This is a genomic window from Halomonas heilongjiangensis (genome assembly GCF_002879645.1).
Classification (GTDB): domain Bacteria; phylum Pseudomonadota; class Gammaproteobacteria; order Pseudomonadales; family Halomonadaceae; genus Halomonas; species Halomonas heilongjiangensis.
On record NZ_PNRE01000002.1, the window covers coordinates 1 to 55,917 of the forward strand.

Consider the following 55,917-nt stretch of genomic DNA (forward strand, 5'->3'; position numbering starts at 1 on the left):
CTGCGCGCCGACACCTGGAATGCCCTGAAGCGCGACCTCGGCATTCTGGTGCGACTGAACGACGAAGGTCGGGCCAAGACCCTGATCAAGGCCATCGACGTCAAGCTGACGAGGCTGGAGATCGTCGAGGACTACCACGCCTTCCCCTCGAAGGAGGACTTCCGGCATCTCTGGACGCTGTTCGACCGCGAGGAGTACGTACTGCTGGAGAAGGTGGTCAAGCGCCTGGTGCGGGCGCTGATCAGCGAATCCTACCGTCGCCGCCATGTCGATCTCAGCGAGACCGATGCCGACGCCGAGGACCTGGAGACCCTCGACGCCTTGGCCCAGCTGCGGCGCGGCCACCCGGCCTCGAACAGTTCGGCCCAGCCCTACTTCGAGCTGCTGATCGTCGACAACCTCTCGGCCCAGGAGGAGGAGGTCGTCCGCGAGGCCTTCCGCAACATGCGCCGTCCCGAGGACAAGTTCGTCTATGACGTGGTCACGGTACGCAGCTTCGAGGATGCGCTGATCGCGGTGCTGGTCAACCCCAACATCCAGGCCTGCCTGATCCGCTACGAGTTTCCCTACAAGTCGAAGTACAACCTCAGTGCCCTGCGCAACTACCTCGAGGGGCTGTCGGAGAAGGACCTGGAGCACCAGACCGAGGCCGAGCGCAGCATCCTGCTCAGCAGCATGATCCACGAGCTGCGCCCGGAGATCGACCAGTTCCTGGTCACCAGCGGCGACGTCGAGGCCACGGCGAGCCAGGATATCCGCTACTTCAACCGGATCTTCTACCGCGAGACCGACTACATCGAGCAGCACCACACCATCCTGCGCGCCATCGACAGTCGCTACCGCACCCCCTTCTTCGATGCCCTGCGCGAGTACAGCAAGAAGCCCACCGGGGTCTTCCACGCCATGCCCATCTCGCGGGGCAAGTCGGTGACCCGTTCCCACTGGGCCGGGCAGATGATCGACTTCTACGGCATCAACATCTTCCTCGCCGAGACCTCGGCGACCTCCGGCGGGCTCGATTCGCTGCTGCAGCCCTACGGGCCGATCAAGAAGGCCCAGGAGTATGCCGCCCGGGCCTTCGGTGCCCGGCAGAGCTTCTTCGTCACCAACGGCACCTCGACGGCCAACAAGATCGTGGTCCAGGCGCTGGTCAAGCCCCACGACATCGTGCTGATCGATCGCGACTGCCACAAGTCGCACCACTACGGCATGGTGCTGGCCGGTGCCCATGTCAGCTACCTGGACTCCTACCCGCTCGACGACTACTCGATGTATGGCGCGGTGCCGCTGCACGAGATCAAGAAGACCCTGCTGCGCTACAAGCGTTCCGGGCAGCTCGACAAGGTCAAGATGCTGCTGCTGACCAACTGCACCTTCGACGGCGTGGTCTACAACGTGCGCCGGGTGATGGAGGAGTGCCTGGCGATCAAGCCCGACCTGGTGTTCCTGTGGGACGAGGCCTGGTTCGCCTTCGCCTCGTTCAATCCCACCTATCGGCCGCGCACCGCCATGCACACGGCGCGCAGCCTGCGTGACCGCTACCGCAGCGAGAGCTACCGCGCGGAGTACGCAGCCTGGAAGGCCGAGTTCGACCGGCTCGACCCCGACGACGACGCCACCTGGCTCGACCGCCGGTTGCTGCCCGACCCCGACCAGGTGCGCATCCGCACCTACGCCACCCACTCGACCCACAAGACCCTGACCTCGCTGCGCCAGGGCTCGATGATCCATGTCTGGGACCAGGACTTCCGCCAGAAGGTCGAGGCGCCGTTCCACGAGGCCTACATGACCCATACCTCGACCTCGCCCAACTACCAGATCGTGGCGTCGCTGGACGTGGGGCGCATGCAGGCCGAGATGGAGGGCTTCGAGCTGGTGCATGCCCAGGTCGAGGCGGCGCTGTCGCTGCGCGAGCAGCTCTATACCCACCCGCTGCTGCAGAAGTACTTCCGGGTGCTCAAGAACAGCGACATGGTGCCCGCGGAATTCCGCGAGTCGGGGGTCGAGTCCTACTACGACCCGGTCACCGGCTGGAACCAGATGGAGGAGGCCTGGGCGCGGGACGAGTTCGTGGTCGACCCGACCCGGGTGACCATCGCCATCGGCGCGACCGGGGTCGATGGCGACACCTTCAAGAACGAATTCCTGATGAACAAGTACGGCATCCAGATCAACAAGACCTCGCGCAACACCGTGCTGTTCATGACCAACATCGGCACCACCCGCGGCTCCATCGCCTACCTGCTCGACGTGCTGATCAAGCTGGCCAAGGAGTTCGACAGCCTCTGGGAGGACAGCAGTCGTCCCGAACGCCGGATCATCGAGAACCGGGTGCGCTCCCTGACCCAGGAACTGCCGCCGCTGCCGGACTTCAGCCGTTTCCACGACGCCTTCCGCCCCGATCCCACCAGGGATACCCCGGAAGGGGACATCCGTCAGGCCTACTTCCTGAGCTACGACGATGAGAACACCGAGTACCTGCGCTTCGACAACGGCGAGTTGCAGGCGCAGATGCGGGGCGGACGCGACGTGGTCTCGGCGAGCTTCGTGATTCCCTATCCGCCGGGTTTCCCGGTGCTGGTGCCGGGGCAGGTGGTCAGCGAGGGGATCCTGGCCTTCCTGCAGGCGCTGGACGTGACCGAGATCCACGGCTATCGCCCCGAACTCGGCCTGCTGGTGTTCACCGAGGCGGCCCTGGCCGCCCCTGCGGAGGGCTGACTCCGCGTCGGCGGCCAGGGCCGCGGCTGCGCAGAAAAAACGGCAACTTCCCGGTCGAGGACAAAAAATCCTGTCGCGGTCGGCCGGGTTATCGAAAAGTCCTGAACGACGACCTCCCTTACCATGACTGTATCGCGCGGCCTTCGGGCCGCCGGTCGTTTTCGTCATCACCGGCGTTCGAACCCGTCGCCGGTGTGCAAGGGGAGGTGCCGCATGAAACTGTCCAAGACCCTGTCCAACGCCCTGAGCGATCCGCGCCTGTTCCGCGAGCATGCCTATGTCGACGGCAAGTGGACCCACGGCGACGGTGGGCGCGAGGAGGCCGTGTTCGATCCGGCCACCGGCGAGACCATCGGGCACATCCCCTGGCTGGAGGCTCACCAGATCCGCGAGGCCGTGGACGCCGCCGACGCCGCCTACGTGCACTGGCGGGCGCTGCGCGCCGACGAGCGTTGCGAGCGCCTGCTGGCCTGGTACGACCTGCTGCAGGCCCACCGCGAGGACCTGGCCACCATCATGACCCTGGAGCAGGGCAAGCCGTTGCCGGACGCCCGCGGCGAGGTGGAGTACGGGGCCAGCTTCGTGCGCTGGTTCGCCGAGGAGGGCAAGCGTACCTTCGGCGAGACCATCCCCAGCCACATCCCCAATGCCGCCCTCGGCACCCTCAAGGAGCCGGTGGGCATCGCCGCCCTGATCACTCCCTGGAACTTCCCGCTGGCGATGATCACCCGCAAGGCCGCCGCCGCCATGGCCGCCGGCTGCCCGGTGATCGTCAAGCCGGCCGGCGAGACGCCGTTCTCGGCCCTGGCGCTGGCCGAGCTGGCCGAGCGCGCCGGCATCCCGGCCGGGGTGTTCAACGTGGTGCTGGGCGAGCCCGCCGAGGTGTCGAAGATCCTGTGTGGCGAGGAGCGCATCAAGGCGCTCTCCTTCACCGGTTCCACCCGAGTCGGCCGGCTGCTGCTGGAGCAGTGCGCGGGCACGGTGAAACGCGTTTCTCTCGAATTGGGAGGGAATGCCCCCTTTATCGTCGGGCCGGACATGGATCCCCGGGAAGCCGCCCTTGCGGCGGTGGCGGCCAAGTTCCAGACCGCCGGCCAGGACTGCCTGGCGGCCAACCGGATCCTGGTCCACGAGTCGATCCACGACGCCTTCGTCGCGCACTTCGCCGAGCGCATGGCGGCACTGACCGTGGGCAACGGCCTGGAGAGCGAGGTCGACCTGGGCCCGCTGATCCACCGCCAGGCGGTGGACAAGGCCGCGGCCATCGTCGACGACGCGATCTCCCGGGGAGCGACCCTGGTGGCCGGCGACCAGAATGCCGCGCCCGGCCCGAACTTCTTCATGCCGGTGCTGCTGACCGGCGTGACGCCGCAGATGATGGTATGGCGCGAGGAGAATTTCGCGCCGGTGGCCGGGGTGACCGCCTACTCGGACGACGACCAGGTGATCGCCATGGCCAACGACACCGAGTATGGCCTGGCGGCGTACGTGTACACCCACGATATCCGCCGCATCTGGAAGCTGCTGCGGGCGCTGGAGTATGGCATGGTCAGCGTCAACTCGGTGAAGATGACCGGTCCCCCGGTGCCCTTCGGCGGCGTCAAACAGTCGGGCCTGGGCCGCGAGGGCGGTATCACCGGCATCGACGAGTACCTGGAAACCAAGTATTACTGCCTCGGTGCGCTCGGATCGGTATCCGGCAGCTGAGTCGAGATAGATCGAACCAGAACGATGAACATCCTCCCCGGCGGGGCCGGGGAGCCCAAGGAGAGAGACATGAGCCAGCAGCACCAGGACCTGATCGACCGTGATCGCAAGGTGACCTTCCACGCCTCCACCCACCTGCGCGACTTCGCCCATGGCGATGCGCCGGGCCGCGTGATCACCGGCGGCCAGGGCATCACCATCGTCGACAAGGACGGCCGCGAGTTCATCGACGGCTTCGCCGGCCTCTACTGCGTCAACATCGGCTACGGTCGCACCGAGGTGGCCGAGGCGATCTACCGGCAGGCGCTCGAGCTCTCCTACTACCACACCTATGTGGGGCACTCCAACGAGCCGCAGATCGCGCTCTCCGAGAAGATCCTCGAGCTCGCCGGCCCCGGCATGTCCAAGGTCTACTACGGCATGTCCGGCAGTGATGCCAACGAGACCCAGCTGAAGATCGTGCGCTACTACAACAACGTGCTCGGTCGTCCGCAGAAGAAGAAGGTCATCTCGCGCATGCGCGGCTACCACGGCTCCGGCATCGCCTCGGGCTCGCTGACCGGTCTCAAGGCGTTCCATGACCACTTCGACCTGCCCATCGAGACGATCCGTCACACCGAGGCGCCGTTCTACTACCAGCGGGCCGCCGAGCTCGACGGCATGACCGAGCGCGAGTTCTCGAAGCACTGTGCGACGAAGCTCGAGGAGATGATCCTCACGGAGGGGCCCGATACCGTGGCCGCCTTCATCGGCGAGCCGGTGCTCGGCACCGGCGGCATCGTGCCGCCGCCGGAGGGCTACTGGGACGAGATCCAGGCGGTGCTGGCCAAGTACGACGTGCTGCTGATCGCCGACGAGGTGGTGTGTGGCTTCGGGCGCATCGGCACCGACTTCGGCAGCCACTTCTACGGCATCAAGCCCGATCTGATCACCGTGGCCAAGGGGCTGACCAGCGCCTACCAGCCGCTCTCCGGGGTGATCGTCGGCGACCGCGTGTGGCAGGCGCTCGAGCAGGGCACCGGCGAGTTCGGCCCCATCGGCCACGGCTGGACCTACTCCGGCCACGCCCTGGGCTGTGCCGCGGGCCTCGCCAACCTGGCGATCATCGAGCGCGAGGGGCTGACCGCCAACGCCGCCGAGACCGGCGCCTACCTGCAGCAGGCCATGGCGAAGGCGTTCGGCGATAGCCCCATCGTCGGCAACGTGCGCGGCGTGGGCATGCTGGCCGCCCTCGAGTTCGCCGCCGACCCGGCCCGGCGCCAGGCCTTCGACCCGGCGCTCAAGGTCGGCCCGCGCATCGCCGCCGCGGCACTCGACGAGAACCTGATCGCCCGCGCCATGCCACAAGGTGACATCCTCGGCTTCGCGCCGCCGCTGACCACCAGCCGGGCCGAGGTCGACGAGATCGTCGCCCGCGCCAAGCGCGCGGTGGACAAGGTGGCCGACGAGCTGCTGCGCTCGGGCGACATCAAGGCCGCCTGAGCCGAGGGGCGTTCCATGTCGCCGCGGGGTGTTCCCCGCGGCGATCTTGTAGGGTGAGAAATATCCGGATGGGGAGCGGGAGACCTTTCCATGGCTGAGTCCAGACACGGCGTGACGCTCGCCGCGATCTACCAGGCCCGCCGGCGTATCGCCGGCCAGGTGGCGCGCACGCCGCTGATCCGCTCGGCGGCGCTGTCGGCGCGCTTCGACGCCGAGGTGCTGCTCAAGCTGGAGACCTGCCAGCCGACCGGCGCCTTCAAGCTGCGCGGTGCCACCAATATGATCGCGGCCTTGATCGAGCGGCATGGCCGCGAGGCGCTGCAGCCGGGGGTGACCACGGCCTCCACCGGTAATCATGGCCGGGCGGTGGCCCATGCCGCCGCGCGCCTCGGCGTGCCGGCGGTGATCTGCCTCTCGCGGCTGGTGCCGGAGAACAAGGCCAGGGCCATCGAGGCGCTGGGCGCCGAGGTGCGGCGTGTCGGCCGGAGCCAGGACGAGGCCTTCGGCGAGGTCGAACGGCTGGTGCGCGAGCAGGGCATGACGCCGATTCCCCCCTTCGACGATCCGTTGATCGCCGCGGGCCAGGGCACCATCGGCCTGGAACTGATGGAGGATCGGCCCGAGCTCGACCATGTCATCGTCGGGCTCTCGGGGGGCGGGCTGCTGGGCGGCATCGGCGCGGCGGTGAAGGCGATTCGTCCGGCGACCCGCATCACCGGGGTGAGCCTGTCGGCGGGGGCGGCCATGTGGGAGAGCCTCCAGGCCGGTCGTCCTGTCGAGGTCGAGGAGGTCGAGAGCCTCGGCGACTCGCTGGGCGGCGGCATCGGGCTCGACAATCGCTGTACCTTTGCCCTGGTGGGCGAGGTGATGGACGACCACCTGCAGGTGTCGGAAGTCGCCATTGCCCAGGCCATGGTCGACATCCTCGAGCACGAGAAGCTGCTGGTGGAGGGGGCCGCGGCGGTGGGGCTGGCCGCCCTGGCCGAGCATGGCCTCGACGTGCGTGGTCAAACCATTGCCCTCATCCTGTCGGGCAATGGGGTGTCCCTGGCGACCTTTGACCAGGCGCGCCGTCTGGCAGGACGCTAACCGTCTTCCGTTTGGAGGTTTTCATGCAGCTCTATCATCGCGATGCCATCGCCGCGGCCGTGCATATCGATCGCGACGCCCTGGCGGCGGTAGAGGCAGGGTTCGCCGCCCTGGGCCGCGGCGAGGTCGTCCAGCCGCCGATCCTCTCCATGGCGATCGAGGAGTCCAACGGCGAGGTGGACGTCAAGACCGCCCATATCCGCGGTGCCGAGCGCTTCGCCATCAAGGTCAGCCCCGGCTTCTTCGACAACCCGACGCTGGGCCTGCCGAGCCTCAACGGCCTGATGATGGTGTTCTCGGCGAAGACCGGCCTGGTCGACGCCGTGCTCTTCGACGAGGGCTATCTCACTCTGGTGCGCACCGCGCTCGCCGGCGCCATCGCCGCCCGGCATCTTGCCCGGGAGAACAGCCGTCGCGTGGCGGTGCTGGGTGCGGGCGAGCAGGCCGAGCGCCAGGTCGAGGCGCTGCGCCTGGTGCGCGACATCGACACCGTCGACGTCTGGGCCCGTCGCCGCGAGGCCGCCGAGGCCTACGCCGAGACGATGCGCGGCCGGGGCCTCGCCGTGCATGTCCACGACAGCGTTCATGCCGCCTGCGAGCGGGCCGATATCATCGTCACCACCACGCCGTCGCGGGAGCCGATCCTGCGGGCACGCGACCTGCCCGAGGGCGTGCACGTCACCGCCATGGGCTCGGACAGCCCCGAGAAGCGCGAACTCGACGAGTCGGTGCTGATCCGTGCCGACGCCTTCGTCTGCGACACCCGCGCCCAGAGCGAGAGCAACGGCGAGCTCAAGGCGCTGGGGGGCAGGGAGGCCCCCTTCAAGGTGCACGAACTGGGCCGCGTGATCGCCGAGGGCCAGAAGCTGCGTCTGTCGGACGCCACCATCACGGTGTGCGACCTGACCGGCACCGGGGTACAGGACACCGCCATTGCCGGCTTCGCCTTGACGAGGCTCGCCGCGGACTGAGCCGGCCGGGAGGCTGTGTGTCATCGCCGCCTTGAGGTGCGAGGCGGCAGGCCCCATGCTGCTGTCATTCCCCAGCGATGATCCAAGGAGCGCAGCAGATGGCAACGGTACTGGCCTTCGATGTCTACGGGACCCTGATCGATACCCATGGTGTGGTCACCGAACTGGAGGAGCGGCTCGCCGCCTCCGGCAAGGCGGAGCTGGCCGCCGAGTTCTCGCGGCGCTGGCGCGACAAGCAGCTCGAATACAGCTTCCGGCGGGGCCTGATGGGGGCCTATGTGGCCTTCTCGCAATGTACCCGGGAGGCGCTGGAGTTCACCGACCGCGCCCTGCAGACTCGCCTGGCCGACGTCGACAAGGACCACCTGATGGCCACCTATGCCCGGCTGCCGGCCTTTCCCGAGGCGGCCGCGGCCCTGTCACGGCTCTCCGCGGCCGGGGTGCGTTGCGTGGCCTTCTCCAACGGCACCGGTGAGGCGGTCAGCGGGCTGCTCGAGCAGGCCGGGTTGCTCGAGCACTTCGAGGCGGTGATCAGCGTCGATGAGGTGAAGCGCTTCAAGCCCGACCCGGCGGTCTATGCGCACCTGCGCAACCGGCTCGAGGTTTCCCCCGGGGATACCTGGCTGATCTCCAGTAACCCCTTCGACGTCATCGGCGCCCGGCATGCCGGCCTGCACGCCGCCTGGGTGCGCCGCAGCCTGGATGCGCCCTTCGACCCCTGGGGCATCGAGCCCGACATGACGGTGGCGGATCTCGACGCCCTGTCCGAGCGGCTAGGCTGAGGCGGCAGCCCTTACTCCAGCAGCTCGCCGACGGCGAGGGTGCCTCGGTCGGCCAGCCGTACCGGGCGCGAGTCGCTGGCGGTCCACTCGGCCATGGAGCCGTCGTACATGGTGGCGTTCTCGAAACCGCCCATCTCGCTGAGCTGGAACCAGCCGCTGGCGGCCCAGTGGCCGGTATTGCAGAAGGCGACGGTGGGCGCCTCGCGGTCCAGCCCCAATTCGTCGATGTGCGCCTTCAGCCCCTCTGGCTTCAGGTAGTAGGCCCCGTCCTGCTCCACCAGGTGACTGTCATGGGGCAGGTTCACCGACCCCGGGATGGTGCCGGGAGCCCGGGTCGCGGGCGATTGGGTCTCACCGGTGAAGAAGGCCGGCGGCCGGGCGTCCACCAGTTGCTCCTCGGCCTGGCGGGCCGCTTCCACCTCCTCGGTGGTGGCCAGCAGCGACTCGCGCAGGGTGCCCTCGAAGCTGACCGCCTCGGTGTCGCCCACCGGGCCGCCGGCGACCTCGTAGCCCTGCTGCTCCCAGCCGGCGAAGCCGCCGTTGAGGATCGTCACCTCGTCGTGCCCCAGCACCTTGAAGGTCCAGTAGACACGCGCGGCGCTGCCGAAGTCGGTGGGGCCGGTGCCTGCCGGTACGATGACTACGGTATCGTCGTTGCCGATGCCCAGGCCGCCGATCAGCGCCTCCAGGTCCTCGACGTCGGGCAGCAGTCCGGCCACCCCGTCCCGGTCCTCGCGCCAGCCGGCGTCGGTATAGTTGCTGTAACGGCTGCCCGGGATGCGCGCGGCCTCGAAGGTGTCGCGATCGCCACCCTCGTCGATGCGGGAGCGAACGTCCAGCACCACCAGGTCGTCGCTGCCCAGCTGCTGGTCGAGCCATTCGGCCTCGACCAGGGGAGAGGGATGCATGGCGTGGGTCGGTCCGGCGATGGCCAGGGCGCCGGCCGCCAGGAACAGGATGCGTCTCATGAGGCGTCCTCCTTCATCGGGGATGACACGATGCTAGGCGTGCCCCCCCGGCAGGGCAATGCGCCGCCAAGATGCCTTGCTGACCGCTTAATAACCATTGGATATAACACTCCGGCGCCATTCTCCCCTGGCACCGGAGTGTCGGGTAGGCAAGGGGTCATCAGCCCCGCCAGGCGTGGCCGGCATCCAGGAAGGCCATGGCCGAGGATGAGGCCTCGCGCCGGCGGTTCAGTCGGCCGATCAGTCCATAAATCAATCCCGCAATAGATCGCGTCTCGGTGGCTATCGCTGTAAGGACCGGGTGCATGCGACGACAGAGTCATCACGGCACACCACACGACGACAGCGACGGCCGAACAGGAGATCGCGGGAATGACGGAGCAATATTCGCCGACACGGCACTTCTGGCTGGGTGGCAAGCGGGCCGCCGAACAGGATCGATTCTTTCGCGAGGCCCTGGAAGCGCTGGGCTGGCAGCCGGGAGACGAGACTCATTGGGACGCCGGCTGGATCACCGGCATGCCCGATGCCGAACAGTTCCGCCGGGTCTCGCCGCAGCGCCGGCTCAACCACTTCCCGGGCAATGCGGCGCTCACCGTCAAGAGCCGGCTGCACGACAGCCTGGCGACGCTGCGTGAGCGCATTCACGAGAGCCACGGCGCCGACAGTGAACTGGCAGCGCGGCTGGCGTTCTTTCCCCGGGCCTACGTGATGCCCCATGACTATCACGCCCTCCAGGAGGCGGCCCTGGCGAACCCGGGACAGCGCTGGATCCTCAAGCCCACCAATGCCTCCAAGGGCAAGGGCGTCAGGGTGTTGCGCGACGTGGCCGAGGTGCCACTCGCACCCGACTGGCTGGTCCAGGAGTACCTCGCCAATCCCCATACCATCCGCGGCCACAAGTATGTCCTGCGGCTCTATGTGCTGATTTCGGCCATCGAGCCACTGCGCGTCTATCTCTATCGCCAGGGGTTCGCCAAACTGGCCTCCGAACCCTGGGACCCCGAGGATGCCGACAACCCCTACAGCCAGTTGACCAACCCGGACATCAACGCCCTCAACACCCGGGCGGAGGTGCCCGTGGAGTTCATCGACCTCGACCGCTATCGGCAATGGCTCCGCGATCAGGGGCATGACGATGGCCGGCTCTTCGCACGGATCCAGGACCTGGTCGCCCTGACGGTGATTTCCGCGGTGGATGCCATACGCCAACGCACCGCCCGGTCCGGCGCCGATCCCCGCGGCTGCTACGAGCTGCTGGGCCTGGACTGCCTGGTGGACGACACCCTCAAGCCCTGGATTCTCGAGTGCAACCTCAGCCCGTCGCTGGGCATCTGTGCCGGGCCGGAGAGTGGCGGGCGCATCGAGGAGGCCGTCAAGGGGGGGCTGGTCCGGGACATGATCTCGCTGCTGGGCATCGGTGGCGCCGCGCCGCCGTCAGACGAGTCGCCCGCTGCCGACGACGGCGCCCACCTGGTCGCCGAGGCCGAGGCCGAGGCGGAGCTGGCCCGCACCGGAGACTTCCAGCGCCTGCTCCCGGCGGCGGAGCCGTCACGCTATCTGCCGTACTTCTCGCTGCCGGGGCTGGCCGACTGCCTGTTGGCCGATGGCCTGGCGCGCCACGCGGTTCCCCGTCCGGTGCTGCAGCGCCGCCATGTGGCGGAACTGCTGGATGACGACCAGCTCGCGCTCTATGCCACCCATACCGGTCGCTACTACCGGCCCAACGACTCGGCGGCGCTGATCTGGCTGCTGGCGACGGAGGGGCTGGATCCCGACGCCATTGCCCTCGAGCTGGCCCGGGCGGCAGTCACCGACGGCGACACCCCACCGGACCACGCGGCGCTGCGCCGTGACGTGTGGACCACGCTGGCCCGCTGGTGCCGCGCCGGCCTGCTGTGCCAACAGGGCGACCGGGCCGTGCCGTCGTCGTCGACCGTCGCAGGGGAGTCGTCCTCGACGCCGTCGACCGTGGCCTCGTCGGGCCGGGCCATGCAGCTGGCGTTCGACGCCAAGCGCTGGGCCCTGTATCTCGACAGCGCCCCCGCCGACGCCCGGCTATCGGCGCTGCTCGAGGGCCGGCTCGCGCCGCTGAGCGACGAGGCGGCGAGCCGATTGCCGCGGCTCGAGGTCCTGCGTGACCCGGCAGGCTACACCCTGGTGGCCGGGGGCGAGGTGCTGGCGTCGCGGCTGACGCTGGCGCAACTCGGCCCGGCGCTGCTGGCCCACCTGGTGCGCCAGGCCGCCACGGCGGATCGCCTGGTGATCGATGCCGGGCTGCTGGTCACCCCCCGGGGCTCGGGGGTGCTCTGCCTGTTCCCTGCCGGGGAGCAGCGCGGCGAAGCCTGGCAGCGGCTGGTGTCGACGTCGGGTGGTGTCCTGTCCCGGGGGCTGCGGTTGGCCATGGCCGGGGCGCCAAGGGTCGAGTCGCTGGGCCTGCCCATGCCGGACGTGGCCGTCGACGGCCCGGCCGGGGTCCCCGAGGCCGTCGAGATCCGCGGCGTGCTGTGCACGCGCCTCGACGAGAACCCGGGTGATGCCCTGGAGCCGTCCTCCCCGCTGGACGTCCTGGGGGCGCTGCTGCCGTGCTGCGTCTCCGCCACCGGCGAGCCCCTGGACGCGCACACGGTGACGGCGCTCGGCGAGTGGTTGTCCGGGCTCGACCGTCGCTCGCTGTCGCCCGGCGAGGAGGTGCTCTCCTCGACGGCGGTTTCCGCCTGGCTGGACACGCTTGGCGAGCCAGGAACCGTTGCCGGTTGGTCCGGGGTGGCCACGGCCCATGGTTGAGAGCTGCCGGCACCGGCAGATACCCGAGCAGAGGGCGGCGCCGCTCGATGGCGGTGACGCCGAGGAGAAGCCAGCCGCGAGGGCTGCCTTCATTGCACGACGACATGCAGCCGCATGTCGCCCAATCGTCATCACGGAGGTCATGATCATGACACCGCAAGACGAGAAGCGTAGAAGCCTGTTGAGTCGGCTCAGCCGCCAGCTGGGCTACACGGCGCCGGCGCTGGTGCTGGTGGCCAGTGGCGCGGCCTTCCAGGCCGTGGCCGGCGAGACGTCGTCCGACCCCGCCTTCACCAGTGGCCAGGAAGCGCCCCTGATGCTGGCGGAGGCTCATGAGGAAGAGAAAAAAGAAGCAGAGGCTGAGGCAGAGGCAGAGGCAGAGGGTGAAGGCGAAGCCGAAGGTGAAGGTGAGGCCGAAGGCGAAGGTGAGGCCGAAGGCGAAGGTGAGGCCGAAGCCGAGGCCGAGGAGTAACCGCTCTTCAGGCCCCTGAGCGGGTGGCCGGGCCGGACGCCACTGGCGCCGGCCGCGGCTTCCTTGACTTGCGAACAACAGGTGAACCGCCATGTCGCCCATAGCACACAGGTCATTTCCACCACAGGAGGGACTCATCGAGGAGAACCTCCTGGCGTTGTCACAGTTGAGCCATTTCGTCGGTGATCTGGCCCCGGAGCACTACCGGCAGGCCTTCGGTCATCATGGTCGCCATACGCTCGGCAAGCACGTTCGCCATATCATCGACCATTACGACGCCCTGCTGAGCGGCCTGGAAGCCGATGGCGACGTCGTCGACTATGAGCGGCGCCGTCGCGATGAGCTCCTCGAGCAGTGGCCGCATCAGGCGGCTCGCCGCCTGGCCGAGATCGAGGCGGCGCTGGCGGCTGCGATCGATCGGTGTCCATCCGTGCGGTTGGGTCAGACCTATCATCTCGGCGACGGCTCGCTGGTGCTGGAGACCAGTCTGGCGCGCGAACTCGCCTTCCTGACCAGCCACACCATCCATCACATGGCGATCCTCGGACTGCTGGCCGAGCAGATCGGTATCGCCTTGCCCGAGGCGTTCGGGGTCCACCCTTCCACGCTGCGGCATTGGCAGCGTGAAGCCGCTGTTCCGGTGCCGGCGAGGAGTGCCTGATGGCTGCGGGAGGAAGATGCTGGCCCGGGCAGGATCCGGCCTTGCGGCCATGCCGCATTGTGTCTCCTGATTACCAGGGATTCTCAATAGCCGGGATCTTGATCATCTGCCCTCTAACGGCGATTCGAGGAGGGAGTATAGTGACAACTATTCGATTGTTTTCACGTCTTGTCATCTTCCCTATGGGGTGGAGTGCCGGCATGCCTCTCGATCAATATCTCGAAATGCCTTCCGGTCTGATGAAGTAGCCTGAACTGCTGGTTACACCGGCTACAGGCATGGCACATGGCGAGATGCAGCTTGAGTGACAGTTTCTCCTGGAATGTCAGTGAGGTGTCGAGCTGTCTGGACATCAGGCGAGTCGCCTCTTTGCACATCATCATCTTGAACATCATACCTTCTCCATGAGCCAGTCCCGCTCGATGCAGGCGTGCGAAAGCGACCAGCCGGGGCCTGATGACCACCAAGCGCTGCCCGTGGTCCTGCGTAACCTCCGCCGTGATCTGGATCCTGTTGTCTTTCCTGTCACGGCTGGTGTCAGGGGGAACCAGCGTGATGGCGCACGGGATCCTGAGAGTTCCGTCGCCAGGCCTTGCTGCTCCTTACATGCCTCCTTCATCGATGACCGCTGCGTACAAGGGACAGTTCTTTCATGAGGGGAAACGTTAGATGTAATGAAGCAGGTGATCTTCCCACTAAACAGGGAAGACCGGTTCACGGATATGGCGCCGCTGATTCAAGTCAGTCATGTGGTAGCGGAACGGTATCTGGACTGATGTGTCGTGGCTGTCTCAAGGCACATTAGAGCCGGAAGAGGAGGATGCCATGACACCCTGTGTGCTGCGCTATGCCGTGTTGAGTATCGCCCTGGGTCTTGCGCCGCTGTCAGCCGCACCCGCGGCGCCCCCCGGCCGGGATCCACCATTGGTGCCGGTGGTGTACTCCTTCGAAGCGTTCCGGGAGGCAGTACGCTCGGGAGGGCCCGGCAAGGACGGGATTCCGTCCATCGATCGCCCCCGCTTTCAGTCGGCAGGAGAGGCGACGCTGGAGGCTGATGACAAGGTCATCGGTGTCTACCATCGTGACCAGGCCAGGGCCTATCCCCAGCGCATCCTGGTCTGGCACGAGATCGTCAATGACGAACTGGGCGGTGAGGCACTGAGCATCACCTACTGCCCCCTGACGGGCACGGCACTGGGCTTCAAGCGCGGCGAGACCGAGCTCGGTGTCTCCGGCAAGCTGGTCAACAGCAACCTGGTCATGTATGACCGCGCCACCGACAGCGAATGGCCCCAGATCCTGGGAGTGGCCATCGACGGGCCTCTGGTCGGCCAGGGGCTAGAGGAGTTCCGGGTGTTCTGGACCACTTGGGGAGCCTGGCAGGCACGTCATCCCGAGACCGAGGTGCTGACCGACCAGACCGGCTTCGTGCGTAATTATCGACGCGACCCCTACGGGAGCTACAACCCGCTCGGCGGTTATTATGCCCCCGACAGCCGGCGGCTGTTCCCGGTGATGCACCGCGATGATCGTTTCCCGCCCAAGACCGAGGTCTTCGGCCTGCGTGGCCCGGAGGGCGCACTGGCCATCACCCGTGAGTCGCTGCGCGAGGAGGGCGTGGTCGATGTCGCGCTGGGCGAGCGTCGCTACACCGTCATTCATGACCCGGGGCTGGATACCGGCTGGGCCTTCCAGAATCCCCAGGGAGTCGAGATCCAGGCAGCAGAGCTCGATTTTACCGCCGAGGGGGTCACCGGATCGGGCATCGACTCGCTCGAGGCGGTGAATGGCTTCGAGGCCATGTGGTTCGCCTGGGCCGCCTTCTATCCCGATACCCACCTGTATGAGGGGAAGGAGGCGCCATGAAGCCGCTTGCCCGGGTCATCCTCAGGATGCTGTCGCGTCCCGCCACGGTCGTCGCCGTGAGCGGGATCATGGCCGTCTATACGCTGCTCTACCTGTGGTTGACCGGCGACATCGCCGGGGATGGCATGGGGGGTTGGCAGGCGGCCTTTCCCGCCTGGGAGCGGGCCTTCCAGACACGGGGCCCGTTCCAGTTCGAGCCGGTGGGGCTGATCGGCCTGGGAGCGCTGGTGTGGACCTTCAGCCCGTTCAATACCCTGATCGCCGCTGCCTTGGGGCTACTGGTGGGGTCGAACGTGGTGGCCGGCTGGTGGCTCTGGCGAACCCCGCGGCAGTGTGGCCTGGGCAGGACGAGCACCGGCCTGCTGGGAGCCATTCCGGCGCTGCTGGTCGGCGGGGCCTGCTGTGCCCCGCTGGCACTCATCTGGCTCGGGCTGCCGATTGCAGGCGGCCTGGCCAGTCTGACGCCGCTCCTGGTTCCCGTCGCGCTGCTGTTGCTGATGGCCGGGCTGTGGCTCAGCCTGCGTCGGCTCGTCAGGGAAGAAAGCCTCCGCTGACATGCCGGCGCCACGATCTCGAAGACCGTGATCTGCCGCGGGGCCGGGTGGCGGAAGCCTTGGAAGGCATCGCTATCGAGGTCGCCGGTGACTAGCGGGCGTCGTCCGCCTGCAGCTCCGGTGTGTGGCGTCGTCCCGCCTCATGCAGCAGGTCGAACTGGCGGTTGCACTCGGTGCAGGCGTCGCACATCATCAGGTGAAAGCGCAGCGAGAGACGCTGCCGCAGGGTGAGAGGGCGGTCCTGCCTGAGTGACATCAAGCGGGTCGCCCCCTTGCACATCATCATGTCGATGCCTCCTTCAACCAGCCTTGCTCGATGCATGCCCGCAAGCGCAGGCGGGCCCGATGCAGGATCACCCAGCAGTTGTTCTCCTTGATGCCGATCTCCCGGCAGATCTCCGCGGTGGAGAGCCCCATCAACTCGCGCAGCGAGAAGACCCGGGCGATGGTGTCCGGCAGGGCGATCATGCAGGCATCGAAGACCCGCCAGAACAGCTCGTTCTCGAAGGCGGCCTCCGGATCCCCCCAGCGAGCCGGTCGTGCCTCGACCCGCCAGCGCCCGTTCTGCTGGAACTGGCGATCGATGGCGTCGTCATCGGTCTCGTCTTCCAGCGGTTGCCACTTGCCCTGGCGCTTCTGAGCGCGTAGGGCATCGAGAATCTTGTACTTGAGGATGCCGAAGACCCAGGTCTCGTAGCCGGAGCGTCCGGCAAAGGAGGCATCCTTCTCGATGGCGGCCATCAGGGCCTCCTGCACGGCATCCTCGGCCAGGGCATGATCGCGAAGGTGAAGGCGGGCGAAGGAGAGCAGTCGAGGCCGAACCGCAGTGAGGCGCTGCATACGGTCATCGGAAAGCGAGGTGCTATCCATGTAGTTATTGCCCACTTCGTTGTTGACGGGGTGAGGAATTGCCAATGAGGCGCTTGCCGATCGTCTGAGGCATTCCCTTCATCGATTCTGCACCGCTTCGACTCATTGTTTTCCCGGTTTCTAGTGTCGTGATGGCTGGGGTGATATTACATGGGTTCTTGGATATTTTCGGCAGATGAATAGAAATAAAAAGTATTCATTTAGGAGAGGGATTAAGTAATCGCTGGGGGTTGTTGGCTACCAAAGAGCATGGATCCACATACTGTGGTCCACGACAGGGCAGCGGTCAAGAGCATCCTGAGAGATGATGATCTGTCGGTGCCGTCGATAAAGAACTGCCAAGGAGAAAGACCATGAAACATTCAACCTCCATCGTTGCTACCCTCATCGCCGGTTCCATGCTGATGGGCACTATCGGTCAGGCCTCTGCCATGGTCGTCAGCGGGCCTCATCCGCTCGAGTCAGGCAGCTCGATCTCACGCCTGGTCGATGGTGTCGGCCATTATCGCCTACAGGTCGACTCACCCACTCGACTGAGTGTGCAGAGTGAGATCTGGAATCCGGCAGGTGCCCACCATGCCAAGCTGCGCGGGGTGCTACGAGATGGCCAGAACAACATCGTGGTAGAGTCACGAAGCCATGACGGCCGCTTCAATATCGATCAGTCACTCCAGCCTGGGCATTACACCCTCGAAGTGCATGGCAGTCAGGCAGGCAGGGTGGATTCCAGTAGTCGCTATTATCTGCGGACCAACATGGAGTGAGACTGCCAGCTCTGTGTGACTTGTTCATCGCCAGGCTGCCGGCCTGGCGATATTGCTATTCCGGATGTCGGTGAACTCGCGTCGGCAATCGGTCATTCCACCAGGTGCGGCAATAGCCTGCGCAATCGCTGCAGGTCCTGCGGCCGGTCCACATCCCAGACGCTGGTCGGACAGGCCAGTCGCCAGCCGAGCTCACGAGCTCGCCGTCGGGTCTGGGCCATCACCCGGGGCGTGCCCCAGTCGATGGCGGCGAAGAGCTGCGGATCGGTGCGTCGGGTTCCGACCAGGGCATAGCCACCGTCCTCTGCGGGCAGGAAGACGGCGTCTGCCCGCTCCAGGGCCTTCCAGCAATGGTTCAGCAGCACCGGCGTGAGCATGGGGCAGTCGCAGCCGATCAACAGGCCCGGGCCGGGCATGCTGCTCAGGGCGTGATGCATGCGCACCCCCAGGTGGCCCTCCGGCTGGGCGCGCAGTTCGATACCGTAACGGTCGGCCAGCTCGAGGAACAGCGAGTGGCCGTGATCCAGTGCCGTCCACAGGGTGATGTGGTGGGCCGACGTGGCGGCCGCGGCGATCTCCAGGGCATGGCGCAGCAGGGCGGCATGCAGCCGGGCGGCGCCTTCGGCGCCGAGCACCGGGATCAGCCGGGTCTTCGTCTCGCCGGGAATCGGTGCCTTGGCCAGTATCGCCAGGGGAAAATCAGCGGACATGACGATATTCCCGAGCCAGGGCCTCCGGCGATGCGCCCCGCCAGTAGCGAAAGCGCAGCCGCCACATCAGGGAGATCGTCGCCCAGGCGCCCTGCTGCTCCCAGCGCCGGCCGCTGCTCACCACCTTGTGGCGCAGGCAGGCGGGGGGAGAGAGGCGTTTCAGTCGACGAGACATCTCGATGTCCTCCATCAGGGGTTGCTCGGGGAAGCCCCCCACGGTGGTGAATGCCTCACGGGTCATGAAAAGCGCCTGGTCACCGGTGGCGATGCCGGTGAGCCGGGACCGGATATTCATGGCCGTGGCGATGACCGGCAGCATGGGGTGCCGGCCCTCGAGCCTGATATCGAAGCGCCCCCAGCAGTGCTTCCCGGCCAGAGCCCTGTCGATCAGGAGATCGGTGCGTCGTGGCAGCCGGGTGTCGGCATGCACAAAGAGCAGTTGGCTGCCTCTGGCGGCGTGGGCCCCCGTGTTCATCTGCACGGCGCGCCCGGGTGGGCACTGGAGGATTCGCGTGGCCACGGGGCAGGCCTTGGCGAGGGTGTCGTCCCGGCTGCCGCCGTCCACCACGATGATCTCGGTACCGCACAACCACAGGCCCAGCAGTCGATCGAGCCGGGCCTCGATAGCGGCCGCCTCGTCGAGGACGGGGATGATGACGCTCAGTCGCGGCGTTGCTGACATGGCAGGCGGTCTGTCCAGAGTCGTGGTGGTCGGCTTGTCCATGTTGTGTCGTGCCGGAGCCCCGTATCTTACCGCACCCTCATGGTGTCGATAGCTAGGCGGGGGCGTAAGGGAGGCAGGCTTGTTGCCACTAAACGGTATGGCGTGGCATTCGTAAACCCGGCCATCTCCCAGAGGGAGACGTGTCATGAACGGCCTGAGTAGTATGACCTCGATTTCTCATCCCCAGTGCCTGAAGTGACCATGGCATGATGTCGGGCCCGAGTGACGCGATGGGCATGCCTATCCGGCCAGGCCTGCGGACATGAGGCTCATGCCGTCGGGAGAAGGGGGGATCAGCCATGACACTCTTGAGTCGCATCGGTTACATGCTGAGCTGCTGGCTCTCCTGTCCGCGACCCTGGCACCAGGCCGAGATCCGTATCGAGCGTGATGTGCTGGCCTGCCTGCGGCCAGGCGATGTGCTGCTGGTCGAGGGTTCCTCACGGCTGAGTACGGTGATCAAGTACTTGACCCAGTCCTCCTGGTCCCATGCCGCGTTGTTCGTCGGCAGTGAGGTGGCCGAACGAGCCGGCGGACGACCCGGGGCCTGCTTCGTCGAGGTCGACCTCGCCGAGGGCGTGCGGGTGGTGGGGTTCGATGAGTACGCTGGCTATCCACTACGCATCTGCCGGCCGATGGGGCTCGGGGCCGAGGATATCGAGACGCTGGCAAGGTTTGCCTGTCGGCGCGTGGGGCATCGCTACGACCTGCGCAACATCTTCGATCTGGCCCGCTACCTGCTTCCCTTGCCTCCCGTGCCGGCACGCTGGCGCCGCCGCATGCTGTCCCTGGGTAGCGGTGACCCCACCCGGGCGATCTGCTCGACCCTGATCGCCCAGGCCTTCCAGGCGGTACGCTATCCGATCCTGCCCTCCGAGGAGTGGCAGGACGATCCACGGCGCTGTGTCGGATGCCAACGTCGGGTATTGCGGCGTCGACACTACAGCCTGTTCACGCCGCGTGACTTCGACCTCTCGCCCTACTTCGAGATCGTCAAGCCGGTCCTCGTCGATGGCTTCGACCCCCGGCGCCTGGCCTGGAGCGAGACCGAGGACGCGTTGCCGGAGATGTGACGGGCTCGTCAGGCCGACAGCTGGATGAGCGAGCCGCCGGCATCCTCGGCGTCCTCCCGGTCGTGGGTGACCAGCAGGCTCGGCAGGCCGGCCTCGTGCAGTCGGGAGAACACCAGCTGTCGCATCTCGTGGCGCAGATGGGTATCGAGTTTGGCGAATGGCTCGTCGAGGAGCACGGCACAGGGGGCGGAGAGCAGCAGACGCATCAGGGCGACCCGCGCCTGCTGGCCACCGGAGAGCGTCGCCGGGTCGCGGTCGCCGAAACCGGCCAGGCCGATCTCCCCCAGGGCGTCCTCGACCCGGTCCGACCTGTCGGGGGTAGAGCGAGGCATGCCGAAACGCAGGTTACCGGCCACCGAGAGATGCGGAAACAGCAGCGGATCCTGGAACAGCAGGCCGATGCCGCGCCGTTCGGCCGGCAGTCGGGTGATGTCGCGGCCGTCGAGGCGTATCCGTCCCGTGGCCTGGAACGCCGGTGCCAGGAAGCCCGCCACGAAGGCCAGCAGGGTCGACTTGCCCGAGCCGGACGGGCCCATCACGGTGAGTACCTCGCCGGGGCCAACCGCGGCATCGAGTTCGAGCAGCGTCACTTCGCCCAGGGTGATACGGATCTGCTCCAGGGCCAGATGGTGGCGGTCGTTCATGGTGTTCCTCGCATACCTCGGCGGTTGGACCACAGCAGTCGCGGCAGGCCGATGGCGATGGTGAAACCCACCAATGGCAGGCTGGCCTGGACCAGCGCCCAGACTCCGATCGCGCGGCGGTTGCCTCCCGACGCGAGCGCCACCGCCTCGGTGGTGACGGTGGGCACGCGACCGGCGCCGAGCAGTTGAGTGGGCAGATACTGGCCGATGCTGACCGCCAGCCCCACGGCGCAGGCGGTGAGCATCGGCGCCAGCAACAGGGGCAGGCGCACCCGCCAGAAGGCGGCGTTGCGCGAGGCGCCGAGCGTGAGGGCCAGCCGCGTCCAGCGCGGGTCGAAGCGCCGGTAGGCCTCGGAGAGCGACAGGAACACGTAGGGCAGCACGAACAGCAGGTGGCCGAAGATCACCAGGCCATGCTGCGGTCGGGTGCCGAGCGACTCCATGACCACCACCAGGCCGAACAGGAAGGCGATCTGTGGCACGATCAGCGGCAGATAGAGCAGCCCCAGCGCGGAAAGGAGCCGCCCCTGAGCCGGCTGGCGCCCGGTGCGCTGCTCGTTCTCGAGTGCGGCCAGGGCCAGGACCACGGCGATCAGCGTCGACGCGATGGCGATGATGGCGGTCGAGCTCGCCGGGCCCGCCAGCGACGGCAGCGCGCGAACCCAGTGCGTGGTCGTGACGCTCTGGGGCAGGGCGTCGGGAAAGCGCCAGAAGCCGGCCACCGAATAGAGGGCGAGACCGGCGATCCCGATGAAGGCGATCAGGCTGGCCAACAGGATCAGCCCCTTGCCGGCCAGGTGCAGCGGCTTCTCGCCGTGTCGGCGTCCGCCGCGGTCGATCCAGTGGCGTATCAGGCGGGTGGCGAGACATTCCAGGCACCACCAGGTCGCCAGCGCCGCGGCGGTGACACCGAGCTGCAGCACCGCACCGGCCGAGGCCATGAAGCGCCGGGAGAGATCGGGGTCGTTGAACCAGGTGAGGATCGACACGCTGAGCGTCGGTGGCAGGGTGGGGCCGAGGATCAGCGCGACGTCCACCACCGAGGTGGCATAGGCGATCACCGCATAGACTGGAAGGCGGATCAGCGGGTAGAGCGCCGGGGCGACGACCTTGAGCCAGGCGATCGTCGGCCGGTAGCCCAGCGAGCGGGCGATGGCCACGCGCCTTTCGGGATCGAGCTGGGGCAGGGCCGCCAGGCTCATCAGCAGCAGGAAGGGAATCTCCTTGATGATCAACCCCGCCATCAGCGAAAGGCCCCAGGGGTCCTGGACGATCAACAGGTCCGGGGGGCGCTCCCAGCCGGTCAGTCCCGGCGAGACCAGCCGGGCCACCAGGCCGGAGGGGGCGATCAGGAACGCCAGGCCGAAGGCGGCGGCGGCATGGGGGATCGACAGCAGCGGCGAGACCAGCCGGCGAATCCAGTGATCGAGCCGGCTGCCTGTGGCAGAGGCCAGAAACAGCAGCACCACGACGAGCGACACCGCGGTGGTGACCAGGCCACTGGTGAAACTCACCGCCACCGAGCGCCACAGGCCGGGCTGGGCGACCAACTGCCGCCAGGGGGCCAGGCCGAGGGTGTCGCCGCCCAGCGCCGGCAGGTAGCCGAAGGCCGGCAGCACCGCCATGGCCAGGCCGGCGAGGATGGGGCCGACCAGCAGGGTGACGATCAGCACGGGCGCGAGGCGCAGGATCATCCCGATCGAGCCTCGTCACCGGCCGTGGTGCGGGGAGCCATCGTCATCAGTTGCGCACATAGCGTTCGAGCCAGGCCTCCTGCAGGGCGGTCATCCAGCTCGGGTGAGGCTCGGGTAGCGTCATCGCCAGGGCATCGGGGGGCAGCATGGCCGGATTCTCCTCGTCCAGGGCGAAGAGCGCCTGGGCCTGTTCATCGAGGCGCGCCACGTCGAGCACGGTGCGGTCACCCCACATCGCCAGGTCCTGCTTGCGGGCCTGGGCTTCCGGGGAGAGCAGGAAGTCGGCGACCACCATGGCACCGGCCTTGTGAGGCGAGTTGAAGGGAATGGCGACGAAGTGCACGTTGCCGAGGGTGCCGCCCTCCAGCACATAGCTGCGGGTGGTGGGCGGAAGCTCGGAGTCGGCCACCGCGGCCGCCGGCTCCGAGGGGATGAAGGTGAAGGCCAGCGCCAGTTCGCCGTCGCTCATCAGGTTGCGCAGCTCCGGGCCGCTGGCGGGGAACTGCCGGCCGCCGCGCCACAGGTGAGGGTGCAGGGTGTCCAGGTAGTCCCACAGCGGGGCGGTGACGGCCGTGAAGTCGCTCTCCTCCACCGGGGCATAGAGCGCCTCGTCGGCGTCGCTCAGGGCGAGCAGTGCCTGCTTGAGGAAGGTGCTGCCGGTGAAGTCGGGAATGCGGGGATAGGTGAAGCGGCCGGGGTTGGCCTCGGCCCAGGCGAGCAGTGCCTCGATGTCACGGGGCGGGGAGTCGATTTCGGCACTGTCAAAGTAGAAGGTGATCTGCGCCTTCCCCCAGGGCGCCTCGAAGCCTTCGGTGGGCAGCGTGAAGTCGGTGACCACCTCGGGATTGTGCTCGGGGTAGGTGAGGGCGAAGTTCGGTAACCGCTCGGCGAAGGGACCGAACAGCAGGTCGGCCGCCCTCATGGCGGCGAAGTTCTCGCCGTTGATCCAGATCAGGTCGATGCTGCCGTCCTCGCGGTTGCCGGCCGACTTCTCGGCCAGGACCCGTGACACGGCGGCGCTGGTGTCGTCGAGCTTCACATGCACCACCGTCACATCATACTCGTCCTGCATGCGCTGGTTGACCCACTCGAGGTAGCGATTGGTGCGGGTGTCGCCCGCCCAGGCATTCCAGTAGACGGTCTGGCCGCGGGCCTCGTTGCGTACGGCGTCCCAGTCGGCGGGATCCGGGGCGGCGTGCAGCGGCATGGACAGCAGCAGGGCGAGCGGGGCGGCGGCGAGGGTACGACTCGGCATCGAAGCAATCCTTCTTCAATTCATGGCGGTATTCAGCGCGCCCTCGAGGGTGCGGAATTCATCCTGTACAAGCGTGATGGCTGGCAGGGAGAGATAGTGGTCGACCCGGTCGCGCACATGGGCGATCAGCGCCTCGTCGCTGAGCTCGGCGGACCAGTCCTCGCCGCGGGTATGGGCGTCACGGGCCCGGCGATGGCTGGCACGCCACTTGGCGCACCAGGTCAGTGACCAGAGCCACATGGCGCGGCGACAGGCCAGCAGGGCCGCGGTGTCGCCGTCGAAGCCGGTGGCCGTCATCCAGCGGTGGTAGAAGTCGGCCACCTGCGCCGCTGACAGCTCGGCACGGCTGACGAGGTCCCAGGTAGTCGAGGTGTAGAGGCTGGCATGGGCCAGGTCGAAGCCGGGCAGGCCATAGCGGCACTTCTCCAGGTCTACCAGCACGGCGCGTCCCGAGTCGGTGATCAGGAAGTTGCCCGGGTGGGCATCGAAGCTGATCAACCGCGGCTCGGCGCCGGACAGGCGCTGGGGAAGGGCGGCGAGCTCGGCCTCGATGCGCCGTCGCACCTCCGGTGTGAGGCCCGCCCGATCGAGGAAGCGAGCCTGTGTCGCGACCTCGTGACGCATGGCGGCCCAGGGATCGCCAGGCGCCTGCAGTGGTTCGCGTTGTCCGGAGGGCGGTATTTCCAGGGCGTGCAGGCTGGCCAATGCCTCGGCGATGGCCGGGAGGTCATCCGGCAGGTGCGCCGGCCGGCCGCGAATGGCGCTGACCAGCAGGCCGCCCCGCGGCAGGTCCTTGGACGGGGGGAGGACGCCGTGCAGAGCCGGCGTGTGCCCGCTCTCGCTCGCCCGGGCGAAGCAGGCCGCCTGGTAATCGAGGTTGGCCCGTGCCCCCAGCCCCAGTTGGCTCTGCTTGGGCAGGCGGGCGACCCAGTCGATGGCGTCACGCACCAGCCAGACGTGGTGATGGGCCAGGCCGGTATCGGCCATCGGCTGCATTGAGAGGATCTCGGCGTGGCGGCCGGCCCGTGTCAGCGCCGCGGCCAGGCGATCACACAGGTCGTGCCGGGTTTCCGGGGAGACGGGGGAGGAAACGTTGTTCGGCATGGCCTTCCTCGACATCGGGATGGTCGGTCAGTAGGTGGTCGGGCGAGTACGGGGTTCCTTACATCCCGAACAGCACTACATCGATGATGGAACACCTGGAGCAGCGGCCTGCCGTGCGGTGGTGTAAGTAATCGATTCCAGTGCCTACCAAACCAGACCGCTGGCAAGACGCGTAGCGACAGGATCCTTTGGGTCCCCAAGCGAGCTGGCCTGACCAACAAGAGCATGATCTGAAATGTCATCACGGAGGTGGAAATCATGTCACAGCATGACGACAAACGCCGCAGGCTGCTAGGCCGGCTGAGCAGACAGTTCGCCTATACGGCCCCGGTACTGGCGTTGGTGGCCGGCGGAGCGGCCCTGCAGGCCACGGCGGGCAATACCTCGACCGAGGCAGGCTTTGCCCCCGTTACCGAAGCGACTCTTCTGCTCGCCAGCAATCATGGCGAAGCCGAAGCCGAGGGAGAAGCCGAGGGAGAAGCCGAGGGAGAAGCCGAGGGAGAAGCCGAAGGGGAGGCCGAGGCCCAGTCGAGTGACGCGGTGCAGCGGCCCGATGGCTATACGCCCGGTTACAGCGAGACCGACGCAAACCCGCAGGAGCTGCTGGTGCGCGGCGAGGAGCTCTATTATGACACCTCGTTGAGCACCAACGGCCTGTCCTGTGCCAGCTGCCACGGCAGCGACGGGCAGGACATGGGCTACAAGGCCACCTTCGAGCAGCCCTTCCCCCACCGGGTGGCGATGGCCAGCGACCAGTTCGGTATGCCCGAGGTTCACGCCGACGAGATGGTGCAGGTCTGCATGGTGGCGCCCATGGAGGCCGAGCCGCTGGAGTGGGAGGGCGAGGCCCTGCAGTCGCTCTCTGCCTATATGGTGGAGGTGCAGCGGCGTTTTGCCGGAGAAACACATGACCTCTGAGCACTGACAGGGAGGGGCTCCACCACCGGTGCCGCCCTGCGGCACCGGTGCCCTGCAAGCCCCCGACTCGCGTCGATTGCCTCCTGCGGGCCGGTGGCGGCTGTTGCGGTAACGATCCTCTTCTGCCTACGCTGATATCGGCAACGGCTGAACCACGGCGTGTCATCGCGACTCTCAAGGGCAGAAGACGCAGGGCAGGGTAACTTATGACGAGTGGACTCCGCGGGGCCATGGCCAGGCGCATGCTGCTGCCGTTCAGCTTGCTGTGTCTGGTGTTCGGCGGTCTGCTGGCCTGGCACGCCCAGGCCCAGCAGGAAGCGCGGACCGCTCTGGTAATGACCGTCGACGGGGCCATCGGCCCGGCCACCAGCGACTACTTCCAGCGTGGGCTACGCAAGGCGGAGGAGGGCAATGCCGAGCTGGTGGTGGTGCAGATGGACACCCCCGGCGGGCTGGACGCCTCCATGCGCAGCATGATCCGCAGCATGCTCAACTCCCCCGTGCCGGTGGCCATCTATGTCTCGCCCAGCGGTGCCCGCGCGGCCAGTGCGGGTACCTACCTGCTCTACGGCAGCCATGTGGCGGCGATGGCGCCGGCTACCCACCTGGGCTCGGCGACGCCGGTACAGATCGGCGGCGGCGGCCTGCCGGGGTTGGGCGACGACGAGGAAGACGACGGTAATGGTGGTGCCCGGGCAGAGGAAGATAGTGCCACCGGCGATGACGGTGATGCCGCCAACGGTGGCGATGCCGCTGCCGGCGATGACGAGGAAGCCGTCTCCGAGGATGACGAGCGGGAGGAGGCCAGCCAGGGCCCGCGCCGCGGGGAGTCGGCCATGGAGCGCAAGGTGCTCGAGGACGCCGTCTCCTACATCCGCGGGCTCGCCGATCGCCATGGGCGCAACGCCGACTGGGCCGAGGAGGCGGTGCGCGAGGCGGTCAACCTGACCGCTCGCGAGGCCCTGGAAATGAACGTCATCGACGTGGTGGCCCGCGATCTCGACGACCTGCTGGCGCAGGTCGATGGTCGCGAGGTGGTGATGGAGCATGGCGAGCGAACGCTGGAGACGAGCGAGCTGGTCATCGAGCGCTTCGATCCGGACTGGCGTACCGAGCTGCTCTCGGTGATCACCAACCCCAATGTCGCCTACTTCCTGATGATCATCGGCTTCTACGGGTTGATCTTCGAACTGTCCAACCCGGGCAGCCTGGTGCCGGGCACCATCGGCATCATCTCGCTGCTGCTGGCGCTGTTCGCCTTCCAGGTGCTGCCGGTCAACTATGCTGGCCTGGCGCTGATCCTGGTGGGTCTGGGGCTGATCGTGGGCGAAGCCTTGATGCCCAGTTTCGGCATATTGGGAATGGGCGGCATCGTCGCCTTCGTGATCGGATCGGTGATACTGATGGATGCGGACAACCTGACGATATCGCTGCCGATGATCGGTGGCATCGCCCTGCTGGCGGCAGTGTTCATGCTCTGGACCCTGACTCGTTTCATGGGGCTGCGGCGACGACCGGCGAAGACCGGCCAGGAAGAGCTGTTGGGCAGCGAGGCCAAGGTACTGGAAGATTTCGATGGGAGTGGCCATGTGAGGCTGATGGGCGAACGCTGGAACGCTCGCAGTACAGCGCCGCTGCGCAAGGGGCAGAAGGTGCGAGTGGTCAGGGTCGAGGGGCTGACCATCGAGGTCGAACCCCTGGAGGAGAGTGCCTGAGCCTTCGCCGATCGAATCCGGACGGTGAGGATCGCAAGCTAGCCAAGGAGACAGACCATGATGATTTCCTATCTCGTCCCGGTAGTGCTGCTGTTCATGCTGATCGCGGCCTCGATCCGCATCCTGCCGGAGTACAAACGTGGCGTAGTGTTCTTCCTCGGGCGCTTCCAGGCGGTGAAGGGGCCAGGGCTGATCATCGTCATCCCCGGCATCCAGAAGATGGAGGTGGTCGACCTGCGGGTGATCACCATGGACGTGCCGGAACAGGACGTGATCTCCCAGGACAACGTCACCGTCAAGGTCAATGCCGTGCTCTACTTCCGCGTGGTGGACCCGGAGAAGGCGATCATCCAGGTGGAGAACTACGTCAATGCCACCAGCCAGCTGGCCCAGACCACCCTGCGTTCGGTGCTCGGCAAGCACGACCTGGACGAGATGCTCTCCGAGCGTGACAAGCTCAACGACGACATCCAGGAGATCATCGACAGCTCCGCCGAGGGGTGGGGGATCAAGGTGGCCAACGTCGAGATCAAGCACGTCGACCTCGACGAGAGCATGATCCGTGCCATCGCCCGCCAGGCCGAGGCCGAGCGCGAACGGCGCGCCAAGGTGATCCATGCCGAGGGCGAGTTGCAGGCCTCGAAGAAGCTGGTCCAGGCGGCCAACGTGATGTCAGAGAACTCCGCCGCCCTGCAACTGCGTTATCTACAGACCATGAGCGACATGAGCAACAAGAATGCCTCGACCATCGTGGTGCCGCTGCCCATGGACATCATGGAGGCCTTCCGGCAGATGAAGGCCTCCCCCGCGGCGCAGGCGCGTGGCGGCCAGGCGACACCGGATAGTGGCGACGACACCTGATCCGGCCGGTGCCACGGCCGGACGGCCGTGGGACTGCCCCCTCGGGTGCGCTGCAGCATGAACTCTGCTAGACTCTCGCGCTCGTTATCGGGGCAGTTGGCCGGAGTCCGCCTCCGTCTCCTGCCCGATCCTCAAGAGCACGGGAAACGACGCAACGTGATGACCCCCCTGACAGGGCTGGCCACGCCGCCCTAGCGCACCCTTCTTTCCCCGAGGTGCCGTGCCCAGTGGCTTCGGCCCCTCGATCCATGACATCACGCCGATGTCCCGGGTGCCCCTGCGCCCTTCCTGAGAATGATCACTCGCGACATGCCCGCCACGGGCCACGCCCGACCCGGCGAGGCCGAAGGCATGGCATGCGACGACATACCCTGGTGCCTGACGGCATGAATATTCACCCACAACGGGACCGCAGAATGCTCCGATACAAGCGAGAAGAATGGTTTTCCAACATCAAGGGGGACACCCTCTCCGGCATCGTCGTGGCACTGGCGTTGATCCCCGAGGCCATCGCCTTCTCGATCATCGCCGGCGTCGACCCCAAGGTCGGCCTCTACGCATCGTTCTGTATCGCGGTGATCATTGCCTTCACCGGTGGTCGGCCGGGCATGATATCGGCGGCCACCGGCGCCATGGCGCTGCTGATGGTGACCCTGGTGCACGACCACGGCCTCGAGTACCTGCTGGCGGCCACCCTGCTCACCGGGGTGCTGCAGATCGTCGCCGGCTACCTGAAGCTCGCCGACCTGATGCGCTTCGTCTCGCGCTCGGTGGTCACCGGCTTCGTCAACGCCCTGGCGATCCTGATCTTTATGGCCCAACTTCCTGAATTAACCGGTGTTACATGGCATGTCTATGCCATGACCATCGCCGGCCTGGCGATCATCTACGGCTTTCCCTACCTGCCGGTGATCGGCAAGTCGGTGCCGTCGCCGCTGGTGTGCATCCTGGTACTGACCGCGGTCTACATGATCACCGGCATGGAGATCAGAAGCGTTGGCGACATGGGCGAGCTTCCCGATACCCTGCCGGTCTTCCTGTGGCCCGACGTGCCACTCAACCTCGAGACCCTGTGGATCATCCTGCCCTATGCGCTGATGCTGACCGTCGTCGGCCTGCTGGAGTCGATGATGACCGCCACCATCGTCGATGACCTGACCGATACTCCCAGCGACAAGAACCGTGAGTGCAAGGGCCAGGGCATCGCCAATATCGGCTCTGGCCTGCTCGGCGGCATGGCCGGCTGCGCGATGATCGGCCAGTCGGTGATCAACGTGAAGTCCGGGGGGCGTGGTCGGCTTTCCACGCTGATCGCCGGCGTGGTGCTGCTGGTCCTGGTGGTCTTCCTTTCCGATTGGGTGTCGCGGATCCCCATGGCGGCGCTGGTGGCGGTGATGATCATGGTCTCCATCGGCACCTTCAGCTGGAGCTCCATCCGCGACCTGAAGAAGCACCCGATGAGCACCAACATGGTCATGCTGGCCACCGTGGCGGTCACCGTGGGCACCCATAACCTGGCCATCGGCGTCTTCGTCGGCGTGCTGCTCGCCGCCATGAACTTCGCCAACAAGGTGGGCAACATCTTCTATATCGGCTCCGAGGAAGCCGAGCAGGGCCACCATCGCGTCTACAAGGTGGTGGGGCAGGTGTTCTTCGCCTCCTCCGAGCGCTTCGGCAACGCCTTCGACTTCAAGGAGACCGTGGAGAAGGTGACCATCGATCTCTCCCGTGCCCACTTCTGGGACATCACCGCCGTCCAGGCCCTGGATCGGGTGGTGATCAAGTTCCGCCGCGAGGGCACCGAGGTGGAGCTGATCGGCCTCAACGAGGCCAGCGCCACCATCGTCGATCGCTATGCGGTGCATGACGACCCGGAAGCGGTCGAGAAGCTGATGGGCGGTCATTGATTCGAGGCAAGCCTCCGGGCCCTCGGATGGGCGTACCCCTGTGCTGCGTCGGTCCGATGGTGTAGAACTTGTGTAACGGTGGACCGAGGCGATCGGGCCCGCCGCCAACCCACGCCAGCTCGGGAAACGACAAGATGACAGATCAGGTGATGGCCGCCATCGACGGCTCACAGTTCTCGGAAGGGGTGTGCGACTACGCCGCCTGGGCCAGCCTGGCGCTCGGCGCGCCGCTGACCTTCCTGCACGTAGTGGACAACCACCCCCAGACCGCTGAGGCGGATCTCTCCGGTAACATCGGGCTGGGTTCCCGCGAGCACCTGCTCGAGGAGCTGGCCACCCTCGACGAGCAGCGCGCCAAGGTCGCCCAGGAGCAGGGCCGGCTGATGCTCAAGGCGGCCAGGGAGCGGGCCGTCGAGGACGGGGTGAGCGAGCCCGCCACCCGCCAGCGCAACGGTACCCTGGTGGAGACACTCGAGGAACTGGAGAGCGAGATCCGCCTGTTGGTCATGGGCAAGCGCGGCGAGACCGCCCACCAGGCGAGCGAGCACCTGGGCTCGAACCTGGAGCGGGTGGTGCGCACCCTGCACCGGCCGATCCTGATGGTGCCCGAGGCCTTCAAGCGCCCGGAGAAGGTGATGATCGCCTTCGACGGCAGCAAGACCACCCGCAAGGGCGTGGAGATGCTGGCCAGCAGCCCGCTGTTCGAGGGTATCCCGGTGCATGTGGTGATCGTCGGCGCCGAGACCGGCGACAACCGCTCCCAGCTCGACTGGGCGTTGTCGACGCTGCGCGACGCCGGCCACGAGGCCGAGGGCGCGATCCGCGCCGGCGAGGTGGAGGCGACCCTGCGCGCCTATCAGGAAGAGCTCGGCATCGATCTGCTGGTGATGGGCGCCTATGGCCACTCGCGCATCCGCCACCTGCTGATCGGCAGCACCACCACCGGGATGCTGCGCAAGGCCAGCGTACCGGTGCTGCTGCTGCGGTGATCCACGGCAGCGACTGCTCAAGGGCATCGACTGTGCCGAATGATGGGGTAGAATCGACTGCTTTTAATTGGCTCGGCAGATAGTCTTGCTGCACCCTTTCGGACTTCCAGGAGAAAAACAGATGACCATCGTTCGGCACGACACCAAGGCGCGCATGAGCCGCGCCGTGATCCACAACGGCATCGCCTACCTGTGCGGTCAGGTGGCCGGCCCCGAGGCGCGTCACGGCGACATCACCGAGCAGACCGAGAGCATGCTGGCGCGCGTCGATGCGTTGCTCGCCGAGATCGGCTCCGATCGCGAGCACCTGCTGACGGCGACGATCTACCTCAAGGAGGGCCACGACTTCGCCGCCATGAACGCGGTGTGGGATGCCTGGGTGCCCACCGGCCACGCCCCGGCCCGGACCTGCGTCTGCGCCCCCATGCCCGCCGACGAGCTGAAGGTCGAGATCACCGTCACGGCCCTGGTCGTCGGCGAATACAGCTACTGAATCAAGACTGGCGGGACCCGCGAGTCACACTCGGGGAGGTCCGAGATAGTGAGCGCCGCAGAAGCTCGGGGAGTTGCTGGCGGATGCGGTGGTTCAGCCCATGACGGTTTCCGGAGTGATCGCCAGCCGGGGGAGTGAACGAATGCATAGCCGGCGCTGGTGGCTGCAGATGCTCAATGTCCAGCCGTCATGCTGCCACTGCCACGCCTGGACTCCGCCGCCGGGAAGCAACCGGGAAAGTCTCGTCTCCAGTACGCTGCCTGGGGGCCGGCCTGCGAGACTGTCGAGCTTGAACAGGGCTTCGTGCAGTGTCCAGGCGCGATAGAACGCCCCCAGAGGACTGGCCGCCTCGAGAATGGCACGGCGTACCCTGGCTTCGGGCAACAGGTCGACCAGCTCCGCCAGGCGAGCGCCGTGCCTGGGACGAGCATGCTCGAGGTCGATGCCGACCGGCACCGTGGCGAGCCCCGCCACGACGCGTCCATCGCGATGACTCAGGCAAGCGCGCCAGGGCATGGGGAGCGAGGGGTGTCGCGGAGCCCCCTGTCCCCTGGGCGACCAGTCGGCCAGAGGGCAGTCGAGGCCACGACGCGCCGCGAGCCGCGACAACATCTCGCGCCCGAGCCGAGACAGGCAGGCTCCGCTACTGCCAGGAGGAGCCTGCGCCAGGATCAGCTCCAGGTGGGCCTTCATTCGCTCAACGCAGGGTGACGACGTCGCCGCGCAGGGCTACCCCGGCCATCACTGCCCCGGCATGGCATTCATACTCGGTAAGCGACGCCATGGCGTTGCGCTTGTAGTAGCTCTCGATATTGATCACGGCATTGCCGCCCTCTGCCCTGACGCGCTCCTGCAGGCTGAGCAGTGCCGAGAGCATGACCCAATGGCAGGCCTCCTCGTCGCTCTTGTTGAAGGCATTGGTCTTCTTGTTGGTGACGTAGTTGCCGTGCTCGGCGACGACCTCACCGTGGTCGGCATCGGCGAACACGAAGCGGATCTCGGGGTCGAGGCGCTCCCTGGCCGCGGGGGTGTTCATGGCTTCCTCGATCGACAGCAGATGCCGGGTATCCCTGGCCTGTGCCGTAGCGGCCAGTGCCAAGCCGCCGATCAGAAGGGTGAGCGATAGCAGTCCCCTGGTCATTTATCATTCCTTGCTTTCGGGTAGGTGAGTGGTGCCGGTCGTCGGCACCTCGGGCATGCCGGCATCAAGGCCAGCGACGGAAGATCAACGAGGTGTTGATCCCCCCGAAGGCGAAGTTGTTGCTCATCACGTATTCGCAATCGATAGGCCGCATCTCGTCGCGGAGGTAGTCGAGGTCGGCGCAGGCGGGGTCGGGGCGGTGAAGATTGGCGGTGGCATGGAAGCGCCCCTCACGCATCATCTCGATGGCCACCCAGGCTTCCAGGGCGCCGCACGCGCCCAGGGTGTGCCCGGTGAAGCTCTTGAAGGCGCTGATCGGCATGCGCTTGCCGAATACCGCATGGGTGGCATGACTCTCGGCGATATCGCCGCGATCGGTGGCCGTGCCATGGGCACTGACATAGCCGATCTGCTGTGGAGCCAGTCCGGCGTCGGCCAGCGCCAGGCGGATCGCCTGTTCCATCATGCCGGCATCGGGCTGGGTGACATGGCGACCGTCGCTGTTGGTGCCGAACCCGACCAGCTCTGCATGGATGGTCGCCCCACGGGCCTGGGCATGCTCGAGCTCCTCGAGGATCAGCGTGCCCGCCCCTTCACCGATTACCAGTCCATCGCGTTCGACATCGAAGGGCCGCGGTGACGTGTGCGGGGCATCGTTGCGGGTACTGGTGGCGAACAGGGTATCGAAGACCGCGGCTTCGGAGGCCGACAGTTCTTCGCAGCCGCCGGCGATCATCGCCTTCTGGCGACCGAAGCGTATGGCTTCGAAGGCGTAGCCGATCCCCTGGCTACCCGAGGTGCAGGCGCTCGAGGTGGTATGGATGCGTCCGCGTATGCCGAAGAAGACCCCGATGTTGACCGGCGCCGTGTGGGCCATCATGCGGATATAGGAATTGGCGTTCAGCCCGTCGGTGGACTTGTTGATCAGCATGTTGCCGAAATCCGCCACGGCATCGGGTTCCCCCGCCGAGGCGCCATAGGCGATGCCCAGGTCTCCGCTGGAGAGCAGTGGCGAGCCGAGCAGGCCGGCATCCTCGAGCGCCAGCTCGCTGGCGCGGGTGGCCATCTGTGCTCCCCGCCCCATGCTGCGCAACACCCGCCGGTGATAGTGCGAGGGCAGGTCGAAATCGACGACGGGGGCGCCGAGACGGGTATTGAGGCCCTCGTAGACGGACCATTCATCGACATGGCGGATGCCGTTCTCCAGGCGCTCGAGCCGCGAACGAATGCTGGGCCAGTCGTTGCCGATGGGAGAGAAACCCGCCATGCCGGTGACCACCACCCGTCGGCCGAGGCCGTCGCTACGAAGCCCCTTGCTCGACATCAGCACATCCCTCCATTCACGGCAATGACCTGGCGGGTGATGTAGCCGGCATCGCCCGAGCACAGGAAGCTCACGGTGGCAGCGACTTCCTCGCTGCTGCCGGTGCGACGCATGGGAATCATCCGGAGGGCTTCCTCGGTGACCAGGGCATCGGTCATGTCGGTGTCGATCAGGCCCGGGGCCACGCAGTTGACGGTGATTCGGCGCTTGGCCAGCTCCACCGCCAGGGCCTTGACCGCCCCGATCAGGCCGGCCTTGGCGGCGCTGTAGTTGACCTGTCCCCGGTTGCCCATCACCCCCGAAACCGAGGACATCACCACGATGCGACCCGGTGCACGGCGACGGACCATCGGCATGACCAGGGGCTTCACCACGTTGTAGAAGCCATCCAGGTTCGTGTGAATGACGCTGTCCCAGTCTTCGTCGGACAGCGCGGGGAAGGCGCCGTCGGCGGTGATGCCCGCATTGCAGACCACGCCGTAATAGGCCCCATGTGCCTCGATGTCGGCCTCGATGGCCTGGCGGGCCGCCTGGCGGTCGGCCACGTCGAAACAGAGTACCCGGGCCGAACGACCCATGGCGGTTATCTGCTCGGCAACGGCAGCGGCGGCCTCGCGTCGGTGCCGACAGTGCAGGACGATGTCGAAGCCGTCACGGGCCAGGCGCAGGGCGATGGCGCGACCGATGCCGCGGCTCGAGCCGGTGATCAGAATGCTGGCGGTCATGGGCTCTCCCCTCGTTGGATGGCTTCCAGCGCTTCCAGTGACTCGGGCTGGAAGACATTGAGCGTGGTGGTGGCAAGTGATTCCCCGTGGCTCCCTCGCAGCTCGCCGCGAAAGGCGCCGAGGCCGTTGTCGGCGCGAAAGTCGAGAGCGACGTCGACCCGTACCGGCCGATCGAACTCGAACCATGGGGTCCGGCATCGGTAGCGACGCGTGCCGAGCAAGAAACCGATGCGCGGCTCGTCGCCCTGACGCACGGCCTGCACCCCGGCCCAGGCCGCGACGGCCTGGGCGAGCCACTCGAGACCGACCCAACCGGGAACTCCCCGGGCAGCGGCGAACAGGCCGTCACGGCGCGGGGTGACCTCGGCGAGCAGGTGCTCATCGCCGACCTCGAGCAGCGTATCGAGCAGACACATGCCGTGGCGGTGTGGCACGAAGGGCGCGATAGCGCAGGGCAGCGAGGGGGCCAGTGGGGTATCGGTCATGAGCGGCGCTCCAGCAGCAAGGCGACGTTGTTGCCCCCGAAGGCGAACGAGTTGCTCAGGGTGTGGGTGGCATTGCATGGTGTGGCGGTGGCGTAGGTCAGCGTTGGCAGTTGTGGATCGACCTGGCCATCGTGAACCTGCGGGGGCAGCCGGCCGGCATCCAGGGTCAGCCAGCAGAAAGCCGCTTCCAGTGCCCCGCAGGCCCCCAGGGTGTGGCCGGTAAGGGCCTTGGTCGAGCTGCACGGCAGGCGGTCGCCGAAGACCCGCGAGACGGCCAGCGCCTCCATGCTGTCGTTCTGGCGGGTTGCGGTGCCGTGCAGGTTGAGATAATCGATGGCGCTGGACGGGCATCGGGCCATGTCCAGGGCGGCCTGCATGGCGTCTGCGGCTCCCTGGCCATCTGGTCGCGGGGCGGAGATATGGTAGGCGTCGCTGGTTTCGCCATAACCGGCGAGCTGGATGCCGCCGGGCTCGCTGGTGACAAGAAAGAGGGCGGCGGCTTCGCCCAGATTGATACCCGAGCGATTGACCGAGAATGGCTGACAGGGCGAGTCGCTCAAGGCTTCGAGCGAGGCGAAGCCGTTGACGGTCAGGCCGCAGAGGCTGTCGGCACCACCACTGATGACCGCATCACAGGCGCCGGTCGCCAGCAACCGCTTGGCACTGATCAGGGCACGGGCGCTCGACGTGCAGGCGGTGGACAGCGTATAGACAGGCCCCTCGAGCCCCAGCCGGTCGGCCACGAATCGTGCCGGCGAGCCGATTTCGTGACGCTGGTAGTGAAACGACTCGGGCCAGCTCCCGCTCTGCTGGCGGGCGGTCAGCGCGACTTCGGTCTCGCCGATCCCCGAGGTGCTGGTACCCAGGACGACCCCGATGCGCGCGCGGGGCCGACGCTCGCGAAAGGCGTCGAGCGTCGGCAACAGCCGCTCCAATGCCGCCGCCAGCAGCTGGTTGTTGCGCGAGCGATGCTCGGCTGGCCAGGCTCGGGCGGCGGGCAGCGTCGCGGTCACGCGGCCCAATGGCAACGGGCGCCCGGGAGTGAACGTGTCGGCTCGCACCAGGGCGCGTTGACCGCGGAACAGGGCATCGGCGATGGTGGCCAGGTCGTCTCCCAACGGGCAGATCAGGGCCGGTGGGGAAAGTCGACAGGGCTGTGTCTGCAAGGGTGTCAGTCGGTCGGGCATGCAGCTTCGGTCCGGTTGGAGTCATCGCCAAGGGTAGCGACACGCAGGCGATAGCCGCCCTCGATGTCGTCGATGATGCGGCAGTCGCTGCTGCCCATGATGCGTGCCATCGTTCGGCCGCGATACTCGACGATGCGCCCATTGGCATCATCCCGGAGAGTCCAGCCGCTGTCTCCGAACGCCTGCTCCAGCGCTGGTGCAGGCCACAGGCTCCAGGCCAGGCGGCTGGCGAGCCACTCGGCCGTGAACGGTGGCTCGAACCGGGCGCCAGGAAGGAAGCGAGGTCCCCGGGCATCATGCACCAGGGTCAGCAGCCGTTGACCCTGGGGGCTGAGCAGGGCCAACTGCAATCCGCTTTCATCGTGGCGCAACACGCCGAGCAGCTCGTGCCGTTCGTCCTGATGGATGAAGGTCAGTCGCTGGGTCCGGGCATCGGCCGCGGGCAGTGTCGCCAGCTCCGGCAAGGGGGCATGGACAGCTCGTGTGGCACAACCGGTCGACAGTACCAGCCAGCCAGCCAGGAGCGAGTGGATGACGAGGCGCGCCAAGGTCATGGGTGGCGCTCGGCGGAGGTGACGACGTTGTCAGGCTCGACGGTACAGGCCTCGGCAAGGCTGTCGAGTCGACGGCGACTGGCGGCCACGAAGGGGTTGGCCGTGTCCCAGGCATAGCCGGCGAGTATCGAACTGATCATCGATCGGATGCGTGGCGTCTGCCGTTCATTGAAGATGATGCGGGGAAGACGCCCATCGTACCAGGCATCGACGAACTCGCGGAAGGTGGCGATGCCGCGCCGCAGCGGCTGCTCGAACTCCGTGTCCCAGGCGACACCTTCGCCGCCGAGCTGGCGTTCGACCAGCGGGGCCGCGCGTAATGCCGAGTCCAGGGCAATGGTGACCCCCGAGGAGAATACCGGATCGAGAAACTCGCCCGCGTTACCCAGCAGTGCGAAGCCCGGGCCGTGTAGGCGTTTGACGTCGGCGGAATACCCTTCCAGGCGTCCGGTATCGCGAACGGCCTCGGCCTTGGCAAGGAGTTCGGCGAGCCGCGGTTCGGCATGGATGAAATGCCAGAGACGCTCGGAATCGCTGGTGCCGACGGCTTCGAGGGCGGCCCGGTTTCCGACCACGCCGACCGAGGCACGCCCCTCGCGGAAGGGGATGAGCCAGTACCAGACATCCGAGTGGTCGGGGTGGATGCCGATCAGGATCTTCTCGCGGTCATGTCGCGAGCAGTCGATCCGATCCTCGACATGGGTGAACAGGGCGCAGCGCGACTCCAGGCTGGAGGGCCGGGCGAGCCCGGTGAGCCTGGCCAGGACGCGGCCATAGCCGCTGGCATCGAGCACGAACCGGGCCTCGAGGGTGCTGCGTTCGCCCCGGGCGTCGGTGATCGTCAATCGAGGTCGTTCGGCATCGGGGACGAAGGCGTCGACGGTGCTGCCGAATTCCACCTCGGCACCGGCGTGTCGTGCCCCTTCGATCAGGCGCTGGTCGAACTCGGCACGCTCGACCTGCCAGGTGGTGCCGGGGCCGGGAGTGAACTTGTCGCGGAAGTCGATGGTCGTGTCCCGCCCGCGCCAGGTAAAGGCGGCACCGTTCTTGACCTGGAAATTGCCGCCCCGGGCGGCCTCGAGAAGCCCGCAAGCCTCGAGATGCACCATGCACTGGGGCAGCAGGCTCTCGCCGATGGAAAAGCGTGGAAAACGGCTGCGCTCGATGACCCTGACGGCCAGGCCACGTCGTGCGAGCCAGGCCGCTGCCGCGGCGCCGGAAGGTCCGGCGCCGATGATGGCGACGTCCGTGACGGTCTGCCCTTGCGGCACTGCATGCCGTGCTTCCATGAGATCGGTTCTCCTATCGGCCATCGCGGATGGCAGGTGTCGATGGGTTGTCCCTCGTATCGGCCCGGGCAAAGGGCACCAGCGCCCAGGTCGCCGCGAGGCCCACCAGGCAGGTCATGCCCAGGTAGTGCAAGGCCGGCGTGGCGCTGAATGCCAGCAGGCCGAATGCCAGCAGGCTCGAGGCGCATGACAGGCTGATCGCCAGCCACGCCGCCGGGCTTTCCGGGTGTTCGGTGCTGAAGATGCCGGCATCGAGCCCGATTCCCAGCACCAGCAGCAACCCCAGCAGGTGGAACAGGGTCAGGCCGACCCCCAGGACAGCGAACAGCGCCAGGGTCGCCACCACGGCCCCCAGCGGCGGCAGCAGCACACGCCAGGTGCGGCTCCGGTAGCGCCAGCCGAAGAGCAACGTCAGTCCCGCCACCGCGGCGATCAGCCACAGGGCGATGGTGTCGCGCAAGTCGGCCAGGTGGGTGGAGAGCGCGGCCAGCCGGTCGTGATAGTGGACATGCGGCACGCTGGTGAGCCGGGCCAGTTGTCGCTGGGCGACGGCATCGGCATCGCCCAGCACGACCAACGATGCCGACCGAAGATCGCCGTCCACCGCGACCCGGCCGAGCCACAGCATGCTATCGGCACGCCCCAGGGGCATCTTTAGCCACTCATCGATTGCCAGTAGTGGTGCCGCATCCAGGAGCTCCACGGCTGCGTCCTGCAGATGCATGGGGAGGCCGGCGCGTTCGATCAATGGCGGCAGTGCATGGGCATAGGCCTGGCGTACCCGCGCCAGGTTGGCCTGTTGGGTGGCCGGCGAGGGCACGGCACGGGCGAGATGGCGATAGCCGGTCAGATGGCCATTCTCGTGCAGCTCCGCCAGCGGTGCCTCGAGGGCTTCAAGCCGCTCCAGCAACTCGTCTTCGTGGTCGGCCGTGACAACCAGGTAACGGCTGCCGGTGGGGCGCTGCAGCAGGGCTTGCACGCGCTGCTGCTCGGCGATCAGGGAGGCGGGAGAGGGGTTGAGCTGGCGCAGGTCGTTGCTGGTCGTCAGGCGCATGGCGATCACCGCCACGGCGGCCACGCCGAGCAGGGTGAGCAAGCCCCAGCTCAGCGGAGCCCGCGATGGCAGGCGCAGGCGGTCGAGGCGTTCGGCCAGGCTTGCCGTGACCGGGTGTGGCCGCGCAGCGAAGTGCGGCAGCCACAGGCGCACGGTCAGCCAGGCGCCGAGCAGCCCCAGGGCGGCAAACGTCGCCATCTGGCGCAAGCCCGGCAGCGGTGTGGCGAGCTGGGCGAGATAGGCGGCCAGGCTCGATACCAGACCCAGCCACAGCCCCGGCCATATCCTCGACAAGGGGCGATCGGGGGAGAGCTGGCGGGCACACTGCAGATGCAGGGCATAGTCGACGGCGACGCCGATCAGGCTGGCGCCGAAAGCGAGCGTCAACAGGTTGAGGGTGCCGAAGAGCGCCCAGGTCAGCGGTAGCGCGAACAGCACCCCGCAGGCCACCGGCAGCAGCAGGCTGAACAGCGTGACGCCGCGCCGGAACACGCACCAGAGCAGCAGCAGAATACCCAGCAGGGCGCCCAGCCCGATGGTGGAAATTTCGCGCTTGGCCTGGCTGGCGCCGGATGCGGCGTGGAAGACCAGACCCGCGCGCAGCAACTCGGCGTCGGGGTGGGCCGTTCGGAAGTCATCCAGGGCGCCCACCAGCTGCCGTTGCAGTGTCATGTCATAGGGGCTGGCAGCCAGCCGCCCCCCCACCAGGAACCAGTGGCCGCCCTCGTCGTCGACGGCGGGCAGGCCCTCGACGGGGCGGATCGGGCCGTCGAGCAGCCGGGACAGCCAGGCGTCGAGCAGCCCGAAGGGGTCACCGAGTGGATCGGCGCTCACGCCGGGGGCGAAGAGTCGTGACAGGGCCCGTTGCGTCCAGGCCTCGTCGCCGGCGCTGGCCAGTGGCTCGGCCAGCAGGCGATAGCGATAGTCCGCCAGGGCTCGATCGGCACGCTCGATGGCGCCATCGTCGAACTCTGCCACGGCATTGGAGTCGCGCAGGCGATCCCTGAGATCGGCGACCAGCCGTGCGGGATCCTCGCCCCTGACCAGCAGCACCAAGCGGTCCTCGAAGGCCTGCGTCAGGTGCCGTTCGGCCTGCTCGATCAGCGGGGTCTCCCGGACCTCCGGCAACAGGGCGGTGATGCGGGTGTCCAGGGGCGCCGCCTGGCGCAGCTGGCTGACCAGCAGCAGGGCGGCGCCCAGCAGGAGCAAGGCCCAGCACCAGGCACCGAGGCGTTCGGCCCGCTTCATCCGTGTCGGCTCGCTCACTGGGCGGCGTTTCCGTCATCGAGGCTTGCGCAGTCGACCGGTGTCAGGCTCAGCTCGAGTCGGTCGCCGTCACGGAACGCGATAGCGAGCCGCTCGACGCGTTCCCCACCATGTACCACCAGCTGCGAGAGGTGTTCGCCGAGGGCCGGGTCGATGGGCGTCAGGTCGGCCCGCCACGCGTCCAGCTCGCCACCGAGCGCGATGGTGAAGTGACGCTCCAGGGCCTGCCAGTCTCCCGACAGCAGGCCGGTGAAGACCGGCAGGAGCACCCGGAAGCCCATCGGCAGGTCGTCGTTCTCTTCGCTCAGGTAGAGGCGATCCGCCACTGGCGCCGTGGTGGACCAGACCAGTGCGTTGTCCTGGCGTCGGAAATGGCCGCGGCTGTCGAGTCGGACCTCGAGGTCGGCCAGCCAGCGCGACTGCTCGAAGCCGGCGCACTGCGGTGCATGGTCGGCGAGGAGTTCGGCGAGCGCATCGGCTTCCGGCGACGCCCAGAGGGGCTGGCCAGCGCACAGGAGCAGGCCGAGGCTGGCAGCAGCGAACATCTGGCGCATCAGTGGTTGGCCTCCTGCCAGGCGAGGAGTCTCTCGACCAGGGCCGGCGGTGACGCCAGGCGCATCTCCCGGTCGTCCAGGCCCACCGCGACCTGCACGCTCCAGGCGCGGGTCAGGCGTCGGCGCGTCTCGGCATCGCGAATGGTGTAGTCGATCTTGAGGCGATGCTCCCATTCGCTCAGGCGCGCCTCGATGGCGATGCGCTGGGCGAACACTGCCGGGGCGGCATAGCGCAGGCGCAGGTCGATCACCGGCCAGGCGAATCCCGACTCGCTCATCTGCGGATAGTTGTAGTCGATGGCATCGAGCAGTGTGCAGCGCGCGATCTCCAGATAGCGGACGTAGTGGCCATGCCAGGCCACCTGCATCATGTCGATATCGTGAAAGGGGATCGTCAGCTCGGTCTCGGCACGCGGCAAAGGGCGATCGTCAGGCGTCATACAGGCTCCAGCGGCGTTCGCGGATCAGGTCGCAGAGGGTGCGTAGTTCGGCTTCCAGGGCGCGGTCTTCGACCAGCGGTGGAATGTGCGTGCGGCAGGCAGCGAGAAACCCGGCCAGTTGCTCGGGCAGTGGCGCGGCGCCCGCCTGACGACTACGCAGCTCGGCACCCTGGCAGGCGGCGTGGAGGGTGGCGGCAGCGACCTGCTCGACGAGCGTCAGGATCCGCAGGGCGTCACGCGCGGCGATGGTGCCCATGCTGACCTTGTCCTGGTTGTGACACTCCGTGGAGCGCGAGAAGACGCTGGCCGGCATGGTCAGCTTGAGCGCCTCGGCGGTCCACGCCGAGGCGCCGATCTGCACGGCCTTGTAGCCATGGTTGAGGGCGGCACGCGCTGGCTCGGCACCGCTCAGGTTGCTGGGCAGGCCGTGGTTGAAGCGGGTGTCGACCAGCAGCGCCAACTGGCGGTCGAGCAGGTCGGCCAGGTTGGCGCTGGCCTGCTTGAGGCCGTCCATGGCGAAGGCGACATGGCCGCCGTAGAAATGGCCCCCGTGCATGACCTTGCCGCCCTCGGCATCGATCAGCGGGTTGTCATTGGCGCTGTTGAGCTCGGTCTCGAGAAACTGACGCCACCAGGGCAGGGCATCTTCCACCACGCCGATCACGTGTGGCGCGCAGCGCGTCGAGTAGCGGTCCTGCAGGCGCGGTGAATTGCGTGGTGTGCGGGGGGCGTGCAGATCGCCGCGCAGGCGCGCGGCCACGCGGTTCTGCCCGAGGTGCGGCTTGGCGGCGAACAGGTCGGCGTCGAAGTGGTAGGGGTTGCCGTCCAGCGCATAGACGGATAGCGCGGTGATGCGCGTGGCGAGCCGCGCCAGGTAGGCGGTGCGAGCGAAGGCGAACACCCCCAGCGCGGTCATCACGGCGGTGCCGTTCATCAGCGCCAGGCCCTCCTTGGGCTTCAGGCGATAGGGCGTCAGGCCGTGCTCGGCGAAGACCTCCGCGGTGGGGCGTCGCCTGCCACGCTCGAAGACCTCGCGCTCGCCGCATAGTGCCGCGGCCAGGTACGACAAGGGGGTCAGATCGCCGCTGGCCCCCACCGACCCTTCCTCCGGAATGACCGGGACGATGTCATGTTCGAGCAGCCACACCAGGCGCTCGAGGAGCTCGACGCTGACGCCCGAGACCCCGCGGCACAGCGATACCAGCCGTACCATGACCACGGCGCGGGACGCCTCTACCGGCAGCACTTCACCCAGGCCACAGCCATGGAAGGTGTACAACTGCCGTGGCAACTGCTCGAGGTCGGCGGCGGAGACCTCACGGGTGCAGGAGTCGCCGTAGCCCGTTGTGACGCCATAGACCACCCCCTCTTCCTCCAGCAGACGCTCGAGGAAAGCGTTGCCGCGGGCGATACGCGCGCGGAAGTCCGATGCCGTCGACAACATGACTCGGCGCCGGCCTTCGGCCACCGCCAGAACGTCCTCGAGGGTGACGGGTGAGCCATCCAGCGTGAGGGGAGCGGTGGTAGAGGATGTCACCAGGGGGTCATGGAGTAGGGTCATGGATGGATCCAGTTTCGTTCAGCCAGAACGGGTAGAAATTGAACCACTGCAGCGGGTGGTCGCGAACCCGCTGGGCCAGTCGGTCGGCATGGCGCTGCATGGCCTCGGCGATCCAGCGTTCGCGCTCCCGGCGCCGCAGGTCGCGGGTATCGTCGAAAGGTTCGAAGTCGATCCTGAACGCTCCGTCCTCGCGAACGCAGGCCAGGGTATACAGAGGGCAGCGCAGCAGGGCGGCCAGCCGGAACGGACCTTCGGGGAAGAGGGCCGGGGCGCCGAGGAAGTCGAGGCGACGGCTGCGCTCACCGGAAAGCGGGAGCCGGTCGGCGGCGATGACCACGTAGCCTCCTGCATCGAGGCGCTCGGCGAGGCACTGGGCGGTGGCCGGGGTGATCTCGTCGACCTCGAGCACAGGTGGCCGGGGGCGCCCCGTGACACGCTCGAGCAGTGCATGGAACTTGCGTGCGTTGCGGGTGTGCATCATCACCGTCAGATCGAGGCCGGGGTGGCGCTCGGCCAGCGCATTGACCACGTCGAGATTGCCGTGGTGGGCGACCAGGATCAGGCCGCCCTGCCCGGTGTCGATGGCGGCGCTGAAACGCGCGATGCCGCTGCCGACCAGGTGCTCGTCGGTGATATCGCCACTCCAGGCGGCGACCTTGTCCATCAGGGCGTCGGCGAAGGCCAGGAAGTGGCGATAGCCGAGCCACAGCCGCTTGCAAGGGTGCCGGGAAAGCCCGGGGTCGAGACGCAGCAGGTAGGCCCGGGAGGCGCGTCGAGCCGTGCCATGCAGCAGGAAGTACCACAGCATGACGGGCCACAGCAGCAGCCGAAAGGGCCAGCGGCCCAGACGCCGTTGCGTGGCCACCATCAGACGCATGCCGGCGAGGCTGCCACGCTCTCCGATCCGCGCCCAGTGATGGCTCATGGCCTGGCCTCCACGGGCGTTCTTCGCCAACGCCTGGCCAGCAGGCGGGGCAGGCGCAGCAGCATGCCGCAGAACAGCCGGGCATGCATGGCGCTGATCTGGCGGTTGTCGCGCCACAGCGCGAAGTGGCTCACGCCATCGCGTGGATAATACACCCGCACCGGCAGGTTGCGCAGGGTACCGCCAGCCCAGTGCCAGCGCACCAGGATCTCGGTATCGAAGGTCATGCGATCACCGCACGAGTGCCTGGCCAGTAACCGGTTGAGGGACTCGACCGGATAGAGCCGGACGCCGCACATCGAGTCGCGGATCTCCCCGGACAGGGTATTGATCCACACCCACACATGGGTCGCGTAGCGGCCGTACAGGCGGGCACGAGGGACGCTGGCATCATAGCGCGGGTAGCCGACCACCAGGGCCTCGGGCGTGCCATCGAGCTCGGCCAGAAAGCCGGGCAGGTCCTCACTGGCATGTTGGCCATCGGCGTCGACCTGCAGGGCATGGGTGTAGCCGAGCCGCTGGGCTTCCGCCAGCCCGGCGCGTACCGCCGCCCCCTTGCCGCGGTTGCTGTCCAGGCGCAGCAGGTGATGACCGTGTGCGGCGAGGCGGTCGAGTTCGGCTGCACACTCGGCGTGACTGCCATCGTCGACCAGCACGACCGGTAGCCCCAGGGCACCCAGTTCGGCGCATACCGAGCCGATGGTGGCAGGGTGGTCGTAGACCGGCACCAGGGCACAGGGACGCGGTTCAGCCATGGGAGGCTCCGGTCCCATCCCGGGATTGCAGACGAACACGCCCGGCGCAGTGCCGACCCTCGCCGGACTCGAAGGTGAAGGCGATGCCATCCTCGCGCCGCAGCAGCTCGAGCGTGAAGCGTATCCCGGGTTGCAGGGGGCGCTGGAACTTCAGGCGCTCGAGGCCCTGGAAGTCGCCCAGTTGGCCGAAGTTCTCGCGGGCCAGTTCGATGGCCCACTGCACCATGACCACACCGGGCACCAGCGGGTAGTCCTCGAAATGCCCCTCGAGGTAGGCCAGGCGTTCGGGGACTTCGAGGGTCAGCGTGCAGCTATCGGCGCCCGGGCGTCGTTCCCCCAGCCAGCGTGGCGCCCGCGTATCGTCGAGATCGGCGAACAGTCGCTTGATCAGGTCGCGGTCGAGCTTGCCTTGCGGATTGCTCGGCAGCGCATCGACGAAGCGCCAGTAGCGGGGTATGGCGACCTGCTCCAGGTGTTTCGACAGTCGTGCACGCAGGCGCTGGATCAGGTCGCGCCGGGACTCGTGCCGGTGCGGAATGGCCTCGCGGCTCAGGGCGACCACGGCCCCCAGTCGCCCATCGCTGCGATCGAGATCGACACAGCGCGCCTCGATGACTTCCGGGGCGTCGGCCAGGGTACGCTCGATGTGTACCAGCGAGACGCGCTTGCCGGCGATCTTGACCAGGCGGTCTGCGCGGCCCAGCAGTGCGAAGCCGTTGGCAGCGGGAGCGACCCGGTCGGGTTGCTGCCACCAGGCGTCAGGGGTATCGAGAAACGCCGAACGCAGCAGCAGGCGCTCGCCCTCGAATGACAGTCGTACCCCGGGCAGGGGTTGCCAGGTACTGCTCCGGGTCTGGCGTCGCCGAGCGATGCCGCCGGTCTCCGTGCTGCCGTAGATCTCGACCACCGGTGCGTGCAGGAGGCGCTCTGCGTGGCGGGCATGCGGTGCGGCGAGTGGCGCGCCGGAGGAGAACACCCGGCATGGCGCGGAGCGCTCCGTCCATGGCAGGTGGTCGGGGAGGCGTGACAGCTGGGCCGGTGAACTCACCACCACCGGCTTGAGTCCCGCACCGCCGGCCTCCTCGAGGCGGGCGGCAAGCACTTCGGGGTAGCGACTGGCATCACCGCAGAACGGCGCGCCGGCACAGAGGGGGTGCAATATCCCGGCGAGCAGGCCGTAGATATGCTGGTGGCTGACCTGCGAGATCACGGCGGTGCCGGCCAGGGGCCACAGCTTGGCATGGGCGGCCAACTCCGCATCGAGCTGGTCGAAACGCTTGGCGAGGCGTACGGGATCGCCCGTGGAGCCGGAGGTATACAGCACCACGGCGGTGGATGACGGCGTGAGTGCGAGCGGCGCCTGGATGCCGTGGTCCGCTGCCGCCGGCACATCGGGCGCGTCGGGGAGCGTACCCTCGACCTCGTTGGCCAACCTGGCCAGAGTTTCAGGGCGGTCATCGGCAGGCAATACCGCGACCCTGCCGCTCTCCCACAATGCCACCAGGGCGGCACAGAATTCACCGGGGTAGCGCTGGCAGAGCAGCCATTGTCCGCCGGGACGGCCGGCGAGCCAGCGGCGCCAGGCCTCGACACGCGCAGGCAGTGATGCCGGAGACGTCCAGCCGGAGGGCAGTCCGGGCACGGGGGACACCGTCCGACGCCAGGGCGCCTGGCTCAGGGGAGTGAATGTCACGTCAAGGATCTCCGCAATCGCTGGCGCAGCAGCCATTCACTGCCGAACATCAGGCCGATCAGGCCGTAACTGATGACGCCGTTGTACAGCGACCATACCGCCAGATCGGCGTAGAGCACCGTCCAGCTGGCGATGGTGCCGTTGATCATGAAGAAGCCGCACCACGCCCAGGTGACACGGCGGGTATAGCGTACACCGGCAGCCGACAGGTCGGGCTCGCGCAGGCGTGCCAGCCGCTCGACGATCGGCATGCCCTGAGACAGGCTGGTCAGGAACAGGGTCAGCATGATGGCATTCACGGCGACCGGGTAGGCGCGCATGCCGAGTTCGGCATGCCCCATGCCCCCCGCAGCGAGCAAGAGCGCGGCGACGCCGAGCGCCAGGAGACGCGCCTGGGGGATCCGCCAGGCCAGCAGGCCGGCACCTATCACCAGCAGGGGCCAACTGCCCAGCGTGCCGTGCAGGGCGAACACCAGGATCGGCCAGCCCAACGCGGCAAGCATGCCAAGGCATTTGATTCCTCTCATCGGCATGACTCAGCGCTGGATCAGGCCCTCGACAGCCTTGACCACGTCGTCGATGGTGCGCACCGCCTTGAAGTCGTCGGGGTCGATGCGGCGCCCGGTGAACTGCTTGAGCTCGACCACCAGGTCCACGGCATCGATGCTGTCGATGTCGAGATCCTCGTAGAGCCGGGCTTCGGGCTTGATATCGTCCGCTTCGAGTTCGAACAACTCGACCAGTGTCTTGCGCACGTGGTCGTAGACGTCGGCGTAACTGGTAGTGGTATCAATCGGCACGGCGGGCCTCCACCAGAGCTTTCAGGGCGTTCAGGTTGGAGAAATGGCGGCGGGTTTCCTCGGCTTCGGCATCCAGTTTGATACCGAATCGCTTCTGCAGTGCCAGGCCGAGCTCGAGGGCATCGATGGAATCGAGGCCCAACCCCTCGCCGAACAGCGGAGCGTCGGGGTCGATATCGCCAGGGGCGACATCCTCGAGTTCCAGAGTCTCGATGATCAGCTGCTTGAGTTCAATCGACAGATCGTCGTGTGTCTCGCTCATGGTGACGTTGTTCCAGTTCCCTGTTGAAGTGATCGCTCAGCCGATGTGTCAGTTGTCTGGCGAGCTGCCCGGTCGGCTGTTGGTTATCGTCGTTGATGGGCAGGTCGTCGAGTACTCGCAGTTCCATCCGGACCCTGCTCGCCGGGATATGGTACCAAGGCTCGCCCTTGGTCAGCGTGGTAGGCGTACAGCGTATCAGTACCGGCGTGATCGCTGTTCCCGTACGCAAGGCGATGTTTGCCCCACCGCGCCTGAACTTGATCGGCCGTTGCGGCGTGGTGCGGGTGCCCTCGGGAAAGAGAATCAGCGAATTGCCTTTCCGGAGGCTCTCGCCTGCGGCCTTCAGCACCGCTTCGGGCTCGTTGTTGGTGATATAGCCTGCCGCGCGGACCGGGCCGCGTGTGAAGGGATTGCTGGCCAGCCGTCCCTTGACGATGCAGTCGGCATGGGGCATGTGGGCCAGCAGGAAAATGACATCGATCAGTGACGGATGGTTGGCTACTACCAGCAGTCCGGGGCGTTGCAGTCGTTCCTGGCGATCGAAGTGGTAATCGAGCACACCGAGACCCTGCATCAGGGTGATGAAAGCCCGGAAGCAGCGCTGGATCAGGCATCTTGCCAGATACTGGCGTCGCTCGCTGTCGCGTACGCATACGCTCAACAAGGGGGCGACCACCAGGCCGATGAACAGGCCGCCGATGCCGAAGGCGAGGAAGGAGAGAGCCGTGCCCAGTCCTCGCCACCATCTGTCCAGATTCATTCTGCCCCCAACTGCCACCGATGCCGGCCATCGAGGAAGGGGGCGTCGCCGTTCAGCCAGGCCATTACCTCGAGAGGAGTCGGATGAGCGCCGCGTACCGGATCAGAGGCCATCAGCCGTCGTCCCCGGTCCAGCGTCAGCCGCATGCCGACGGCACAGGCGGTGCCTGGGTGCTCCGTGTACCCCTGGTAGGCCGAGGGAAGCGGTCCTTCCGAGAGCACCGCGACGACGGCCCGGTGACCTTCCACGAGATAACCCTTCGCCTCGTGCAGGATGGCGTCGAACTCATCGCCACAGGCGCCCAGAGCCTGCAAGGGGCGATGATGAGTGCGGGAGATGGAGTGGACGCCCAGGACCGCATTGTGTACCGACATGGAAAAGCGTGTCGGGGAGATCGGCTCACCGCGCTCCAGTGCCTCGAGCATCTCCAGGGTATGGGTGGTGTCGCCATGTCGGGAGGCGTGCACCAGCGGTAAATCCGCGTTCGGGTCCAGGACCCCGAGGATGTCGCAGGTCGCGCGCCCGGTGGCATCGAGGCGCCGCCGCAGCATCGCCGGCAAGGTGCTGCCCGGTTGAGCCGAGATGCGATGGCGAGGGGCAGGGGGGGGCACTGCCGCATCCACAAGCCAGCCTCGCCAGTCTTCGAGATGTAAGCTGAAGGACATTATTGTCATCTCGGCCGGGGTGGAAGGGGGCGCAATGTTAACTTAGTTGAACAGACAATCCAAAATCATACGAATTTTTACCGTTTGTATAGAACTTGTATAATCTCAACTTCGCTAATTAAGATTGGGTCGGCTGAGTCGCAGTGTCAGCATGCGTTATTTGGAATCTGTGAAATCTGATATAGAGAAGACGTCATAACGGTTGCGCCAAGGTTTCTCTGGGGTATCTCGTCCGTGAGGAATCATCTGGCCGGGTAGCGCGTCTCCTGCAGGCTGTCCTTGATCTTCTTCAGATGGGGGAGGAAGTCCTCGCCGCGACGCAGGGTGACGCCGGTGGCCAGTACGTCGACCAGGGCCAGCTGGATCATGCGCGAGGTCATCGGCATGTAGTGGTCGGTATCCTCGGGAGTGGCGACTTCCAGGGTCTCGGTGCACTCCCGGGCCAGCGGCGAGTCCGGTGCGGTGATGCCGAGCACCACGGCGCCACTCTCGCGGGCCAGGCGCGCGATGTCGACCAGTTCCCGGGTGCGGCCCGTCCAGGAGATCACCACCACCACGTCGCCGGTATGGCAGGCGGCGGCGACCATGCGTTGCATCAGCACGTCCACGTAGGAGGTGACCGGCAGGTTGAAGCGAAAGAACTTGTGCTGGGCATCCTGGGCCACCGCTCCCGAGGCGCCGAGGCCGAAGAAGTGGATCTGCTTGGCCTGGATCAGGTAGTCGACCACCCGCGCGATGCGCACCGGGTCGGCCTGGCGGCGTGCCTCGTCCAGCGCGGCGATGGTCGCCCCGAAGATCTTCTGGGTGTAGTCGGCGGCCCCGTCGCCGGGCTCCACCGCCCGGCTCACGTAGGGCGTGCCGCCGGCCAGGCTCTGGGCCAGCTTGATCTTGAAGTCCGGATAGCCCTTGGCATCGAAGCTGCGACAGAAGCGGTTGACCGTGGGCTCGCTCACCGAGGCGGCCTGTGCCAGGGTGGCGATGCTCATGCTGGTGGCGGCGCCGGGGTCGGCGAGGATCACGTCGGCGACCTTGCGCTCGGAACGGTTGAGTTCCTCGAGCCGTAGGCGAATGCGATCGAGCAGGTCGTGACTGGCCATGATGCGGCAAGGTCTCCATGACTCGGGGGCATTGGCGCCCCAGGGTTGCAGCCGGATGGGTGATGTAGTCATTTAACTACATTATGCTGACTATCCTAGCGCGTTGGTGCCTCTCGGGGCCAACGGGGTCTCCGGTGAGGTGATTTATTCTGTAAGTTTACAGAAAAAAGTTGCCTTTCGACCCATTGGTAGGCTATTTTTTTGTTAAGTTAACCAGATGGGGGCTGTCATGAGCCATCACACCCGGTCCGGCCAGGGGGGCAGGGCGGACATCGACCTGGCGCTGTTCGGAGCGCTCGGCGACCTGTCGCAGCGCAAGCTGTTCCCGGCGCTCTACCAGCTCGACCGCGAAGGGCTGCTCGACAACCGCACTCGGCTGCTCGGCCTGGCGCGTCAGGAGCTCGATATCGATGGCTTCAAGGCCAAGGTCGAGGCGGCTCTCAAGACCTACGTCAAGGCCGAGGAGCAGGACCGCGCGGCGCTGAAGCGTTTCCTGGCGAGGCTCGACTACCGCCAGCTCGATTTCACCAGCGTGGAGGGCTATGCGGCGATCAGGGACTGGCGCCAGGAGGGGCTCGAGCGACCCATGGTGGTCTACCTGGCGGTGGGGGCGAGCCTCTATGGCGACATCTGTCGCCATCTCGAGGCCAGTGGCAGCCTCGACGAGGCGAGTCGGGTGGTGGTGGAGAAACCCATCGGCTTCGATCTCGACTCCTCCAACGAGATCAACGACGCCATCGGTGCCGTCTTCCCCGAATCGCGCACCTACCGCATCGATCACTATCTGGGCAAGGAGACCGTCCAGAACCTGATCGCGATGCGCTTCGCCAACCCGCTGTTCGGCACCCAGTGGAACCAGAATCACATCTCCCACGTGGAGATCACCGTGGCCGAGCAGGTCGGCATCGAGGGCCGCTGGGGCTACTTCGACCAGGCCGGCCAGCTGCGCGACATGGTGCAGAACCACCTGCTGCAACTGGTCTGCCTGATCGCCATGGACCCGCCTGCCAACCTCGACGCCGACGCCATCCGCGACGAGAAGGTCAAGGTGCTCAAGGCGCTCAGGCCCTTCACCGACGACATGCTCGGTCGCGACGTGGTGCGCGGCCAGTACGTGGCCGGCACCATCAACGGCAAGAGCGTGCCGGGCTATCTCGAGGAAGAGGGGGCCAACACCGAGAGTCACACCGAGTCCTTCGTCGCTATGAAGACCGGTGTCGAGAACTGGCGCTGGGCCGGCGTGCCCTTCTACCTGCGCACCGGCAAGCGTATGCCGGAAAAGCTCTCGCAGATCGTCATCCATTTCCGCCAGCAGCCGCACTACATCTTCGACCCGGACCAGCGCGGCCTGGCGGCCAACAAGCTGGTGATCCGCCTGCAGCCGGAAGAGGGCATCGCCCTCGAGGTGCTGACCAAGGACAGCGGACTGGACAAGGGCATGCGCCTGCGCCGCGGCCCGCTGCACCTGGACTTCAACAGCGCCTTCCCCAAGTCGCGGATCCCCGATGCCTACGAGCGGCTGCTGCTCGAGGTGATGAAGGGCCAGCAGTACCTCTTCGTGCGTCGCGACGAGGTCGAGCACGCCTGGCGCTGGTGCGACAGCCTGATCGCCGCCTGGGAGGACCGTGACGAGGCGCCGCGCCGCTACCCGGCCGGGTCCTGGGGGCCGGTGGCCTCCATCGCCATGATCACCCAGGATGGCCGTAGCTGGTACGAGGACTACTAAGGAACAGCGGCCGGCCCCTGGGACCGGTGGCGACGCTCTCAAGACCGCCATGATCACCCAGGATGGCCGCAGCTGGTATGAAGACTACTAAGGAACAGCGACCGGCCCCGGGGACCGGTGGCGACTCTCTCGAGACCGCCATGATCACCCAGGATGGCCGCAGCTGGTACGAGGACTACTGAGATGAGTGCGACAACCGACTCCCCCCGCGGGCGGCTCGCCGCCCAGCTCGCCGAGGCGGTGGCCGAGGCGCTGCGCGCCGACCTGGCGACGCAGGAGCGCGCCCTGCTGGTGGTCTCCGGGGGCTCCACGCCGGTGCCCTTCTTCCAGGCGCTGGCGGCCTGCGAGCTGCCCTGGTCGCGCATCGACGTGACCCTGGCCGACGAGCGCTGGGTGCCCGAGTCTTCCGCCGACAGCAACGCCCGGCTGGTCCGCGAGCACCTGCTGCAGGGAGCGGCCTCCCGCGCCCACTTCGTGTCCCTGACCACCGCCGACGCGACCCCGGAACAGGGCGTGGGTGAAGTGACCGGGCGCCTCGAGGGGCTCGCCTGGCCGGCCAGCGTGGTGATCCTCGGCATGGGCGGCGACGGCCACACCGCCTCGCTGTTCCCCGACAGCCGCGAGCTCGACCTGGCGCTGGCCACCGCCGAACCGCTGGTGGCGGTGCGCACGCCGAGCCAGCCCCAGGCCCGCATCACCCTGAGCGCCGACCGTCTGCATCAGGCGCGCCGGCATGTGCTGCACATCACCGGCGAGGACAAGCGCGCCGTGTTCGCCCGGGCGCTCTCCGGCGACGACACGCGCGAACTGCCGATCCGCGCCTTCCTGGCCTGCCCGCTGGCGATCTACTGGGCCCCCTGACTCCTCTGGAGCCTCGCTTATCTGGAGCAACGACCCCATGACTATCGATAAAAGCATCGACAAACAGCTGCCGTCCACCCGCACCACCGAACTCGACAGCATCTGCCTCAAGGCCGAGGTGATCCCGGTGCTGACCATCGAGCGTATCGAGGACGCCGTACCGCTGGCGTCGGCCCTGGTGGAGGGGGGGCTGACGGTACTCGAGGTGACGCTGCGCACCGACTGTGCCCTGGAGGCGATCCGTCGGATGCGTGAGGCGTTGCCCCAGGCCAGCATCGGTGCCGGTACCGTGCTGACCCCGGCCCAGTACCGCCAGGCCGAACAGGCCGGGGCCGACTTCATCGTCACGCCCGGCGCCACCGAAGCGCTCTACCGCTACGGCGTCAGCAGTCCGGTCCCGATGCTGCCCGGTGTGGCCACCATCTCCGAGCTGATGACGGGCTGGCAGTACGGCTACCGGCGCTTCAAGTTCTTCCCCGCCGAGGCCAGCGGTGGCGTCAAGGCGCTCAAGGCCTTCGCCGGCCCGATTCCCGAGGCGCGTTTCTGCCCCACCGGCGGCATCACCCTGGACAACGCCGAGGACTACCTGGCGCTGAAGAGCGTGATGTGCGTGGGTGGCTCCTGGTTGACACCCAAGTCGCTGGTGGACGCCGAGGACTGGAACGGCATCCGTCAGCTCGCCCGCGAGGCGGCCAACCGCTTCCACCACTGAGCCCGATCGCGGGCCCCGGATTTTTCCTGTGCTCTCTCGACAGCCGGTCGCTGTCCTTTCCCCCCGGTCCTCTGGCCGGGGTTTTTTTGTTCTTCGCAGGTCAGCGTGAAACGAGGGAAGTGAGGCAGGCTTCCCCCTGCGCATCCTACGCGTCTCGACCCTCAGAGCCGGTTAGCCGCTGGGAACCAGTACCAGGTCGTGTTGGAGTACCGTCAATCCCGGTAATATCCAATCTCTCCGCCCATTGTCAGCCAAATCTTACAAGCCGATCAGAGAATCGCGACAGAAGCCTCCGGGAGGCACTGGTATTCTCACCCTCGCAAAGGAAATGCTAATGCAGCGCTGGGCGTGAGGCACGGAGCGCAACAGATGAAACGGACGCAGGGAGGCGTTATGGCCAACGCGAGCGGACTGCAGTTCACCCTGACCCTGCCCGGGGTCGAGGATGTTGCGGTGGTCGATTTCGTTCACCGCGAAGCGCTCTCCCAACCCTTCGAATTGACGCTCAACCTGGCCAGCCGCAACGGCGACGTAGATGCGGTCGAGCTGCTCGACCGCGAGGCCAGCCTCACGATCTGGCAGGATGGCGAGCCGCTGCGCCGGGTGCATGGCGTGATCAGCGAGTTCGGTCGCGGCGATCGCGGCCACCGCCGCACCTTCTACTCGCTGGTGTTGCGCCCCGCCCTGTGGCGTCTCTCGCTGCGCCAGAACTCGCGCATCTTCCAGCAGGTGTCGCCGCTGGCCATCATCGAGACCCTGTGCCAGGAGCGCGGCCTGCGTGACATCGCCTTCGCGGTGACCCGCGAGCCCGAAGTCCGCGAATTCTGCGTGCAATACCGCGAGACCGACCTGGCCTTCATCCAGCGCCTGGCCGCCGAAGAGGGGCTGTTCTACTTCCACGAGTTTCATGCAGATGGCCATCGCCTGGTGTTCGCCGATGCCCCCGAGGCCCTCACCGGCCTCGGGCCGCGCACCTACCACAGCCGCGCCGGCGGCACCGCGCCCAGCCGCCACGTGCGCCAGCTGCGGCAGCTCGCCCGGGTCGCACCCGACTCGGCCACGCTCAAGGATTACTCCTTCAAGCAACCCGCCTATTCACAGTTACATCAGGCCCAGTTGCACGAGCATGCCGCCGAGGACGGCGCCGATCGCGGGTACGAGCACTACGACTATCCCGGTCGCTACAAGGCCGACGCCTCCGGCGAGGCCTTCACCCGTGTGCGCCTCGAGTCCCTGCGCCATGAGGCGCTCACGGCCGAGGCCGTGAGCGATCTCCCCGAACTCGCTCCCGGGGTTCGCTTCGATCTCATCGACCACGATGCCGAGAGCCTCAATCGCGACTGGCAACTGGTCGGCGTGACGCACCATGGCCAACAGCCCCAGGCCCTGGAGGAGGATGCCGTGGGGAGCGACGGCGGCACCTGCTACCATAACGAGCTGGTACTGGCCCCCGGCGACATTGCCTGGCGCCCCAAGCCCAATCCCAAGCCGCGGGTCGACGGCCCCCAGGTCGCCTTCGTGGTCGGGCCGGCGGGAGAGGAGATCTACTGTGACGAGCACGGCCGGGTCAAGGTGCAGTTCCCCTGGGACCGCGAGGCCGAGCCTGATGAGACCGCCAGTGCCTGGATTCGCGTCAGCCAGGGCTGGGCCGGCGGCGGCTACGGCAGCATCGCGATTCCGCGGATCGGCCATGAGGTGGTCGTCAGCTTCCTGGAGGGCGATCCCGATCAGCCGCTGATCACCGGGCGCACCTACCACGCGGTGAACACACCGCCGCACCTGCTGCCTGCCCACAAGACCCGCACCACGATCAAGACCCAGACCCACCAGGGCGAAGGCTTCAACGAACTGACCTTCGAGGACCAGGCCGGCGAAGAATTCATCTACCTGCACGCCCAGAAGAACCTGGAGCTGCACGTCGAGAATTCGCGTCAGAAGCGTGTGGAGCACGACGATACCGCCACGATCGGCCACGACTCTCATCTCGTCGTGGCCAACGACCGCATCGAGACGGTCGAGGGCAATCGCGAGGTCACGGTCGCGGCCAACCTCAGCGAGAAGATCGACGGCGAGCGCGGGTTGCGCGTCGGCAGCACCTTCCAGACCCAGGCCGGTGGCGACATCACCCTCAAGGCCGACGGCGAGATCGTGCTCGACGCGTCCAAGATCACCCTCGTTTCGGGTGGTGCGGCACTGGTCGTCTCGGGCGGCCGCGTCGACGTCACGCCGCATCTCAACGTCGGCTCGGCCTCGCCGGGGTCGGCGGCCCTGCCGCCCATTCCCGCCGTGCTGGAGGCCGCCGC

General features: G+C 67.0%; 54 protein-coding genes (1 of these 54 only partly in view). 23 read left to right on the forward strand and 31 right to left on the reverse strand.

What is annotated here, in order from left to right; all coding sequences use genetic code 11:
- From C1H66_RS00050 to C1H66_RS00075, 6 genes are all read left to right on the forward strand, one after another.
- A partial coding sequence (locus tag C1H66_RS00050; RefSeq protein WP_102625883.1) for an aminotransferase class I/II-fold pyridoxal phosphate-dependent enzyme occupies positions 1-2,718 on the forward strand: 2,718 nt, incomplete at its 5' end.
- A gap of 213 nt (positions 2,719-2,931) precedes the next feature.
- Entirely contained in the window at positions 2,932-4,425 is a 1,494-nt protein-coding gene (locus tag C1H66_RS00055) for an NAD-dependent succinate-semialdehyde dehydrogenase (RefSeq protein ID WP_102625884.1), read from the forward strand.
- A 69-nt stretch (positions 4,426-4,494) separates the two neighbouring features.
- On the forward strand, positions 4,495-5,907 hold the full coding sequence (locus C1H66_RS00060) for an aminotransferase (RefSeq protein WP_102625885.1): 1,413 nt from the start codon (positions 4,495-4,497) through the stop codon (positions 5,905-5,907).
- A 90-nt stretch (positions 5,908-5,997) separates the two neighbouring features.
- The gene (gene eutB / locus C1H66_RS00065) at positions 5,998-6,996 is read left to right on the forward strand and encodes a hydroxyectoine utilization dehydratase EutB (RefSeq protein ID WP_102625886.1); all 999 of its coding nucleotides are present in this window, start codon (positions 5,998-6,000) and stop codon (positions 6,994-6,996) included.
- Between the two features lie 23 nt (positions 6,997-7,019).
- Entirely contained in the window at positions 7,020-7,967 is a 948-nt protein-coding gene (locus C1H66_RS00070; protein ID WP_102625887.1) for a cyclodeaminase, read from the forward strand.
- Between the two features lie 98 nt (positions 7,968-8,065).
- Positions 8,066-8,749 (forward strand): haloacid dehalogenase type II, encoded by a 684-nt coding sequence (locus tag C1H66_RS00075; RefSeq protein ID WP_102625888.1) that lies wholly within the window; start codon positions 8,066-8,068, stop codon positions 8,747-8,749.
- Between the two features lie 11 nt (positions 8,750-8,760).
- Here the strand turns inward: C1H66_RS00075 and C1H66_RS00080 are convergent, their stop codons facing one another.
- Positions 8,761-9,717 carry a sulfurtransferase gene (locus tag C1H66_RS00080; RefSeq protein ID WP_102625889.1) on the reverse strand — a complete coding sequence of 319 codons (957 nt, stop codon included), beginning with the start codon at positions 9,715-9,717 and terminating at the stop codon, positions 8,761-8,763.
- Between the two features lie 372 nt (positions 9,718-10,089).
- Between C1H66_RS00080 and C1H66_RS00085 the strand changes: the two genes are divergently transcribed.
- From C1H66_RS00085 to C1H66_RS00095, 3 genes are all read left to right on the forward strand, one after another.
- The gene (locus C1H66_RS00085) at positions 10,090-12,504 is read left to right on the forward strand and encodes a PqqD family peptide modification chaperone (protein WP_102625890.1); all 2,415 of its coding nucleotides are present in this window, start codon (positions 10,090-10,092) and stop codon (positions 12,502-12,504) included.
- A gap of 148 nt (positions 12,505-12,652) precedes the next feature.
- The gene (locus C1H66_RS22730; protein WP_170064042.1) at positions 12,653-12,976 is read left to right on the forward strand and encodes a hypothetical protein; all 324 of its coding nucleotides are present in this window, start codon (positions 12,653-12,655) and stop codon (positions 12,974-12,976) included.
- 91 nt (positions 12,977-13,067) lie between these two features.
- Positions 13,068-13,637 (forward strand): DinB family protein, encoded by a 570-nt coding sequence (locus C1H66_RS00095; RefSeq protein WP_102625892.1) that lies wholly within the window; start codon positions 13,068-13,070, stop codon positions 13,635-13,637.
- A gap of 161 nt (positions 13,638-13,798) precedes the next feature.
- Here the strand turns inward: C1H66_RS00095 and C1H66_RS00100 are convergent, their stop codons facing one another.
- Positions 13,799-14,032, reverse strand: coding sequence for a zf-HC2 domain-containing protein (locus tag C1H66_RS00100; RefSeq protein WP_240618161.1), 234 nt, complete (start codon positions 14,030-14,032; stop codon positions 13,799-13,801).
- 430 nt (positions 14,033-14,462) lie between these two features.
- On the opposite strand from C1H66_RS00100, the gene C1H66_RS00105 reads away from it, so the two are divergent.
- Together C1H66_RS00105 and C1H66_RS00110 are read left to right on the forward strand one after the other, a co-directional pair.
- Entirely contained in the window at positions 14,463-15,503 is a 1,041-nt protein-coding gene (locus C1H66_RS00105) for a DUF3179 domain-containing protein (RefSeq protein WP_102625893.1), read from the forward strand.
- Positions 15,500-16,057, forward strand: coding sequence for a hypothetical protein (locus tag C1H66_RS00110; RefSeq protein WP_102625894.1), 558 nt, complete (start codon positions 15,500-15,502; stop codon positions 16,055-16,057). The genes C1H66_RS00105 and C1H66_RS00110 overlap by 4 nt, the downstream gene beginning before the upstream one ends.
- 91 nt (positions 16,058-16,148) lie before the next feature.
- Here the strand turns inward: C1H66_RS00110 and C1H66_RS00115 are convergent, their stop codons facing one another.
- Positions 16,149-16,343, reverse strand: coding sequence for a zf-HC2 domain-containing protein (locus C1H66_RS00115; RefSeq protein ID WP_102625895.1), 195 nt, complete (start codon positions 16,341-16,343; stop codon positions 16,149-16,151).
- Positions 16,340-16,897, reverse strand: coding sequence for a sigma-70 family RNA polymerase sigma factor (locus C1H66_RS00120; protein ID WP_240618162.1), 558 nt, complete (start codon positions 16,895-16,897; stop codon positions 16,340-16,342). Before C1H66_RS00120 ends, C1H66_RS00115 begins: the two co-directional genes overlap by 4 nt.
- Before the next feature lie 383 nt (positions 16,898-17,280).
- Here C1H66_RS00120 and C1H66_RS00125 point away from each other — a divergent pair, with 383 nt between their 5' ends.
- The gene (locus C1H66_RS00125; protein WP_102625897.1) at positions 17,281-17,691 is read left to right on the forward strand and encodes a hypothetical protein; all 411 of its coding nucleotides are present in this window, start codon (positions 17,281-17,283) and stop codon (positions 17,689-17,691) included.
- A gap of 92 nt (positions 17,692-17,783) precedes the next feature.
- Here the strand turns inward: C1H66_RS00125 and C1H66_RS00130 are convergent, their stop codons facing one another.
- The gene (locus C1H66_RS00130) at positions 17,784-18,401 is read right to left on the reverse strand and encodes a TIGR04282 family arsenosugar biosynthesis glycosyltransferase (protein ID WP_102625898.1); all 618 of its coding nucleotides are present in this window, start codon (positions 18,399-18,401) and stop codon (positions 17,784-17,786) included.
- Positions 18,391-19,083: a TIGR04283 family arsenosugar biosynthesis glycosyltransferase gene (locus C1H66_RS00135; RefSeq protein WP_102625899.1), complete on the reverse strand. Its 693-nt coding sequence runs from the start codon at positions 19,081-19,083 to the stop codon at positions 18,391-18,393. The genes C1H66_RS00130 and C1H66_RS00135 overlap by 11 nt, the downstream gene beginning before the upstream one ends.
- A 341-nt stretch (positions 19,084-19,424) precedes the next feature.
- Here C1H66_RS00135 and C1H66_RS00140 point away from each other — a divergent pair, with 341 nt between their 5' ends.
- Positions 19,425-20,198, forward strand: coding sequence for a YiiX/YebB-like N1pC/P60 family cysteine hydrolase (locus C1H66_RS00140; protein ID WP_102625900.1), 774 nt, complete (start codon positions 19,425-19,427; stop codon positions 20,196-20,198).
- An 8-nt stretch (positions 20,199-20,206) separates the two neighbouring features.
- Here the strand turns inward: C1H66_RS00140 and C1H66_RS00145 are convergent, their stop codons facing one another.
- The 4 genes from C1H66_RS00145 to C1H66_RS00160 are packed head-to-tail and all read right to left on the reverse strand — an operon-like array spanning position 20,207 to position 24,895.
- A complete protein-coding gene (locus C1H66_RS00145) occupies positions 20,207-20,842 on the reverse strand; it encodes an ATP-binding cassette domain-containing protein (RefSeq protein ID WP_102625901.1) in 636 nt (211 codons plus the stop codon).
- Positions 20,839-22,536 carry an ABC transporter permease gene (locus tag C1H66_RS00150; RefSeq protein ID WP_181423481.1) on the reverse strand — a complete coding sequence of 566 codons (1,698 nt, stop codon included), beginning with the start codon at positions 22,534-22,536 and terminating at the stop codon, positions 20,839-20,841. The genes C1H66_RS00145 and C1H66_RS00150 overlap by 4 nt, the downstream gene beginning before the upstream one ends.
- 46 nt (positions 22,537-22,582) lie before the next feature.
- The gene (locus C1H66_RS00155) at positions 22,583-23,791 is read right to left on the reverse strand and encodes an ABC transporter substrate-binding protein (RefSeq protein WP_102625902.1); all 1,209 of its coding nucleotides are present in this window, start codon (positions 23,789-23,791) and stop codon (positions 22,583-22,585) included.
- 15 nt (positions 23,792-23,806) lie between these two features.
- Positions 23,807-24,895, reverse strand: a complete 1,089-nt coding sequence (locus tag C1H66_RS00160; protein WP_102625903.1) for a phosphotransferase — start codon at positions 24,893-24,895, stop codon at positions 23,807-23,809.
- Positions 24,896-25,153: 258 nt separating this feature from the next.
- Here C1H66_RS00160 and C1H66_RS23010 point away from each other — a divergent pair, with 258 nt between their 5' ends.
- The 6 genes from C1H66_RS23010 to C1H66_RS00190 all read left to right on the forward strand — a co-directional run bounded on the left by C1H66_RS23010 (position 25,154) and on the right by C1H66_RS00190 (position 31,778).
- Positions 25,154-25,813, forward strand: a complete 660-nt coding sequence (locus tag C1H66_RS23010) for a hypothetical protein (RefSeq protein WP_205738605.1) — start codon at positions 25,154-25,156, stop codon at positions 25,811-25,813.
- A 206-nt stretch (positions 25,814-26,019) separates the two neighbouring features.
- Positions 26,020-27,528, forward strand: a complete 1,509-nt coding sequence (locus C1H66_RS00170) for an NfeD family protein (protein WP_102625904.1) — start codon at positions 26,020-26,022, stop codon at positions 27,526-27,528.
- A 57-nt stretch (positions 27,529-27,585) separates the two neighbouring features.
- On the forward strand, positions 27,586-28,389 hold the full coding sequence (locus tag C1H66_RS00175) for a slipin family protein (RefSeq protein ID WP_102625905.1): 804 nt from the start codon (positions 27,586-27,588) through the stop codon (positions 28,387-28,389).
- Positions 28,390-28,805: 416 nt separating this feature from the next.
- A complete protein-coding gene (locus tag C1H66_RS00180) occupies positions 28,806-30,296 on the forward strand; it encodes a SulP family inorganic anion transporter (protein WP_102625906.1) in 1,491 nt (496 codons plus the stop codon).
- Positions 30,297-30,430: 134 nt separating this feature from the next.
- Positions 30,431-31,285: a universal stress protein gene (locus C1H66_RS00185; RefSeq protein WP_102625907.1), complete on the forward strand. Its 855-nt coding sequence runs from the start codon at positions 30,431-30,433 to the stop codon at positions 31,283-31,285.
- A gap of 121 nt (positions 31,286-31,406) precedes the next feature.
- Complete coding sequence (locus C1H66_RS00190) at positions 31,407-31,778, forward strand: RidA family protein (RefSeq protein WP_102625908.1); 372 nt, start codon at positions 31,407-31,409, stop codon at positions 31,776-31,778.
- Positions 31,779-31,871: 93 nt separating this feature from the next.
- On the opposite strand, the gene C1H66_RS00195 is transcribed toward C1H66_RS00190, so the two are convergent.
- From C1H66_RS00195 to C1H66_RS00295, 21 genes are all read right to left on the reverse strand, one after another.
- On the reverse strand, positions 31,872-32,471 hold the full coding sequence (locus C1H66_RS00195) for a 4'-phosphopantetheinyl transferase superfamily protein (protein WP_102625909.1): 600 nt from the start codon (positions 32,469-32,471) through the stop codon (positions 31,872-31,874).
- Between the two features lie 4 nt (positions 32,472-32,475).
- On the reverse strand, positions 32,476-32,919 hold the full coding sequence (locus C1H66_RS00200; RefSeq protein WP_102625910.1) for an excinuclease ATPase subunit: 444 nt from the start codon (positions 32,917-32,919) through the stop codon (positions 32,476-32,478).
- Positions 32,920-32,983: 64 nt separating this feature from the next.
- Entirely contained in the window at positions 32,984-34,243 is a 1,260-nt protein-coding gene (locus C1H66_RS00205; protein ID WP_102625911.1) for a beta-ketoacyl-ACP synthase, read from the reverse strand.
- On the reverse strand, positions 34,243-34,968 hold the full coding sequence (gene fabG / locus C1H66_RS00210) for a 3-oxoacyl-ACP reductase FabG (protein ID WP_102625912.1): 726 nt from the start codon (positions 34,966-34,968) through the stop codon (positions 34,243-34,245). Before fabG ends, C1H66_RS00205 begins: the two co-directional genes overlap by 1 nt.
- The gene (locus tag C1H66_RS00215) at positions 34,965-35,453 is read right to left on the reverse strand and encodes a hotdog family protein (protein ID WP_102625913.1); all 489 of its coding nucleotides are present in this window, start codon (positions 35,451-35,453) and stop codon (positions 34,965-34,967) included. The genes fabG and C1H66_RS00215 overlap by 4 nt, the downstream gene beginning before the upstream one ends.
- Positions 35,450-36,640, reverse strand: coding sequence for a beta-ketoacyl-ACP synthase (locus tag C1H66_RS00220; protein ID WP_102625914.1), 1,191 nt, complete (start codon positions 36,638-36,640; stop codon positions 35,450-35,452). Before C1H66_RS00220 ends, C1H66_RS00215 begins: the two co-directional genes overlap by 4 nt.
- Entirely contained in the window at positions 36,625-37,194 is a 570-nt protein-coding gene (locus C1H66_RS00225; protein WP_102625915.1) for a DUF3261 domain-containing protein, read from the reverse strand. The genes C1H66_RS00220 and C1H66_RS00225 overlap by 16 nt, the downstream gene beginning before the upstream one ends.
- Positions 37,191-38,483 (reverse strand): NAD(P)/FAD-dependent oxidoreductase, encoded by a 1,293-nt coding sequence (locus C1H66_RS00230; protein WP_240618163.1) that lies wholly within the window; start codon positions 38,481-38,483, stop codon positions 37,191-37,193. Before C1H66_RS00230 ends, C1H66_RS00225 begins: the two co-directional genes overlap by 4 nt.
- A 13-nt stretch (positions 38,484-38,496) precedes the next feature.
- Positions 38,497-40,785 carry an MMPL family transporter gene (locus tag C1H66_RS00235; RefSeq protein WP_170064044.1) on the reverse strand — a complete coding sequence of 763 codons (2,289 nt, stop codon included), beginning with the start codon at positions 40,783-40,785 and terminating at the stop codon, positions 38,497-38,499.
- Positions 40,786-40,799: 14 nt separating this feature from the next.
- The gene (locus tag C1H66_RS00240) at positions 40,800-41,357 is read right to left on the reverse strand and encodes a LolA-related protein (RefSeq protein ID WP_102625918.1); all 558 of its coding nucleotides are present in this window, start codon (positions 41,355-41,357) and stop codon (positions 40,800-40,802) included.
- A complete protein-coding gene (locus tag C1H66_RS00245; protein ID WP_102625919.1) occupies positions 41,357-41,797 on the reverse strand; it encodes an acyl-CoA thioesterase in 441 nt (146 codons plus the stop codon). The genes C1H66_RS00240 and C1H66_RS00245 overlap by 1 nt, the downstream gene beginning before the upstream one ends.
- Positions 41,787-43,358, reverse strand: a complete 1,572-nt coding sequence (locus tag C1H66_RS00250; RefSeq protein ID WP_102625920.1) for an HAL/PAL/TAL family ammonia-lyase — start codon at positions 43,356-43,358, stop codon at positions 41,787-41,789. The genes C1H66_RS00245 and C1H66_RS00250 overlap by 11 nt, the downstream gene beginning before the upstream one ends.
- Positions 43,342-44,283, reverse strand: a complete 942-nt coding sequence (locus C1H66_RS00255; RefSeq protein WP_102625921.1) for an LpxL/LpxP family acyltransferase — start codon at positions 44,281-44,283, stop codon at positions 43,342-43,344. The genes C1H66_RS00250 and C1H66_RS00255 overlap by 17 nt, the downstream gene beginning before the upstream one ends.
- The gene (locus C1H66_RS00260; protein ID WP_102625922.1) at positions 44,280-45,038 is read right to left on the reverse strand and encodes a glycosyltransferase family 2 protein; all 759 of its coding nucleotides are present in this window, start codon (positions 45,036-45,038) and stop codon (positions 44,280-44,282) included. The genes C1H66_RS00255 and C1H66_RS00260 overlap by 4 nt, the downstream gene beginning before the upstream one ends.
- Complete coding sequence (locus C1H66_RS00265) at positions 45,031-46,731, reverse strand: ApeI family dehydratase (RefSeq protein ID WP_102625923.1); 1,701 nt, start codon at positions 46,729-46,731, stop codon at positions 45,031-45,033. The genes C1H66_RS00260 and C1H66_RS00265 overlap by 8 nt, the downstream gene beginning before the upstream one ends.
- Positions 46,728-47,234, reverse strand: a complete 507-nt coding sequence (locus tag C1H66_RS00270; protein WP_102625924.1) for a COG4648 family protein — start codon at positions 47,232-47,234, stop codon at positions 46,728-46,730. Before C1H66_RS00270 ends, C1H66_RS00265 begins: the two co-directional genes overlap by 4 nt.
- Positions 47,235-47,267: 33 nt before the next feature.
- Positions 47,268-47,531 (reverse strand): acyl carrier protein, encoded by a 264-nt coding sequence (locus C1H66_RS00275; protein WP_370741334.1) that lies wholly within the window; start codon positions 47,529-47,531, stop codon positions 47,268-47,270.
- Entirely contained in the window at positions 47,521-47,793 is a 273-nt protein-coding gene (locus C1H66_RS00280; protein WP_102625925.1) for a phosphopantetheine-binding protein, read from the reverse strand. The genes C1H66_RS00275 and C1H66_RS00280 overlap by 11 nt, the downstream gene beginning before the upstream one ends.
- Positions 47,762-48,553, reverse strand: a complete 792-nt coding sequence (locus tag C1H66_RS00285; RefSeq protein ID WP_102625926.1) for a lysophospholipid acyltransferase family protein — start codon at positions 48,551-48,553, stop codon at positions 47,762-47,764. The genes C1H66_RS00280 and C1H66_RS00285 overlap by 32 nt, the downstream gene beginning before the upstream one ends.
- Positions 48,550-49,164 (reverse strand): beta-ketoacyl synthase chain length factor, encoded by a 615-nt coding sequence (locus tag C1H66_RS00290; protein WP_240618164.1) that lies wholly within the window; start codon positions 49,162-49,164, stop codon positions 48,550-48,552. The genes C1H66_RS00285 and C1H66_RS00290 overlap by 4 nt, the downstream gene beginning before the upstream one ends.
- 296 nt (positions 49,165-49,460) lie before the next feature.
- Positions 49,461-50,315 (reverse strand): MurR/RpiR family transcriptional regulator, encoded by an 855-nt coding sequence (locus C1H66_RS00295; RefSeq protein ID WP_102625928.1) that lies wholly within the window; start codon positions 50,313-50,315, stop codon positions 49,461-49,463.
- A 229-nt stretch (positions 50,316-50,544) separates the two neighbouring features.
- Between C1H66_RS00295 and zwf the strand changes: the two genes are divergently transcribed.
- The 4 genes from zwf to C1H66_RS00315 all read left to right on the forward strand — a co-directional run.
- Complete coding sequence (gene zwf, locus C1H66_RS00300; protein ID WP_102625929.1) at positions 50,545-52,041, forward strand: glucose-6-phosphate dehydrogenase; 1,497 nt, start codon at positions 50,545-50,547, stop codon at positions 52,039-52,041.
- Between the two features lie 183 nt (positions 52,042-52,224).
- On the forward strand, positions 52,225-52,902 hold the full coding sequence (gene pgl / locus C1H66_RS00305; RefSeq protein WP_102625930.1) for a 6-phosphogluconolactonase: 678 nt from the start codon (positions 52,225-52,227) through the stop codon (positions 52,900-52,902).
- A 37-nt stretch (positions 52,903-52,939) separates the two neighbouring features.
- The gene (locus C1H66_RS00310; RefSeq protein ID WP_102625931.1) at positions 52,940-53,614 is read left to right on the forward strand and encodes a bifunctional 4-hydroxy-2-oxoglutarate aldolase/2-dehydro-3-deoxy-phosphogluconate aldolase; all 675 of its coding nucleotides are present in this window, start codon (positions 52,940-52,942) and stop codon (positions 53,612-53,614) included.
- A gap of 393 nt (positions 53,615-54,007) precedes the next feature.
- On the forward strand, positions 54,008-55,917 hold the 5' portion of the coding sequence (locus tag C1H66_RS00315; RefSeq protein WP_102625932.1) for a type VI secretion system Vgr family protein. The gene runs 49 nt beyond the window's last position; the window shows 1,910 of its 1,959 coding nt (coding positions 1-1,910); it begins with the start codon at positions 54,008-54,010; its stop codon lies beyond the right edge, outside the window.

Bases quoted from the DNA above. Each gene is read 5' to 3' on its own strand.
- C1H66_RS00250 (WP_102625920.1), bottom strand. From the start codon at position 43,358: ATGACCCTACTCCATGACCCCCTGGTGACATCCTCTACCACCGCTCCC.
- eutB (WP_102625886.1), top strand. From the start codon at position 5,998: ATGGCTGAGTCCAGACACGGCGTGACGCTCGCCGCGATCTACCAGGCC.
- C1H66_RS00225 (WP_102625915.1), bottom strand. From the start codon at position 37,194: ATGACCTTGGCGCGCCTCGTCATCCACTCGCTCCTGGCTGGCTGGCTG.
- C1H66_RS00230 (WP_240618163.1), bottom strand. From the start codon at position 38,483: ATGGAAGCACGGCATGCAGTGCCGCAAGGGCAGACCGTCACGGACGTC.
- C1H66_RS00115 (WP_102625895.1), bottom strand. From the start codon at position 16,343: ATGATGATGTGCAAGGGGGCGACCCGCTTGATGTCACTCAGGCAGGAC.
- C1H66_RS00215 (WP_102625913.1), bottom strand. From the start codon at position 35,453: ATGACCGATACCCCACTGGCCCCCTCGCTGCCCTGCGCTATCGCGCCC.
- C1H66_RS00260 (WP_102625922.1), bottom strand. From the start codon at position 45,038: ATGGCTGAACCGCGTCCCTGTGCCCTGGTGCCGGTCTACGACCACCCT.
- C1H66_RS00255 (WP_102625921.1), bottom strand. From the start codon at position 44,283: ATGAGCCATCACTGGGCGCGGATCGGAGAGCGTGGCAGCCTCGCCGGC.
- C1H66_RS00195 (WP_102625909.1), bottom strand. From the start codon at position 32,471: ATGAAGGCCCACCTGGAGCTGATCCTGGCGCAGGCTCCTCCTGGCAGT.
- C1H66_RS00175 (WP_102625905.1), top strand. From the start codon at position 27,586: ATGATGATTTCCTATCTCGTCCCGGTAGTGCTGCTGTTCATGCTGATC.
- C1H66_RS00080 (WP_102625889.1), bottom strand. From the start codon at position 9,717: ATGAGACGCATCCTGTTCCTGGCGGCCGGCGCCCTGGCCATCGCCGGA.
- C1H66_RS00130 (WP_102625898.1), bottom strand. From the start codon at position 18,401: ATGTCCGCTGATTTTCCCCTGGCGATACTGGCCAAGGCACCGATTCCC.
- C1H66_RS00185 (WP_102625907.1), top strand. From the start codon at position 30,431: ATGACAGATCAGGTGATGGCCGCCATCGACGGCTCACAGTTCTCGGAA.
- C1H66_RS00180 (WP_102625906.1), top strand. From the start codon at position 28,806: ATGCTCCGATACAAGCGAGAAGAATGGTTTTCCAACATCAAGGGGGAC.
- C1H66_RS00190 (WP_102625908.1), top strand. From the start codon at position 31,407: ATGACCATCGTTCGGCACGACACCAAGGCGCGCATGAGCCGCGCCGTG.
- C1H66_RS00125 (WP_102625897.1), top strand. From the start codon at position 17,281: ATGAAACATTCAACCTCCATCGTTGCTACCCTCATCGCCGGTTCCATG.
- C1H66_RS00220 (WP_102625914.1), bottom strand. From the start codon at position 36,640: ATGCCCGACCGACTGACACCCTTGCAGACACAGCCCTGTCGACTTTCC.
- C1H66_RS22730 (WP_170064042.1), top strand. From the start codon at position 12,653: ATGACACCGCAAGACGAGAAGCGTAGAAGCCTGTTGAGTCGGCTCAGC.
- C1H66_RS23010 (WP_205738605.1), top strand. From the start codon at position 25,154: ATGTCACAGCATGACGACAAACGCCGCAGGCTGCTAGGCCGGCTGAGC.
- fabG (WP_102625912.1), bottom strand. From the start codon at position 34,968: ATGACCGCCAGCATTCTGATCACCGGCTCGAGCCGCGGCATCGGTCGC.
- C1H66_RS00135 (WP_102625899.1), bottom strand. From the start codon at position 19,083: ATGTCAGCAACGCCGCGACTGAGCGTCATCATCCCCGTCCTCGACGAG.
- C1H66_RS00070 (WP_102625887.1), top strand. From the start codon at position 7,020: ATGCAGCTCTATCATCGCGATGCCATCGCCGCGGCCGTGCATATCGAT.
- C1H66_RS00160 (WP_102625903.1), bottom strand. From the start codon at position 24,895: ATGCCGAACAACGTTTCCTCCCCCGTCTCCCCGGAAACCCGGCACGAC.
- C1H66_RS00110 (WP_102625894.1), top strand. From the start codon at position 15,500: ATGAAGCCGCTTGCCCGGGTCATCCTCAGGATGCTGTCGCGTCCCGCC.
- C1H66_RS00095 (WP_102625892.1), top strand. From the start codon at position 13,068: ATGTCGCCCATAGCACACAGGTCATTTCCACCACAGGAGGGACTCATC.
- zwf (WP_102625929.1), top strand. From the start codon at position 50,545: ATGAGCCATCACACCCGGTCCGGCCAGGGGGGCAGGGCGGACATCGAC.
- C1H66_RS00145 (WP_102625901.1), bottom strand. From the start codon at position 20,842: ATGAACGACCGCCACCATCTGGCCCTGGAGCAGATCCGTATCACCCTG.
- C1H66_RS00280 (WP_102625925.1), bottom strand. From the start codon at position 47,793: ATGAGCGAGACACACGACGATCTGTCGATTGAACTCAAGCAGCTGATC.
- C1H66_RS00060 (WP_102625885.1), top strand. From the start codon at position 4,495: ATGAGCCAGCAGCACCAGGACCTGATCGACCGTGATCGCAAGGTGACC.
- C1H66_RS00120 (WP_240618162.1), bottom strand. From the start codon at position 16,897: ATGCAGCGCCTCACTGCGGTTCGGCCTCGACTGCTCTCCTTCGCCCGC.
- C1H66_RS00295 (WP_102625928.1), bottom strand. From the start codon at position 50,315: ATGGCCAGTCACGACCTGCTCGATCGCATTCGCCTACGGCTCGAGGAA.
- C1H66_RS00170 (WP_102625904.1), top strand. From the start codon at position 26,020: ATGACGAGTGGACTCCGCGGGGCCATGGCCAGGCGCATGCTGCTGCCG.
- C1H66_RS00100 (WP_240618161.1), bottom strand. From the start codon at position 14,032: ATGATGTTCAAGATGATGATGTGCAAAGAGGCGACTCGCCTGATGTCC.
- C1H66_RS00085 (WP_102625890.1), top strand. From the start codon at position 10,090: ATGACGGAGCAATATTCGCCGACACGGCACTTCTGGCTGGGTGGCAAG.
- C1H66_RS00240 (WP_102625918.1), bottom strand. From the start codon at position 41,357: ATGCGCCAGATGTTCGCTGCTGCCAGCCTCGGCCTGCTCCTGTGCGCT.
- C1H66_RS00140 (WP_102625900.1), top strand. From the start codon at position 19,425: ATGACACTCTTGAGTCGCATCGGTTACATGCTGAGCTGCTGGCTCTCC.
- C1H66_RS00075 (WP_102625888.1), top strand. From the start codon at position 8,066: ATGGCAACGGTACTGGCCTTCGATGTCTACGGGACCCTGATCGATACC.
- C1H66_RS00105 (WP_102625893.1), top strand. From the start codon at position 14,463: ATGACACCCTGTGTGCTGCGCTATGCCGTGTTGAGTATCGCCCTGGGT.
- C1H66_RS00270 (WP_102625924.1), bottom strand. From the start codon at position 47,234: ATGCTTGCCGCGTTGGGCTGGCCGATCCTGGTGTTCGCCCTGCACGGC.
- C1H66_RS00235 (WP_170064044.1), bottom strand. From the start codon at position 40,785: ATGAAGCGGGCCGAACGCCTCGGTGCCTGGTGCTGGGCCTTGCTCCTG.
- C1H66_RS00245 (WP_102625919.1), bottom strand. From the start codon at position 41,797: ATGACGCCTGACGATCGCCCTTTGCCGCGTGCCGAGACCGAGCTGACG.
- C1H66_RS00150 (WP_181423481.1), bottom strand. From the start codon at position 22,536: ATGATCCTGCGCCTCGCGCCCGTGCTGATCGTCACCCTGCTGGTCGGC.
- C1H66_RS00200 (WP_102625910.1), bottom strand. From the start codon at position 32,919: ATGACCAGGGGACTGCTATCGCTCACCCTTCTGATCGGCGGCTTGGCA.
- C1H66_RS00155 (WP_102625902.1), bottom strand. From the start codon at position 23,791: ATGCCGAGTCGTACCCTCGCCGCCGCCCCGCTCGCCCTGCTGCTGTCC.
- C1H66_RS00285 (WP_102625926.1), bottom strand. From the start codon at position 48,553: ATGAATCTGGACAGATGGTGGCGAGGACTGGGCACGGCTCTCTCCTTC.
- C1H66_RS00205 (WP_102625911.1), bottom strand. From the start codon at position 34,243: ATGTCGAGCAAGGGGCTTCGTAGCGACGGCCTCGGCCGACGGGTGGTG.
- pgl (WP_102625930.1), top strand. From the start codon at position 52,225: ATGAGTGCGACAACCGACTCCCCCCGCGGGCGGCTCGCCGCCCAGCTC.
- C1H66_RS00055 (WP_102625884.1), top strand. From the start codon at position 2,932: ATGAAACTGTCCAAGACCCTGTCCAACGCCCTGAGCGATCCGCGCCTG.
- C1H66_RS00310 (WP_102625931.1), top strand. From the start codon at position 52,940: ATGACTATCGATAAAAGCATCGACAAACAGCTGCCGTCCACCCGCACC.